Below are 54,439 nucleotides of genomic sequence, written 5' to 3' on the forward strand. Positions count from 1 at the left end.
CGCTGCCGGGGGCGGGGGAGTAGAGCCATGACGCAGGACGTCACCGACCGGCGCGATCGACCGCTGCGGGATCTGCGGATTTCGCTGACCGATCGCTGCAATTTCCGCTGCAGCTACTGCATGCCCAAGGCCCTGTTCGGCGCCGATCACGCCTTTCTGCCGCGCCACCAGCTGCTCTCGTTCGAGGAGATCGCCCGGCTCGCCGGGGTGTTCGCGTCGCTGGGCGTGCGCAAGCTGCGCCTGACCGGGGGTGAGCCGCTGCTGCGCCGCGATCTGGAAACGCTGATCGGGCTTCTGCGCGACATTGATGGCATTGACGACATCAGTCTGACCACTAATGCCTCGCTGCTGACCCGCGACAAGGCCCGGGCGCTGCGGGCGGCGGGGCTGGACCGTCTGACCGTCAGCCTGGACGGCATCGATGATGCGACCTTCCGGGCCATGAATGACGTCGGATTCCCGGTGGCGAAGGTGCTGGCCGGGATCGATCACGCCGAGGCGGCCGGGCTGGGGCCGATCAAGATCAACATGGTGGTGCAGAAAGGCGTCAATGATGGCGATATTCTGCCCATGGCCGGACATTTCCGCGGCACCGCCCACATCGTGCGCTTCATTGAGTACATGGATGTCGGCAACAGCAACGGCTGGCGGCTTGATCAGGTCATCCCGTCCCGCGACGTCGTGGACCGGATCAACGCCCGCTGGCCCATCGAACCGCTGGCACCCAATTACCGTGGCGAGGTGGCCGAGCGTTATCGCTATCGGGATGGCGCCGGCGAGGTCGGTCTGATCAGTTCAGTGACCCAGCCCTTCTGCGGCACCTGCCAGCGCGCCCGGCTGTCCGCCGAGGGTCAGCTGTTCACCTGCCTGTTCGCCAGTCACGGCCATGATCTGCGCGAGCGGCTGCGCCGCGGTGACAGTGACGCCGCGCTCCACGAGGCACTGACGACGGTCTGGTCGCAACGCGATGACCGCTACTCTGAGCTTCGCACCGCCGTCGAGCAGCCCATCGACAGCCGCCGCATCGAGATGTCCTACATCGGCGGTTAGGCGCCCGCCCGCAGCACCCGGCCGGTGTCGGCATCGCGGATTTCCGACGGGCCGCGCTGGCCGCCCAGCGGGCCGGGCACAAACCAGTCGAGCTGCCGGCCGAAGCAGCGCTGCACCTGCCAGCCACGCCGGCAGGCGGGCCGGCCACTGCGGTTGGCACTGGTGGACACCAGCGCTGAGCCGGCCGCGCGGCAGAGGTTGATGACCGGGGGGTGGCGCGTGACCCGCACGGCAATGCTCGGGCGCCCGCCGGTCAGCAGATCGGGCAGGCCGTCGGCGGCCTGCATGACCCAGGTGACGGGGCCCGGCCAGGTGGCCAGCATCGCCTCACGCACCGAGGCACGGGCGGGCCATTGCACCAGCCCCTCGAGCTGGTCGATGCCCGCCGCGATCACGATCAGGCCCTTGTCCGCGCCCCGGCCCTTGAGCCGGATCAGCCGGGCGAGGGCATCGCTGTCGAGGGGATCGCAGCCCAGGCCCCAGACCCCTTCGGTGGGATAGGCGCCGACGCCGCCTGAATGGATCTGATCGCGGACCCGGCGCAGGGCCGGCGAGGGGGTGCGCATATCAGCTGCCCGAGGACTGCTTCTTGCGGCTGGTGCGACCCTTGCCGGTGCCACTGGCGGACTTCTTGCGGCCCCCGCCACGACCCTTGGGCTCGGGCGCCTCGTCGATCAATGCCTGGCACTCGTCCCGGGTCAGCGATTCGGCCTCGCGGTCCTTGGGGACCCGCGCCCGCTTGCGACCGTCGGTGATGTAGGGCCCGAAGCGGCCTTTCATGACGGTCAGTGCGCCGTCGTCAAAACTCTGGATGGTGCGCCGGGCGATGCTTTCCTTTTTCTCCTCGACCAGCTCCAGGGCGCGCTCACGGTCGATGGTGTAGGGATCATCGTCCTTTTTCAGCGACGCGAACTGATCACCAAAGCGGACATAGGGGCCGAAGCGGCCGATATTGGCGCTCAGCGGCAGGCCATCCGGCGTCTCGCCGAGGTCGCGGGGCAGCGTGAACAGGGCCAGCGCCTCGTCGAGGCCGATGGTGTCGATGCTCTGCCCGGGGCGCAGGCTGGCGAAACGCGGCTTTTCCTCGTCCTCGCGGGTGCCGATCTGGACGAAGGGTCCGTAGCGGCCGAGCCGCGCCGAGACCGGACGGCCACTCTGCGGGTCGGTGCCCAGCTCGCGGGCCTTCATCACTTCGCTGCGTGAGACCTGCTGTTTTTCCTCGATGCGCTCGTGGAAGGGATCCCAGAACTGGCGCAGCACCGGCACCCAGTCGGTCTCCCCCCGCGAGATCGCATCCAGCCGGTCCTCGAGACGGGCGGTGAATTCGTAATCGACGTAGCGATCGAAATGCTCGGTCAGGAACTTGGTGACCACCCGACCGGTGTCGGTGGGCTTGAAACGCCGGTTCTCCAGGGTCACGTAGTTACGCGCCTGCAGCGTGGCAATGATCGCGGCATACGTCGACGGCCGGCCGATGCCGTATTCCTCGAGGGTGCGCACCAGCGTGGCCTCGGAGTAGCGCGGCGGCGGCTCGGTGAAGTGCTGTTCCGGCCGCAGGCCAGTCAGCGGGATCCGCTCGCCTTCGGCAAGCGGCGGCAGGATGCGGTCGTTGGCATCGGCCCCCGGGTCGTCCGCGCCCTCCTGGTACACCGCCATGAAGCCGGGGTCGCGCACCGTCGAGCCCGTCGCCCGGAAACTCGCCACGTCGCCGGCGGCCAGATCCACCGACACCGTGTCGATGGTGGCGTGGATCATCTGGCAGGCCACGGTGCGCTTCCAGATCAGGTCATAAAGCCGGTACTGGTCGTCGCTGAGGTATCCCTTGAGCGATTCCGGCACCCGGCTGGCATCCGTCGGCCGGATGCCTTCATGCGCTTCCTGGGCGTTCTTGGCGCGGGTGCGGTACTGGTTGGGCTTGGCCGGCAGCTTGGCGGTGCCGAAGCGCTTTTCGATCACCTCGCGCAGGCTGTGGATGGCCTCCTGCGAGAGGTTGACCGAGTCGGTGCGCATGTAGGTGATCAGGCCCACCGTGCCGCTGCCGGTATCCACACCCTCGTAGAGCTGCTGGGCGATGCGCATGGTCTGCTGCGCGGAAAAGCGCAGCTTGCGCGATGCCTCCTGCTGCAGGGTGGAGGTGATGAACGGCGCGGCGGGGTTGCGCCGGCGCTGCTTTTTCTCGACCCGGGTGACGCTCAGTTCGCCTTCGCCGTGCTCGGCGCCGGCGGCCGCGAGGATGCGCCGCGAGGCGTCTTCGGCGGTTTCGGCATTGTTGATGGTGAACTGCTCGACCTTGCCGCCATCGAGCTGCTGCAGACGCCCGACAAATGGCGTCTCAGCCTGCACCAGATCGGCCTCGACGCTCCAGTACTCCTGGGGGACGAACGCCTCAATCTCTTTTTCGCGCTCGACGATCATGCGCAGCGCCGGCGACTGCACACGCCCGGCGGACAGGCCGCTGGTGATCTTGCGCCAGAGCAGCGGCGAGAGGTTGAACCCGACCAGGTAGTCCAGCGCCCGGCGTGCCTGCTGGGCATCCACCAGGTGATCGGACAGCCCGCGGGGATGCTTGATGGCCTCGCGGATCGCATCGCGGGTGATTTCGTAGAAGACCACCCGGTGGACCGGTTTGTCATCGACCACGCCGCGCTCGCGCAGCAGTTCGAGCAGGTGCCAGGAAATGGCCTCGCCCTCGCGGTCGGGGTCAGTGGCCAGATAGACCGCATCGGCCTTGCGGGTGGCCTTGGCGATGGCATCGACCTGCTTGGCGTTGCGCTCCACCACGCTGTAGTGCATCGCAAAGTCCTGCGCCGGATCGACGGCACCCTCCTTGGCGATCAGGTCACGGACGTGACCGTACGACGCCATCACCTCGAAGTCCTTGCCCAGGTACTTCTTGATGGTGCCCGCCTTGGCCGGCGATTCGACGATTACCAGTGAATGCGACATGAATGCTTAGTGTTTCGTGGGGTAGGGAGGTTCAAAAAGCAGGCTCTCCATGGAGGCGCAGGCCTCTTCCTGACCCGGTTGGCTGAACAGGACCATGAGGACCACCCACTTGAGCTCATCAAGTCCGATGGGGTCGTCGTCGAGATCCATGAGGCGATCGATGACCAGCTCGCGGCTGCCCGCCGTGAGAATCCCGGCCTGTTCGAGGAACATCAGAAAACCGCGGCACTCGACATCGAGCCGGGCCGCCTCGGCCGGCGTGTAGATCCGCATCGCCGCCGGTCCGTGCGCTGAAACCGGCAGATCACGGGTTTCGGCCAGCGCGTCGATCCATGCCAGTGCCTTGAAAATCTGCGGATCCGAAAAGCCTGCTTCCCGCAGGTCCGACTCGATCTGGGTCCGATTGGGGTCGAGGTCGACGGCGTCCTGAAAATAATGCTCAAACAGGTACATCAGGATCTCGAAGACGTTTTCTTTCATCCGCCCGCTCGATTGCTGGTTCGCATGTAATAACCGCTACTGCAGGGCGCAACGTCGCCCGAGAGTTCGAGCTTCAGGAGAATGGATGAAAGGATATCGGGCGTCAATGAAGCCCGCTGGAGCAGGGTGTCGAAGGCGATGGGGTCATGATCCATGGCTTCGAGCACCGCGATTTCGCGGGCGTCCAGGGCCGTCCAGTCGGTCGGGTCAGCCGTCGGATCGGCCGGCGGCGCGCTGGGTGCCGGCCCGTCGATGGCGTGGCCGACCTCCTCGATGACCTGTCGTGCCGATTCCACCAGCCGCGCCCCGTTGCGGATCAGCGCGTGGCAGCCCTTGACCCGCGGATTGTGGATGGAGCCGGGGATGGCCATGGCCTCGCGGCCGGCCTCGATCGCCCGGTAGGCGGTTTCCAACGAGCCGCTGTGACGGCCCGCCTCGACCACCAGCGTGCCCACCGACAGCCCGGCGATCAGGCGGTTGCGGCGCGGGAACAGGCCGCGGCTGACTGGCGTGCCGGTGGGCATTTCGGTGACCAGCGCGCCGTTGTCGGCGATCTGGTCGGCCAGTGCCTCGTTATCACGCGGATAGAGCCGGTCCGGGCCGGTGGCCATGACCGCCACGGTGCGCCCCTGCACCGCCAGCGCCCCCTCGTGGGCCGCGCTGTCGATCCCCAGCGCCAGGCCGCTGGTGACGGTCAGGCCGGTGGCGGCCAGATAGGCGGCGAACTCCTCGGCGATGTGAATGGCGTTTTCCGAGGCATTGCGTGCGCCGACCATGGCGATCTGCGGCTCGTTCAGGGCGTCGGGATCGCCGCGCAGGTAGAGCATCGGTGGCGGATCGCCGATGCGGGTCAGCAGCGTCGGGTAGCGCGCATCATCGCGGGCGATCAGGTGCCGGTCCCCGGCCTCGGCCCAGCGCAGGTCGGCATCGATGCCCGGCTGCAGGCTGACCGCGTCATGGGGCGCGCGCATGGCGGCGCGCGGCAGTCCATGCGCGGCGCGATCCGCCTCGGAGGCGGCCCGAAAGGCCTCGGGATGGCCATAAGCGTCGATGATCAGGGTGCTGGTCCGCGGGCCGACGCCCGGCAGACGCGCCAGCCACAGCCAGGCCTCGAGCGCGCGGTCAGCCATCGGCATCGCTCCGCTCGGGATTGATGGCAAGCAGATAGTCGCCGGGGCGGATTTCGCGGCGGGCCTGCAGGATGCGCAGCAGCGCCGGCTGCCCCCGGCTGATCAGCGTCGCTTTGCCCAGGGCGATGCTGCTGCGGCCGAGGCGCTCGCCGCTGTGGCCGGTGATGGCCGGCCCCGGCCGGAGCAGATAATAATTTCGGGCGGCCCGACCGCTCAGCCCTTCGGCATAGACCCGGTCACCGGCGGCGTTCAGGCGTCGTCCCTCCTCGCCCAGCACCACCCGCGGCAGCGCTTCGCTGGACGGGAACAGGGCCGGCGGCGAGGCCGGCACCGGCAGCGCGGTGAGCAAGGCAGTGGTGGCAAGCAGGACGTGCGGGCTCCACGCAGGCATGATGTCTCCTTGTCGCCCCGTGTCTGACTGGTCGCAGGCGGCGGCGGTTCGCTACACTGGGCGGTAGTGCTTCAAACGGATAGTCTCATGGCCATACGCGAAATCCTCCAGTACCCCGATGAAAGGCTGCGCCGCCGGGCCGCGCCGGTCGAGCGGATCGACGCCGAGGTGCATGCCCTGGTGCGCGATATGATCGAGACCATGTATGACGCCGCCGGGATTGGTCTGGCGGCTACGCAGATCAACGTCCACCAGCGCGTTGTCGTGGTCGATGTCAGCGAAAACGGCGACGCACCGCAGGTGTTCATCAACCCCGAGATCACCGCGCGCGGCGAGACCCGCGACAGCGTCGAAGAGGGCTGTCTGTCCATCGCCGGCTATACCGACAACGTCGAACGGGTCGAGGCGGTGACCGTGCGCGCCCTGGGGCTGGACGGCGAGGCTATCGAGTGTCAGGCCGAAGGCATGATGGCGCGCTGCCTGCAGCACGAGATCGACCACATCGACGGCCGGCTTTTCATCGATCACCTCTCCGAGCTCAAGCGCAAGCGCCTGCGCCGGCGGTTTGAAAAGGCCGCCCGGCAGCGCGGTGATGCGTCGGCCCGGGCGGGATCGGTCTGATCGGCGCCGGCGAAAGGACACCGCCCCGCATTGTCTATGCGGGGACGCCCGACTTTGCCGTGCCCGCCCTCGAGGCACTGGTGGCGGCGGGCTATCCCATCGCCGCGGTCTACACCCAGCCCGACCGCCCGGCCGGCCGCGGGCGCCGGCCGCGACCCTCAGCCGTCAAGACGGCCGCCCTCGAGCACGGTCTGAGCGTTGAGCAGCCGGAACGCCTGGACAATGCCGACGCCCGGGCCCGGCTCGCCCACCACCAGCCCGATGTCATGATCGTTGCGGCCTATGGCCTGATCCTGCCGACTTCCGTGCTGAACATCCCGACCAATGGCTGTGTGAACATCCATGCCTCGCTGCTGCCGCGCTGGCGGGGGGCGGCGCCCATCCAGCGGGCCATCGAGGCCGGCGACCCGGAAACCGGCGTCTGTCTGATGGAGATGGCGGCGGGCCTGGATACCGGGCCGGTGATCGCGGCGCGGTCGACGCCCATCACCGCGGACGACAACGCCGCGCAGTTGCATGACCGGCTGGCCGATCTGGGGGCGCAGCTGCTTCTGGAATGTCTGGATGACTGGCTGGATGGCCGTCGACCCGCCCATCCGCAGCCGGACCATGGCGTGACATACGCCGCCCGGATCAGCGCTGACGAGGCCTGGATCGACTGGCAGCGCCCGGCGCTCGAGACGGCCCGCCGGGTGCGGGCGTTCAATGCCTGGCCGGTGGCCCGCTGCGCCTGGGGCGATGCCCGGCTGCGGGTCTGGCAGGCGGTGGCGCTGCCGGCGGATGCGGCGGCGGCCGCGCCCGCGCCCGGCACCATTGTCGCCGTTGGCGCCGACGGGATCGATGTGCAGACCGGCGAGGGCCTGCTGCGGCTGCAGCGGGTGCAGGCGGCCGGCGGCCGGGCTCAGCCAGTGGCGGAATTCCTTCGGGGGCACCCAGTGCATGTCGGCGAAACCCTCCACTGATCCGCGCGGGGCCGCGGTCGAGGTCCTGCTGGCGGTGCTCGGCCGGGGGCGGTCGCTGGATCGGGCCCTGAGCGAGCACGGTCCGGGCGGCGATGATCCCCGGGATGTCGCGTTGTGCCGGGCGATCGCCTACGGGGTGCTGCGGCATCACCGCCGACTGGGCGCCATTCGGGATCACTTTCTGCGTAGCCGGCTCAAGTCGCGGGACCAGGACATGGCGCTGCTCCTTGAGATCGGCTTTTTCCAGCTCACCGATATGGACATGCCGGCCCATGCGGCGGTCTCGGAAACCGTCGCGGTGGCCCGCCGGCGCGGCAAGTCCTGGGCCGCGAAGCTGATCAACGCCGTCCTGCGACGTTTCCAGCGCGACAGCGCGGCCTGCCTGCAGGCGGTGGACGCCGATCCGGGCCGCAGCGCTTCAGTGCCGGACTGGCTGCTGGCCCGCCTGCGCCGGGACTGGCCCGACGACTGGCCGGCGCTGCTGGCGGCGCAGAATAGCCGGGCGCCCATGACGCTGCGGGTCAATCAGCGCCGCATCAGCCGCGAGGCCTATCGCGGACGGCTTGCCGCCGAGGGCATCGGTGCCCGTCCCCTGGACGGCTTCGAGGATGCTCTGGTGCTCGACCACGCGGTGGCGGTCAGCGCGCTGCCGGGCTTTGCCGAGGGCGACTGCTCGGTGCAGGACGCCGTGGCCCAGTGGGCCGCGCCGTTGCTGGGGGCCGCGGATGGCGATCGGGTGCTCGATGCCTGCACCGCACCCGGCGGCAAGGCGGCCCACGTGCTCGAGCGCGCGGCGGCATCACTGCTGGCGGTGGACAGTGATGGCGAGCGCCTGCAGCGGGTCACCGAAACCCTTGACCGCCTTGGCCTGAGTGCCGAGGTGCGGGTGGCGGATGCCTCGGACCCCGGCCAGTGGCCGGCGGCTGAGCGCTTCGATCGCATCCTCATTGATGCGCCCTGTTCGGGCACCGGCGTCATCCGCCGGCATCCCGACATCAAATGGCTGCGGCGCGAGGCCGACATCGCGCATCTGGCCGTGCGTCAGCGCGCGCTGCTGGACACCCTCTGGCCGCGCGTGGCGCCGGGTGGCCGCCTGGTCTACTGCACCTGCTCGGTGCTGCGCGCCGAGAATGAAGCGGTGGTCGAGGCCTTCGTCGCGGATCAGGACGATGTCACTGTGGTCCCACCGGTACTGCCGGTGGGTCGACCGGTGGGCCACGGACATCAGATCCTGACCGGCGAGGCCGGCGTCGATGGCTTCTACTATGCCTGTCTGGACAAGCGCTAACCCCCGCATCGCCGCGCTGGCGGCGCTGCTGTGTCTGGCCGTGGCCGGCAACAGCCCCCCGGCGGCGGGCTTCAGTGTCGCCGCCCTCGAGCAGCGCTTCGACAACGGGCTGCTGGTGGTGGACGGGCGCATTGACTATTCCCTGACGGCGACGGCGACCGAGGCGCTGGAGAATGGCGTCGATCTGGTGATCAGCCAGCGGCTCAGCCTGGAGCGGCCGCGCTGGTGGTGGCGCGACGTGGAGGTGGTCAGCCAGCAGCGCCGCTACCGGCTTGCCTACCACGCCATGAGCCGTCGCTATGTGCTCAACCGCCTTGCCAGCGGTGAGAGCCGCAGCTATCGCAGCCTCGACGCGCTGCTGACGCGGCTCGGCACCATCGAGGCCTGGCCGGTGATCGGTCGCGACCGCCTCGATGACCAGCAGACCTATCGACTGCGCTTCGAGACCGAGCTTGATGTGGAGGCGCTGCCGCGGCTGCTGCGCACGGTGGCCTGGGCCAGCGATGACTGGCAGCTGCGCAGTGAGCCGGCGACGCTTGAGGTGCGGCCATGAGCGGGCTACCGCGGCAGGCCATTGTCCGCATCCTGCTCAGCGTGCTGCTGATCCTGTCGCTGTACCTGCTCAGCGCCGCGACCGAGAACTCCTCGCGCTTCGGGCGCCTGTACCTGTGGCTGCTGCTGATCAACGGCGTGGTGCTGGTGGTGCTCTCGGGGCTGATCATCAACAACCTGCAGCGGCTGGTGCGCTCATTCCGGGCGCGGGAAACCGGCAGTCGTCTGACCCTGCGGCTGATGGCGCTGTTCGTGGTCCTGGCGGTGCTGCCCGGGCTGGTGGTCTACGGGTTTTCGATGCAGTTCCTGCAGCGCGGCGTGGACAGCTGGTTTGACGTGCGCGTCGAGAACGCCCTCGAGGACGCACTGGCGCTTTCCCAGGCGTCGCTGGATCAGCGCATGCGTGACATGCAGCAGCGCCTTGAAGAGGCCGCCCGGGATCTGGCCGATGTCAGCTCGGACATGGCGCCCATCACCCTGGGCGACCTGCGCGCCCGCACCGGCGCCTCGGAGCTGACACTGATCGGCGAGAACGGGCGCATCATCGCCGCCAGCAGCATGGATACCGACAGCATCCTGCCCCACCGCCCCGAGGAGAGCATTCTCCTGCAGCTGCGCCAGGGCCGGCCCTATGTGGGGCTTGATCCCATCGAGAACGCCGGGCTGCACATCCGCGCACTGGTGCGTGCGCCGGGCCCGGACGGACCGGGCAATACGCGCATCCTGCAGGGGCTTTTCCAGGTCTCGCCGCGGATCAACGACCTGGCCGACGAGGTGGAAACCGCTTTCAGCGAGTATCGCGAGCTCGCCTATCTGCGCGGACCGCTCAAGGACAGTTTCATTCTGACGTTGTCGCTGGTGCTGCTGGTTTCGCTGCTGTTCGCCGTCTGGTCGGCCTTCTATCTGGCCCGGCGACTGGTCGCGCCGGTCAGTCGTCTGGCCGAAGGCACCCGGGCGATGGCCGCCGGCGAGTACGGGACCCAGCTGCCTCCAGCGGGCAACGACGAGCTGGGCTTTCTGGTGCGCTCGTTCAATGACATGAGCCGGCGGGTGGCCGATGTCCGCGATGCCGCGCGGCAGAGCCAGGCGCTGGTCGAGTCCCAGCGCGCCTACCTCGAGACCGTGCTGGGGCGTCTGTCCTCGGGGGTGCTGGCGCTGGGCCGGGACGGCACCCTGCGCACCTATAACCAGGCGGCGGAGGACATCCTATCGGTGCCGCTGCACGAGGCCACCGGGCAGCCGCTCTCGGCGCTTGTCGAGCGCTTCCCCGACTTCAGTCCGTTCGTCGAGCAGATCGAGGCCCATCCGCACGGGGCCGAGGGCGAATGGCGGGCCGAGCTCAGCCTGGACACCCGCGAGGGGCGTCGATCGCTGATCTGCAGCGGGGCGATGCTGCCGGGCGGGGCCGAAGGCGGCGGCGAGGTGATCGTTTTTGATGACGTGACCACGCTCATCCAGGCCCAGCGCGACGCGGCCTGGGGTGAAGTCGCCCGCCGGCTGGCCCACGAGATCCGCAATCCGCTGACGCCCATCCAGCTGTCCGCCGAGCGCCTCCAGCACAAGGTGGGCAACCGCGTGAGCGGTGAGGAAGCGGCCCTGCTGCAGCGCTCCACCGACACCATCATCCATCAGGTTGAGGCCATGAAAGACATGGTCCAGGCGTTTTCCGAGTATGCGCGACCGCCGGTGCTCGAGCTCCAGCGGGTCGACCTCAACGCCCTGGTGCAGGAGGTGGCCGAACTCTATCGCGGACAGGCGGCGCAGGCCTCGATCCGCACGGATCTGGATGAGCACCTGCCCGGGCTGGAAGCCGATGCCGGCCGGCTGCGTCAGCTGCTCAACAACCTCATCCGCAATGCCCTCGAGGCCGATGATGGCGGCGCCTGCGAGATCGTGGTCTCGACCCGTCGCGGCACTGGCCGTCACGCCGGCTGTGTCGAACTGGACATCGAGGACAACGGGCCCGGGTTTGCCGATGCCATGCTCGATCAGCTCTTCGAGCCCTATGTCAGCACCAAGCCGCGGGGCTCGGGACTGGGCCTGGCGATCGTGAAAAAGATCGTCGAGGAGCACAATGGCAGCATCAGTGCCCGCAATGTCGAGGGCGGCGCACGCCTGTCAGTGCGCCTGCCGACCGGGGAGAAAGGAGAATGAGCAAGGCTTATGTGCTGGTCGTCGACGACGAGCCGGACATCCGTGAGCTGGTCCGCGAGATCCTCGAGGACGAGGGCTACGCGGTGGCGACGGCGGAAAGCGCCGACCAGGCGCGCTCGCTCCTGCGGGAGCGGACGCCGCAGCTGGTGCTGCTGGACATCTGGATGCCCGGCGACGATGGGATTTCGCTGCTCAGGGAGTGGGCGCAGGGCGGTGTCTGCCCGTTCCCCGTGGTGATGATCTCGGGGCATGGCACGGTGGAAACCGCCGTTGAGGCCACCCGCCACGGGGCCATGGACTTTGTCGAAAAGCCGCTGTCCATGGGCAAGCTGCTGGCGACGGTGGAGCAGGCGCTGAACGCCCCCGATGCCGTCGCCGCCCCCGCCGGGGCGCCCGCCGCGGTGGTTGAGCCGGTGGGACGCAGCAGTGCCATGCGCGATCTGCGCGAGCAGGCCGAGCGGCTTGCCGGCACCGACAGCTGGGTGCTGATCAGTGGCGAGCCCGGCAGCGGCCGGAAATGCCTGGGGCGCTATATCCACAGCCTCAGCGAGCGGCGTGCGGGGCCGCTGGTGGAGGTGGCCGCCGGCACCATCGCCGGGCAATCGGCGGCCCACGAGCTGTTCGGCCAGGTGCGCGGCGATCAGGTCATCCCCGGTCGCCTCGAAGCGGCCGCGGGGGGCACGTTGATCCTTGACGGGGCGGCCGACCTGGACGCCGAGGCGCAGACCCGGCTGGCCTCGGCCATTGATGCCGGCAGTTTCCAGCGGGTGGGCGGCTCGGAGCGTCTTTCGCTGGATGTGCGCATGATCGCCATCAGCCGTCGCGACCTGACCGCCGAGGCCCACGCCGGGCGCTTCCGGCCGGATCTGGCCTATGCGCTGAGTGTGATTCCGCTGACCGTCCCGCCGCTGCGCGAGCATGCCGAGGACATCCCCGAGCTGGTGGTCTTTCAGGTCGACCGGCTGGTCGAGCGGGAACAGCTCGGTTACCGTCGCTTCACGGTGGCGGCCCAGAACCGGCTGCGAAATCATCACTGGCCCGGCAATGTCCAGGAGTTGCATAACCTGGTACAGCGGCTGCTGGTGCTGGGTGACGGCATCGACATTGAGGTCGGCGAGGTCGAGGCCGCCCTCAGTGAGCGCCCGGCCGCGGCCGGTGGCGACAGCGACTGGCCGCAGGCGCTGGCGCTGCCGCTGCGCGAGGCCCGTGAGCGCTTCGAGCGCGATTATCTGCAGCGACAGCTGCAGCGCGCCGACGGCAGTGTCGCGCAGCTCGCGCGTCTGGCGGGCATGGAGCGCACGCATCTGTATCGCAAGCTGCGCGCGCTGGGCATCGACCCGCGCGAGGGCGGCGAATCCGGCGGAGGCCGTGCATGAAGATCATCATTCTGGGAGCCGGCCAGGTCGGCGGTACCGTGGCCGCCAACCTGACCAGCGAAGACAACGACATCACCGTAGTCGACCGCGACGGCCAGATCCTGCAGGCACTCCAGGATCGACTGGACCTGCGCACGGTCGCGGGCAACGCCACCTACCCGGCGGTGCTCGAGCGCGCCGGTGTCGATGACGCCGACATGGTGATCGCGGTCACCAACTCGGACGAGGCCAACATGGTGGCCTGCCAGATCTGCGCCACGCTGTTCCGCACGCCCAGCAAGATCGCCCGGGTGCGCGCCGTGGAGTATCTCTCGCACCCGCAGATCTTTGCCCCCGACGCCCTGCCCATCGATGTGCTCATCAGCCCCGAGCAGCTGGTCACCCAGTACGTGCGCCGGCTGATCGAGCATCCCGGCGCGCTGCAGGTGATGGATTTTGCCGATGGCAGGGTCCGTCTGGTGGGTGTGCGCGCCTACTACGGGGGTCCGCTGGTGGGTCAGGAACTGCGCACCCTGCGCGAACACGTCCCCGGCGTGCAGACCCGGGTGGCGGCCATCTATCGCCGCGGCAGCGCCATCATCCCCGAGGGGGAGACGGTGATCGAGGCCGGTGACGAGGTGTTCTTCGTGGCGGCCCGCAAGAACATCCGCGCGGTGATGAGCGAGCTGCGCCGGCTCGACAAGCCGGTCAAGCGCATCACCCTGGCCGGTGGCGGCAATATCGGCATGCGCCTTGCTCAGTCCCTCGAGCCTCATTACCAGGTCAAGATCATCGAGCATAATCCGCAGCGCTGCCGGGCGATCGCCGATACCCTCAAAAAGACCATCGTGCTGCGTGGGGACGCCGCCGACGAGGACCTGCTGCTCGAGGAGAACATCGAGAACACCGACGTGTTCTGCGCCCTGACCAACGATGACGAGGCCAATATCCTGGCGGCCATGCTGGCCAAGCGGCGCGGCGCGCGCACGGTCATGGCGCTGATCAACCGCGCCGCCTACGTTGATCTGATCCAGTCCAGCGACGACATCGATGTGGCGATCTCGCCGCAGCAGGCGACCATTGGCAGTCTGCTAGCGCATATCCGCCGCGGTGACGTGGCCACGGTGCACAGCCTGCGCCGCGGGGCCGCCGAGGCGATCGAGGCGATCGCCCACGGCGATGCCGGCAGCTCCGAAGTGGTGGGCCGCCGCATCGATCAGATCCGCCTGCCGCGGGGCACCACCATTGGCGCCATCGTGCGCGGCGAAGAGGTGGTCATGGCGCATCACGATACGGTGATCGAACCCGAAGACCACGTCATCCTGTTCCTCGTCGACAAGAGCCGGCTGCGAGACGTCGAAAAGCTCTTCTCGGTGGGCGTGACCTTTCTTTAGGGACCCGAGAGCTCATGCATCCCGATGCCGTCCAACGCGTGCTGGGTGTCCTGCTGATGGTGTTCAGCGTGACGATGCTGCCGCCCGCCCTGGTGAGCGTGATCGCGGCCGACGGGGTGGCCGAGGCGTTTTTCCTGACCTCCGGCCTGCTGCTGGCCGTGGGCGGGCTGCTCTGGCTGCCGGTCCGCCAGTCGCGCCGCGAGCTGCGCATCCGCGACGGGTTCTTTGTGGTGGCGATGTTCTGGGTGGTGCTGGGCGCCGCCGGTTCGCTGCCACTGGCGCTCCAGACCGTGGTCCCGCTGGCCTTCGTCGACGCCCTGTTCGAGAGCGTCTCGGGGCTCACCACCACTGGCGCCACGGCGCTGACCGGGCTCGACGCCCTGCCGGTGTCCATCCTCTACTATCGCCAGCAGCTGCAGTGGCTGGGCGGCATGGGGATCATCGTGCTGGCCGTGGCCATCCTGCCCATGCTGGGCATCGGTGGCATGCAGCTCTACCGCGCCGAGCTGCCGGGTCCGGTCAAGGATGCCAAGCTGACCCCGCGCATCGCCGAGACCGCCAAGGCGCTGTGGTACATCTACCTGGGGCTGACGGTGGCCTGCGCCCTGGCCTACTGGGCGGCCGGCATGGGGCCGTTTGATGCGGTGATGCATGCCTTCACCACCATCGCCACCGGCGGCTTCTCGACCCACGACGCCAGCATGGGTTATTTCGACAGTGCCCTGATCGAGATGATCGCGGTGGTGTTCATGATCATCTCGGCGCTCAACTACTCCCTGCACTTCATGGCCTGGCGGCGCCGCAGCACCGAGCCCTGGCGCAGCGACCCCGAGCTGGTGACCTTTCTGACCGTGCTGGCCCTGGTGACGGTGCTGGTGCTGGGCGGGCTGCTGATCTATCAGGCCGCGCACAGCCTGCTGCTGGACGAGACCTGGCATCACGCCATCTTTCAGGTGGTCTCGTTCGCCACCACCACCGGGTATACCACGGCCTCGTATTATGTCTGGCCGGCCTTCCTGCCGGTGCTGCTGCTGTTCGTGGCGGTGGTCGGCGGCTGTGCCAACTCCACCTCGGGCGGTCTCAAGGTAATGCGCATCCTGCTGCTCTGGCGCCAGGGCGGGCGCGAGATCCTGCGCCTGATCCACCCCCAGGCGCAGATCCCGGTCAAGATCGGCGACCGGCCGGTCAGCGAGCGGGTCATCGACGCGGTCTGGGGGTTCTTTGCCGCCTATGTCCTGCTGTTCGTCCTGCTGATGCTGCTCATGCTGGCCATGGGGCTTGATCAGATCACGGCCTTCTCGGCGGTGGCCTCGGGGCTTGCCAACCTGGGCCCGGCGCTGGGAGACGTCGCCGCCAATTTCGCTGGCGTGGGGGCGGGGCCCAAGCTGGTCATGTGTGTGGCGATGATCATGGGCCGGCTCGAGATCTTCACCCTGCTGGTGCTTTTTACGCCGGCATTCTGGCGGCGTTGACGCCCGGCTTGGTAGCCTGCCCGGTATGGATATCGAGGCACTGAAAAAGATGATCGACGGCGGGCGCGACGGGGCCATGCCGCGCCTGACCCTGGGCGAGGCGCTGGCCCGCGAGGGTGACACGCAGGCGGCCCAGGCCCATCTGCGGCGCGCCATCGAATTCGATCCCGATTACTCGGCCGCCTGGCGGGCGCTGGGGCGGCTGCAGTTGAAGGCCGGCGAGCGTGAGGCCGCCGCCGAGACCTTCCGCAGCGGTCTGGAGGCGGCGCGCCGACGGGGCGACATGCAGATCGTCAAGGAGCTTGAGGTCCGCCTCAAACGCCTGGACGGGCAGTGATCGGCCTGCTCCAGCGCGTCGCCCGGGCCGAGGTCCGGGTCGACGACGCGACGGTGGCGGCCATCGACGCGGGGCTGCTGGTGCTGGTGGGCGTGGAGCAGGGCGATACGCCGGCGGGTGGTGCGCGCCTCATCGAGCGGCTGCTGGCCTATCGGGTGTTCGCGGATGCCAGCGAGCGCATGAACCGCAGCCTGACCGACACCGGTGGCGGTCTGCTGCTGGTCCCGCAGTTCACCCTGGTGGCGGATACCCGTAAGGGCACGCGGCCGGGGTTTTCCGCAGCGGCACCGCCGGCGACCGCCGCGCAGCGCTTTGATCAGCTGGTGGACGAGGCCCGTCGACGGCATCCCCGGGTGGAGGCCGGCGTTTTCGGTGCCGACATGCAGGTCAGCCTGTGCAATGACGGGCCGGTGACCTTCTGGCTGAGCGTGCCGCCCGACTCAAAGTGACCGCGGCGGCGTGCTATCCTTCGCCGCATTCATTGCAAGGCGCCACACCCATGAGCGAACGCAGGGCAACCATCGAGCGCGACACGCTCGAGACGCGCATCCGGGTCAGTCTTGATCTGGACGGCTCCGGAGCGGGCACACGCCGGACCGGCGTGGGCTTTTTCGACCACATGCTCGACCAGCTGGCCCGTCACGGGCTGTTCGATCTTGAGGTGAGTGCGGCCGGCGATCTGCACATCGATGCCCATCACACCGTCGAGGATGTCGGCATCGCCCTGGGCCAGGCATTTGCCGCCGCCGTCGGCGAAAAGCGCGGCATCGTCCGTTATGGCCATGCCTTCTGCCCCCTCGACGAGGCACTCTCCCGCGTGGTCGTGGACCTGTCCGGCCGGCCGGGGCTGTATTACCGGGTGACGTTCCCCACCGCCCGGGTCGGTGATTTTGACACCGAGCTGGTGCGCGAATTCTGGCAGGGCTTCGCCAGTCAGGCGGCGGTGACGCTGCACATGGACAGCCTGCAGGGGGACAACGCCCACCACGTCGCCGAGACCCTGTTCAAGGCCGGCGGCCGGGCCCTGCGCATGGCCTGCAGCAGTGATCCGCGCAGCGGCAACGAGCTGCCATCGACGAAGGGCGCGCTGTGATCGCGATCATCGACTATGGCATGGGCAACCTGCGCTCGGTGGAGCGCGCGCTGACCCACGTCGGCGCCGCCGAGGTGCGGGTCAGTGACGACCCCGCCGTCATCGAGGCGGCGGATCGGGTGGTGTTTCCCGGTCAGGGCGCGGTGCGTGACTGCATGAGCGCGCTGCATCGCTACGAGCTGGTGGACGTGCTGGAACGGGTCATGCGCGATCGCCCGTTTCTGGGGATCTGCATGGGCATGCAGGCACTGATGAGCCGCAGCGAGGAAAACGACGGCGTCGAGGCGCTGGGCCATTTCGCGGGCACGGTGCGGCATTTCCGGCACCTGACCGGCGCTGATCCGCAGCTCAAGATTCCGCACATGGGCTGGAACCGGCTGGAGCAGACCCGGCCGCATCCGCTGTTCGCCGGCATCGACTCGGGGACGCGCTTTTATTTTGTGCACAGCTACTACGTAGAGCCCGCGGACGCATCCATCGTCCAGGGACGCAGCGACTATGGTGGGCCGTTCGCCGCGGCGATCGGCGCCGACAATGTCTTCGCGACCCAGTTTCACCCGGAGAAAAGCCAGGCCCCCGGCCTGCGGCTGCTCGAGAACTTTCTTGCCTGGGATGGAGAACCATGCAGCTGATACCCGCCATTGATCTCAAGGATGGCAAGTGTGTGCGCCTGCGCCAGGGGCGCATGGTGGATGAGACGGTCTTCTCGGACGACCCGCTGGCGGTGGCCGACCGCTGGGTCGAGGCCGGCGCCCGGCGCCTGCATCTGGTGGATCTGGACGGAGCGCTCGCCGGTTTCCCCGTCAATGCCGACCTGATCGGCCGCATCGCCGAGGCCCATCCCGGTATCGAGGTGCAGGTCGGCGGCGGTCTGCGCAGCTTCGAGGTCATTCAGACCTATCTGGATGTCGGTGTGGACTACGTGATCATCGGCACCCAGGCGGTGCGCACGCCAAGTTTTGTCGACGATGCCTGCCTGGAGTTTCCCGGCCGCATCATGGTGGGCCTTGACGCCCGCGAGGGCCGCGTCGCCACCGACGGCTGGGAGAGCGTCTCGACCCTCACCGCCAGCGATCTGGCGCGGCGTTTTGAAGACGCCGGTGTCGATTCCATCGTATTCACCGACATCGGCCGCGACGGCATGATGCGCGGCAGCAATGTCGAGGCCACCGCCGAGCTGGCCCGCGCCATCGACATCCCGGTGATCGCCTCGGGCGGTGTCACCGGGCTGGATGATGTGCGCGAGCTCTGCCGGGTGGCCGACTCGGGGATCAGTGGCGCCATCGTGGGGCGGGCGCTCTATGAAGGCAGCATCGATCTGGCCGAGGCCCAGCGCCTGGCTGACGAGACGGTGGGCGGGCGCTGAGCATGGGCGTCGCGCGCCGCATCATTCCCTGCCTTGATATCAACGCCGGCCGCGTGGTCAAGGGCGTGCAGTTCGTGGACATCCGCGACGCCGGCGATCCGGTGGAAATCGCCCGGCGCTATGACCGCGCAGGTGCGGATGAGCTGACCTTTCTGGACATCACCGCCAGCCACGAGCAGCGCGACACCCTGGTCCACACCGTCGAGGCGGTCGCCTCGGAGGTGTTCATCCCGCTGACCGTGGGGGGCGGGATCCGCTCGGTGGCGGATGTGCGCCGCATGCTCAATGCCGGGGCGGACAAGGTCTCGATCAACACCGCGGCGATCCGTGACCCCGATCTGGTGGGCGAGGCCGCGGCACGGTTCGGCTCGCAGTGCATCGTCGTGGCCGTCGATGCGAAGCGCCGGGGCGGCACCGACGGGGATCCGCGCTGGGGCGTGTTCACCCACGGCGGGCGCCAGCCGACCGAGCTCGATGCCGTCGACTGGGCCCGGCGCATGGCCGCGGCCGGCGCCGGCGAGCTGCTGGTGACCAGCATGGACCGGGATGGCACCCGGATCGGCTTTGACAATGCGCTCAACCGCGCCATCTCCGAGCAGGCCGGCGTGCCGCTGATCGCCTCCGGCGGGGTCGGCAACCTCCAGCACCTGGTGGACGGGGTCATCGAGGGGCACGCCGATGCGGTGCTGGCCGCCAGCATTTTCCATTTCGGGGAATACACCATTGCCGAGGCGAAGGCCTGCATGGCCGAGGCCGGGATCGAGGTGCGCTGATGGACTGGCTGGATGCGATCGCCTGGAACGCCGACGGCCTGGTGCCGGTGATTGCCCAGGACGCCGATGACGGCCGTGTGCTGATGATGGCCTGGATGAGCCCGCAGACCCTCGAGACCACCCGTCGCACCGGCGAGGCGGTGTACTGGTCACGCTCGCGGCAGCGGCCGTGGCACAAGGGCGAGTCCTCGGGCAACGTCCAGCGGGTGCGGGCGATTGAGCTCGACTGCGATGGCGACACCCTGCTGCTGCAGGTCGAGCAGCGCGGTGGCGTCGCCTGCCACACCGGACGGCGGAGCTGCTTTTACCGCCGGCTCGCGGCGGACGGCTGGCGGATCACCGATACGGTGCGGCGTGATCCCGCTGACATGTATGGAGAGGGCAGCGATGAGTGACGAGATTCTGCGCCGCCTGGACGCGGTGCTGGCGGCGCGGCGCGAGGCCGATCCCGAGAGTTCCTACGTGGCGGGGCTGCATGCGGGGGGCATTGATCGCATCCTTCGCAAGCTCGGCGAGGAATGCACCGAGACGGTGGTTGCGTCAAAGAACGGCGAGCGTGACGATATCGTTTATGAAACCGCCGATCTGTGGTTCCATAGCCTTATCATGCTCTCGCATCATGGGCTTGATTCCGGGTCGGTGCTTGCTGAGCTTGAGCGCCGTTTCGGGCTCTCCGGCGTCGCCGAGAAGGCGGCCCGGAACAAACAGGGGCAGTAATGCCCGTTGGCACGCGCTGGAGGTAATCCGTTATGGGTCCTGGTGGAATCAGTCCCTGGTCTCTTTTATTGATACTGGTCATCGTGCTGTTGCTGTTCGGCACCAAGAAGCTGCGCAACGTCGGTACCGATCTGGGTGGTGCGCTCAAGGGGTTCAAGAGCGCCATGAGTGATGGCGAAAAAGCGGCAAAGGACGGCCAGGACAGTCAGGAAGACCCGGAAAGCCTCGAGGAGAACGACGCCGAGAGCGACGCCACGTCCTCGACGGCCCGACGCGAGCAGGTCAAGGAAAAGGACTCGTCCGGCGGCAACGCCTGACCGCCGGAGGAACGCATTCATGCTGGATGTCAGCTTCTGGGAGTTGCTGATCATCGGGGCGATCGCCCTGGTGGTTGTCGGTCCCGAGCGCCTGCCCCGTCTTATGCGCACACTGGGATTGTGGGCGGGCCGCGCGCGCGCGTCCTTCCAGTCGATCCGCGATGAGGTCGAGCGCGAGGTGAACATCGACGGTGTCCAGCAGACACGTCGCGCCGTGGATCGCGAAGCCAGCGAGGCCAAGCGCAAGGTCACCGAGACGGTGGGTCAGGTCGACCCCTCCCGCGGGTCAGACGAGTCCGCGGCCGAGAAAGACAAGGGAGATGAATCCCGGTGAGCGATCCGGCCAGTGACTCCAACGCCGGTGATCCCGACCGCCCGCTGCTGACCCACCTGCTCGAGCTGCGCACCCGGCTGCTGTACGCCGGTGGCTGCGTGCTGGTGCTGTTTCTGGCGGTCTACCCGTTCCGCGAGCCGCTCTACAGCGCGCTCGCCGAGCCGCTGATGGCGGTGCTGCCGCCGGGCACCTCAATGATCGCCACCCAGGTGGCCACCCCGTTCCTGATCCCGCTCAAGGTCGCGCTTGCCGGCGCGTTCTTCCTGAGTGTTCCGTTCCTGCTCTACCAGCTCTGGGCGTTTGTGGCGCCGGGGCTCTACCGCCACGAAAAGCGCCTGATCTGGCCGCTGGTGATCTCCAGCGTGCTGCTGTTCTATCTGGGCATGGCCTTCGCCTACTTCGTGGTCTTCCCGCTGGTGTTCCAGTTCTTTGCCTCGGCGACGCCGGATGGCGTGTCGATGATGACCGATATCGGCGAATATCTGTCGTTCATCATGACCCTGTTCTTCGCCTTCGGGGCGTCCTTCGAGGTGCCCGTCGCCACCATCCTGCTGGTCCGCAGCGGCGCCACGACGCGCCAGGCGCTGGCGGCCAAGCGCCCGTTCGTGATCGTGGCGGCGTTCACCGTGGGTATGCTGCTGACGCCGCCGGATATCATCTCGCAGGTGCTGCTGGCGGTCCCGGTCTGGCTGCTGTTCGAGCTGGGGATCTTTTTCTCGCGCTGGTTCGAGGCACCGGCAACGGATCGCCCGGCCGGGGAAGACGACGGGGCATGATGCCCGGTGTCCCGCCGCGCAAATACCTGACCTCGGGGTCAGTTTTTCCCGCGCCCGCAGAGAGTGATGGTTTTCCGGCTCCCTTCAGGTGCCCGTAAATGCCCATTGGCGTTGCGTTTAAGGGGGCTGCGGGTTAACTTGCACATACGCCGGAAACAGGCTTTCCCACCGCAGATGCCAGGTAAACTGCCATGAGTGGTCCTTTCGAACAGTCGCTCAGTCACTCCTATCTCAACGGTGCCAACGCCAACTTCATCGAAGCACTGTACGAGAAGTACCTCGAGGATCCCGACGCGGTCGAACCGCGCTGGCGGGACTACTTCCGCGACCTCGAGGCGCTGGATCCCGACGGCCGCCGCGACGTGCCCCATACCCCGATCCGCGAAGCCTTCGAAGAGATCGGCCGCAGCAGCCGCCGGGGCCGCGCGCGCATCGCCAGCGAGGGCATGGATGCCGTGGCCGCGCAGAAGCAGGCCGCGGTGCTGCGCCTGATCAATGCCTACCGGGTGCGTGGCCATCAGCACGCCGACACCGATCCCCTGCACCTGCGCGAGCGCCCGCAGGTGCCGGACCTCGATCCGGGGTTTCACGGCCTGACCGATGACGATCTCGATACCGCCTTCAACACCGGCTCGCTGGCCGCACCCGATCGCCTGACCCTGCGCGAGATCGTCGATCTGGTGAAGCGGGTCTACTCGGGCAAGATCGGCTCGGAGTACATGCACATCACGGATACCGCGCAGAAGCGCTGGATCCAGGAGCGGCTCGAGAAGCCGCAGGCGCGGCCCCACCTCAGTGCCGACGAGAAAAAGGCCCTGCTCAATCGCCTGACCGCCGCCGAGGGCATCGAGAAGTATCTCAACAGCAAGTACGTGGGCCAGAAGCGCTTCTCGCTGGAGGGCGGCGAAGCGACGCTGCCGATCCTCGATGAAATCGTCCAGCGTGGCGGCCGTGACGGGGTCGAGGAAATGGTCCTGGGCATGGCCCATCGCGGCCGCCTGAACGTGCTCATCAACCTGATGGGCAAATCGCCGGCCGAGCTGTTCGCCGAGTTCGAGGGCGAGCACGCCCCGGAGCATGCCAGCGCCGGCGACGTGAAATACCACATGGGCTATTCCTCGGACATCGACACGCCCGGCGGACCGCTGCATCTGGCACTTGCCTTCAACCCCTCGCATCTCGAGATCGTCAACCCGGTGGTCGAGGGGTCGGCCCGCGCCCGCATGCATCGCCACGATGACGAGGACGGCCGCTCGGTGCTGCCGGTGCTCATCCACGGTGATGCGGCCATGGCCGGTCAGGGTGTGGTGATGGAAACCCTGCAGCTGTCGCAGGCCCGGGGCTTTTACACCGGGGGCACCGTGCATCTGGTGATCAACAACCAGATCGGCTTCACCACATCGAACCCGCTTGATACGCGCTCGACGTTCTACTGCACCGAAGTGGCCAAGATGGTTCAGGCGCCGATCTTTCACGTCAACGGCGACGATCCCGAGGCGGTGCTGTTCGTGACCCAGCTGGCGATGGACTACCGGCGGGAATTCCATTCGGATGTGGTCATCGACCTGATCTGCTACCGCCGCCACGGCCATAACGAGGCCGACGAGCCATCGGCGACCCAGCCGATGATGTACCAGAAGATCAAGGCGCGGCCGTCGGTGCGCAGTCTCTACGCCGATCAGCTCACCGACGAGGGCGTCATCGACCGCGATGGGGCCAAGGCCATGGAGCGGGAATACCGCGATGCGCTGGATGCCGCGCAGGTGGTGGCGCCCGGCGCACTCGAGGAGCAGGACAACGAGTTCACCGTCGACTGGTCGCCCTACTTTGACGCCCGCTGGGATGAGCCGGTGGACACCACCCTGTCGGTGGACCGGATCCGCGCACTCCAGGAGAAGCTGCAGTGGCTGCCCGAGGGCTTCGAGCTCAACCCGCGGGTGGCGACGGTCATGGAAAGCCGGCGCAAGATGGCCGCCGGCGCGCTGGCCATGGACTGGGGATTCGCCGAGACCATGGCCTACGCCGGGCTGCTCGAGGAAGGGCACTGCGTGCGCCTGACCGGCCAGGATTCGGGGCGCGGGACGTTTTTCCATCGCAACTCGGTGCTGCATAACGCCGCCGATGGCTCCACCCACACGCCGCTCAAGACCATCCCGGCCGACCGCAAAGACTTCGTGGTGATCGATTCGCTGCTCTCCGAGGAAGCGGTGCTCGGCTTCGAGTACGGTTACGCCACGGCCGATCCGCGCACGATGGTGATCTGGGAGGCGCAGTTCGGCGACTTCAGCAACGGGGCGCAGGTGCTGATCGATCAGTTCATCGCCTCGGGCGAGACCAAGTGGGGGCGGCTCTGCGGGCTCACGCTCTACCTGCCGCATGGCTACGAGGGTCAGGGCCCGGAGCATTCCTCGGCCCGCATCGAGCGTTTTCTCCAGCTCTGCGCCGAGCAGAACATCCAGGTCTGCGTGCCTTCCACGCCGGCCCAGTTCTTCCACATGATCCGCCGGCAGATGCTGCGCCACTGGCGCAAGCCGCTGGTGGTGATGACGCCCAAGAGCCTGCTCCGGCACAAGCTCTCGACGTCGGTGCTGGACGACCTCTCAGGGGGGCACTTCCAGGTGGTCATCGACGACACCGAAGGGGTGCGGCCGAGCAACGTCCAGCGGGTGGTGCTGTGCAGCGGCAAGGTCTACTACGACCTGCTCGAGGAGCGTCGCCAGCAGGGCCGCAGCGATGTCGCGCTGATCCGCGTCGAACAGCTCTACCCGTTCCCCGAGGCGCAGCTCTCGGCGCTGCTGAAGCGGCGCTACAAGACGGTGAAGTCGGTGGTCTGGTGTCAGGAAGAGCCCAAGAACCAGGGCGCCTGGTACCAGGTCTATCACCATCTGACCCAGTGCATCGCCCGCGATCAGAAGCTGACCTACGCGGGCCGCGATCCGCTGGCCTCGCCGGCGGTCGGCTACGCCAAGGTGCATTTCGAACAGCAGCGCCGTCTGGTGGCGGATGCGCTCGGCAAGGTTCACGGATAAAACAAGAGCGAGGAGTAGATGAGCACCGAAGTCAAAGTACCGGCGCTGCCGGAATCGGTGAGCGAAGCCACCGTTGTCACCTGGCACAAGCAACCCGGCGAGGCGGTGGAGCGCGACGAGAACCTTGTCGACCTTGAGACCGATAAGGTGGTCCTCGAGGTGCCGGCCCCCGAGGACGGCGTGCTGGGCGAAATCCTCAAGCCCGAGGGCGAGACCGTCACCGCCGGTGAAGTGGTGGCGGTGCTGGGCGAGGGCACCGGGGGCGCCGCTGCCGGAGCGCCGGCGGAGGAAAAGCCCGCCGCAGCGCCGGAGCCTGCCGACGAGGCCCCCGCCGCCTCGGCCCCTGCCGCCGCGGCGGGCGAGGCCCCAGCGCTGAGCCCGGCGGTGCGCAGCCTGGTCGAGGAAAACGACCTGGATCCGCGGACGATCACGCCCACCGGGCGCAACGGCCGGATCCTCAAAGAGGATGTCCTGCGGGCCCTTCGGGAAGGCGATTCCGGCGCGGCCGCCCCGGCGCCGGCAGCGGCGCCCGCCCCCTCCAGCGAACCGGCGCCCGCCGCGCCAGCCGCCGCACCGGCTGCATCGACGCCGGCGCCCGCCGCCAGCCTGCCCACCGGTGACCGCGAAGAGCGCCGGGTGCCCATGACCCGGCTGCGGCAGCGGATTGCCGAGCGCCTGGTGCAGGCCCAGCAGACCGCGGCCATGCTGACCACCTTCAACGAGGTCAACATGCAGCCGGTCATGGATCTGCGCGCCCGCCACAAGGATGCCTTCGTCAAGACCCATGACACCAAGCTCGGTTTCATGTCGTTCTTTGTGAAGGCGGCGGTCGAGGCGCTCAAGCGCTTCCCGAGTGTCAACGCCTCCATCGACGGCACCGACATCCTCTACCACGGCTACTATGACATCGGCATCGCCGTGTCCACCGAGCGCGGTCTGATGGTGCCGGTGCTGCGTGACGCCGATCAGCTCTCGTTCGCCGAAATCGAGGCCACCATCGCCGACTTCGGTCAGCGCGCGCAGGCGGGCAAGATCGAGATCGAGGAGCTGACCGGCGGGACGTTCACGATCACCAACGGCGGGATCTTCGGGTCACTGGTCTCGACGCCCATTCTCAATCCGCCGCAGAGCGGCATCATGGGCATGCACAAGATCCAGGAACGGCCCATGGCCGAGAATGGTCAGGTGGTGGTCCGGCCGATGATGTACCTGGCCCACTCCTACGACCATCGCATCATCGATGGCAAGGAGGCGGTCCAGTTCCTCGTCACCATCAAGGACATGCTTGAGGACCCGGCACGGCTGCTGCTCGAGGTCTGATACCAGCGAATTCGGGAGTCATCATGACGAATTCATACGACGTCATCGTCATCGGGGCCGGCCCGGCCGGCTATGTGGGCGCCATCCGCTGCGCCCAGCTCGGCATGCGCGTTGCCGTGATCGACGAGTACCGGCGCAAGGACGGCGAGCCGTCGCTCGGGGGAACCTGCCTGAATGTCGGCTGCATCCCCTCCAAGGCGCTGCTCGACTCGTCCGAGCACTATCATCGCGTCCAGTCGCAGCTGGGACAGCACGGCATCAAGGTCGACGGGGTCAGCCTTGACGTGCCGCAGATGATCAAGCGCAAGGACAAGGTGGTGGCCGACCTGACCGGCGGCATCAAGCAGCTGTTCAAGGCCAACGACATCGAGTGGCTGCAGGGCCATGGCAAGCTGCTGGCCGACCGCCAGGTGGCGTTCAAGCCCCACAAGGGCAAGGAAAAGACCCTGTCCGCCGACAACATCATCCTTGCCACCGGGTCGCGGCCCATTGAGATCGGGGCGGCGCCGCTCACCGGCGATCGCATCGTCAGCTCCACCGGTGCCCAAGAGTTCCAGGAGGTGCCCAAGCGCCTCGGCGTGATCGGCGCCGGCGTGATCGGCCTGGAGATGGGCAGCGTTTGGAACCGGCTCGGCTCCAAGGTGGTGCTGCTCGAGGCACAGGACTCGTTCCTCACCCCGGTGGATCAGCAGGTGGCCCGTGAGGCGAAGAAGCTGTTCGCCAAGCAGGGGCTCGAGATCCGGCAGGGCTGCCGCGTGACCGAGACGCGCGATGGCAAGAACATCAGCGTCCACTACGAGGACAAGGACGGCAAACAGCACATGCAGGTCGATCGCCTGGTGGTCTCGGTGGGCCGCCGGCCGAATACCGACGGCCTCGCCTCGGAGGATGCCGACCTGCTGACCGACGAGCGGGGCTTCGTGCACGTCAACGACTACTGCGAGACCAACATCCCCGGCGTCTACGCCGTGGGCGATGTGGTGCGCGGGCCCATGCTGGCGCACAAGGGCTCGGAAGAGGGTGTGATGGTGGCCGAGCGAATGGCCGGCCATGCCGGACATGTCAACTACGACACCATTCCGTGGGTGATCTACACCGACCCCGAGATCGCCTGGGTGGGCCGCACCGAGGCCCAGCTCAAGGCCGCGGGCATTCCCCATCGCAGCGGCACCTTCGGCTTTGGTGCCACGGGCCGCGCCCGGGCCATGGATCAGTCCGACGGCATGGTCAAGATCATCGCCCATGCCGAAACCGACCGGATCCTGGGCGTGCACATGGTGGGCCCGCAGACCAGCGAGCTGATCGCCGAGGCCACCCTGGCCATGGAGTACGAGGCCAGCGCCGAGGACCTCGCCCGCACCATTCATGCGCATCCGACGCTGTCCGAGGCGGTCCACGAGGCGGCCCTCGCGGTGGATAAGCGCGCGATCCACAAGGCGAACTAGGGCGGCGGTCATCAGTACACCCAATATCTGGATCGGGAAGATCCTCGGCGCCATCTTCGGGGGATTGGCCGGTGGCTGGGTCGGCGCTCTGATCGGTCTGGTCATCGGCAATTTCTTTGACCGGGGACTGGCCCGCAAGGCCGCTGGCGGCGCCGGCCATCGGCAGATGGTGCATGCGGCGTTTTTCCGCAGCGTCTTCGTGGTCATGGGCCATGTCTGCAAGGCCGATGGCCGGGTCAGTCAGGCCGAGATCCGCATCGCCGAGCAGGTGATGACGCGGATGGACCTCAACCCCACCCAGCGCGAAGAGGCCATCAGCTACTTCAGTGCCGGCCGCGACGGCGAAGCCGATCTGGATCAGACGCTCGAGGAGTTCCGCCGCTACTGCCGGGGCCACGTCCAGCTGGTCCGGGTATTCCTTGAAATCCAGATCCAGGCGGCCCTGGCGGATGGCAGTTTCGATGACGCCGAGCGCGACATGCTGCGGCGCATTGCCCTCGGCCTGGGCCTGTCGGAGGAAGACTTCGCCCGCCTCGAGACCATGATGGGCGGGCACGCCAGCAACCAGACCGGCAGCGAGTCCGAGCTGGAGGCGGCCTATGACACTCTGGGGGTTTCCGCCGACGCCAGCGATGCCGAGGTCAAGAAGGCCTGGCGCAAGCTCATGAGCGAGCACCATCCCGACAAGCTGGTCGCCAAGGGGCTGCCCGAGGAGATGATGCGCATCGCCAAGGAACGGGCCCAGGATATCCAGAAGGCCTATGACACCATCAAGACCGCCCGGGGCATGCGCTGAACCCGAGCGCGGCGGCCGTGGTCTGTAAGGCATGATCGCGATACGCAACACGACCCGGTTCTGGGGCGCGGGCGCGCAGCTGCTGCACTGGCTGATGGCCGCCGGCATCGCCACCTCGATGGTGCTTGGCTGGGTGATGGTCAACATGCCCGCCGGCTCGGCGCAGTTCCGGTTATACGCCCTCCATAAAAGCCTCGGCATCACCCTGCTGGCGCTGGTCGCGCTGCGGCTGGTGTGGCGCTGGATCAACGTGACCCCGCCGCTGCCGGACAGCCTGCCGCGGCATGAGCGCTGGCTGGCCAAGGCCGGGCACCGCGCGCTCTACGCGCTGATGCTGCTGATGCCGCTATCGGGCTATGTCATCAACTCCGCCGCGAATTTCCCGCTGAATGTGTTCGGACTCGTCCAGATCCCCAACCTGACCCCGGCCAGCGAGTCGCTGGGTGATCTGGCCAGTAACCTGCATCTGGCCTTTTTCTGGGGATTCGTCGCGGTGCTCACCGCGCACATTGGCGGTGCCCTGCGCCACCACTTCGTGCTGCGCGACAACATTCTCCGACGCATGCTGCCGGTGCGGCATGCCTCAGACGACAGGAGCCGATCATGATGAATGCCCGCGCGGATCGCCTGCGCCGTGGACTGCTGTTGGCCCTGGGTGCCGCCGGCCTTGCCAGTGGCCCGGCGACGGCCGCCACCGAGTGGTCGATCATCCACGACGACAGCCGGCTCGGATTCGAGGCCACCCAGCAGGGGGGCGAGTTCGAGGGACGCTTCGAGTCGTTCAGCGCCGACATGCGCTTTTCAGCGGATGATCTCGCGGCAAGCGGCTTCGATGTGCGCATTGATACCGCCAGCGTCGAGACCGGCAGTTCGCAGCGCGACTCGGCCCTTCCGAACGACGACTGGTTCAATGTCGATGCCTTTGGCGAAGCGACCTACGTGGCCGACACCATCCGCGCCACGGAGGACGGCTACGCCGCCGAGGGCACGCTGACCATCCGCGGCAACAGCCACCCGGTCACCCTGCCGTTCACCTGGCAGGTGGACGGGGACCGCGCCATGATGGACGGCGCGGTGGTCATTGATCGCACGCGCTACGGCGTGGGACAGGGCGACTGGAGCGATCCTTCAGTGGCCGGCCACGATGTCCGCGTGGTGGTCGACCTGACCCTGTCAAAGGCCGATTAGCCAGGCCACCAGTGGCGCGAGCAGCGCCGTCAGCGTGGCATTGAGGCCCATCCCCAGCCCGGCGTAGGCGCCGGCCTGATCGCTGTGCTGAAACGCGCGGGCGGTGGCGATGCCATGCCCGGCAACGCCCATGGCAAAGCCCTTGACCGCGGCATCACGCTCGCCCAGCAGGCGCATCAGCGGGATGCCGATGACCGCCCCCGCGATGCCCGCCATGATCACGAACACCGCGGTCAGAGAGGCCTCGCCGCCCAGCTTTTCGGCAACGCCGATGGCGATCGGCGTGGTGGCCGACTTGGGCATCAGCGAGAGCAGCGTTGAGGGGGTCAGCCCCAGGGCATGGCCGATGCCGACCGCACTGGCAATGGCGGTGATCGATCCCACCAGCAGCGCGATGCCCAGCGGCAGCCACTGGCGCTGCAGGCGCTGCAGCTGCTGGTAGAGCGGTAGGGCGAGCAGCACCGTGGCCGGTCCCAGCAGAAAGTGGACGAACTGGGCGCCCTCAAAGTAGGTGTCATAGCCCGTACCGGTGGCCAGCAGCAGCAGGACGGTCAGGGTCACCGCCACCAGTACGGGATTGAGCAGGGGAAAACGCCGCGCCCGCATGAACAGCCACTGGGCCAGCGCGTAGGTGCCGACCGTGATGGTCAGCCACAGCAGCGGCTGTTCGGCCAGATAGACCCAGATCTCGAACAGCCCCGCCATCAGGAAGGATCCTCGGGGCCGCGGTTGAGCAGAAAACGCAGGGTCAGTGCCGTCGCCAGCAGGCTGATCAGCGTGCTGGCAATGACGGTCACGGTCACCGCCAGCCACCGATCGGCCAGCAGCCCCAAGTAGCTGATCACCCCCACGCCCGCGGGAATGAACAGCAGTGACAGATGACCCAGCAGGGTCTCGGCCAGGCGTGACAGCGCCGGCGGCGGGCCGCCGCGCACCACCAGCAGGGCCACCAGCAGCAGCATCCCCACCACCGGACCGGGAACCGGCGCGCCGGTCAGACGGACCAGCGCCTCGCCGATGAGCTGCAGCGCCAGAATCAGCGCGATCATGCCCGCCATCAGCGTTGCACCTCCAGCAGCACGTCGCGCGCTTCATTGAGACGCGAGGCCAGATAGTCGGTACCGCCGCGATCCGGATGCAAGCGCTGGATCAGCCGCCGGTGGGCGGCCATGACGCTGTCGCGGTCGGCATCCGTTTCGACCCCCAGCATGTCCGCGGCCTCCTGCCGGCTCATGCGGCCATCGCGCCGCGGCGGCGGCGCATTGCCCGCCGCCGGGTCATCGCCGCGGGGGCTGGCACCGGCATCGCGACCGCGACCGGTGAGCCGGGCGATCACCGGCAGAAACCTGAGCAGCGGCGCGAACCGCCAGATGGCCGGCAGGGCGGCGCTGATCGCCGCGAAGATCCAGTTCAGCCGCCCGGTGATGGCCAGCCCGATGGCGGTCAGTGCAACCGCCCCCAGGATGAACATCGGCGCCCGTGCCCGAGCCCTGCGCCGCAGGCGTGGCGAGAGCAGGAACGCCAGCGCGGCAATGATCAGCGCCAAGCTTACCAGACGCATCATCGCTCGGCGTCCTCCCGCGGCCCGAAGCCGGCCTCGCGGTTGGCGGCTTCAATGGCCGCGCAGCGATCGCGCCAGCGCTCGACGCGCTGATCATAGAGGTCGAACACGCAGGGGTCGCAGCCGCTACCGCAGCACTCGTCCAGATCCGGTTCGCGGGGCGGCGGTGGCAGAGGTTGGCGCTCGGACATCGTCGGTCTATCCCGTCACAAAGGCATGCGCATGGCGGAGCAGCACGGCGACCACGGCGGCGATGGGCAGGGCGAGGAGCACGCCGGCAAACCCGAACAGCTGGCCGCCGGCCAGCACCGCGAAAATCACGATGACCGGATGCAGACCGATCCGGTCACCCACGAACAGTGGCGTGAACACCGCCGATTCGAGGACCTGGCCGGCGCCATAGACCACCCACACCAGTAGCAGCGGTATCAGCCAGTCGTTGAACTGGAACAGCGTGGCCAGTGTCGCCGCCGCGATCCCCACGATGAATCCCAGATAGGGGACCACCGCCGCCAGACCTGAGAGCAGCCCGATCAGCAGGCCCAGCTGCACGCCCACTAGCCACAGGCCGGCGGCGTAGAAGATGCCCAGGCAGATCATGACCAGCAGCTGGCCGCGCAGAAAGGCCCCCACCACCTCGTCGCACTCGCGCCCCAGGCCCGCCACCGTGTCGCGCCAGCGGGCGGGGATCAGCGCCAGGCTGGCGGCAAGGACACGGTCCCAGTCGCGGAGCAGATAGAAAGCCACCACCGGTACCAGGGCCAGACTCGCCAGCGCGCCGGCCAGGGCGAATCCGGACTGGGTGATGCGCTGGACGATACCGGCGGCGATGCTGCTGGTGGACTGCCAGTGGCTGGACAGGGCATCGCGGACGACGTTCAGGTCGATGACCGAGGCGTCGACCCCCAGGGCCTGCTCGATCGCGGGCAGCGCCTGGGTCTGGGCCCATTCGATCATGGCCGGCATCTGGCTGCGCAGCATCCCCAGCTGGCTGCCCACCAGCGGGATCAGCATCAGCACCACTGCCACGGCGACCGCCGCCAGCGCCAGAAACACCAGGCTGACCGACAGCGTGCGGTTGAGACCCAGCCGCTGCAGGCGCGAGGCCAGCGGGTTGCCCAGGTAGGCCAGCAGCGCCCCGGCCAGAAACGGCGTCAGGATCGGCTGCAGCCAGTACACCATCAACCCGGTGAGCACCAGCAGCGCCAGGCCGAGGCCGCTCCGGTAAATGCGCATCGCATCGTTCATGGGCCGAGGATAGCGAACCGCGGCGGTCAACGCAGCCACGGGGGTCCATCGGGGACGAAATCACGGTAAGGTGTGCCCCACAGGCGAAGACCCAACCAGGGGGGAATGGTGTGCGCAATCCCAATCGCGTCCTGATCTGGATCGTTATTTTTCTGGCGGCCGTCGCGGCCGTCTGCGGTCTGCTGCTCGAGCCACTGACCGATGCCTTCATGGCCAACCCGGTCTTCAACGGCATGATCCTCAGCGTGCTGTTCGTCGGGCTGGTGATCGACTGCCGCCAGGTACTGGTGCTCAAGCCCGAGGTCGACTGGGTCGGGCGCTTTCGCCAGTCCGAGGAGGGCGATGCACCGGCGCTGCCCAACAGCCGTCTGCTGGGCTCCATGGCGCGCATGCTCACCGGCCGACGTGGCGACCGGTTCAGCCTGTCCGCCACCTCCATGCGCACCGTGCTCGACGGCATCCGTACACGGCTCGATGAATCCCGCGATATATCGCGCTATCTGATCGGCCTGCTGGTCTTCCTCGGCCTGCTCGGCACGTTCTGGGGGCTGCTCGACACGCTGCGCGCCGTGGGGGGCGTGATCACCAACCTGCGCATCGACGGCGCCAACGCCGGGCAGATCTTCACCGAGCTGCGTGACGGTCTGCAGGCACCGCTCACGGGCATGGGCACGGCGTTCAGCTCGTCGCTGTTCGGTCTGGCCAGCTCGCTGGTGCTGGGGTTCGTCGACCTGCAGGCGTCCCACGCCCAGAACCGCTTCTATAACGACCTCGAGGAGTGGCTGTCGGGTCAGACCCGGTTGTCCAGCGGGGCGATGGGGGGTGACGGCGAGGGCTCGGTGCCCGCCTACATTCAGGCCCTGCTCGAGAACACCGCCGACAGCCTCGATAAGCTCCAGCGGATCATGGCGCGGGGCGACGAGGAGCGTCGCAATGTCGATGCGCGCATCATCGAGCTGACCGAAGAGGTCTCGCGGCTGGCGGAGCAGTCACACAGCGAGCAGCGTGGATTGATCGGCCTCACGCGCACCCAGTCCGAGCTGCAGGGCGTGCTCGGTCGACTGGCCGATGTCAGCGAGTCCCGGGGCACCCAGGACAGCGAACAGACCGAGCAGCTGCGCGCCATGGCCCAGGGGCTGCAGGACATGCGCCAGGAAATGGTCACCGATCGCGAGCGTCTGATGACCGAACTGCGCGACGAGATCCGGCTGCTGACGCGCACCGTCTCGCACCTCAACGGCAACGATCGGGGCTGATCGCCGGATGCGCGGGGGCAATCGCGGCAATCGCTCGTCGGTCAATATCTGGCCGGGGTTCGTCGATGCGCTGGCGGCGGTGCTGTTGGCCTTCGTATTCGTTCTGCTGCTTTTTGTGGTCTCACAGCTGTATCTGAGCACTCAGCTCTCGGACCGCAACCAGGCCCTCGAATCGCTGCGTGCCGAGCTCTCGGAGATGGCCGAGACGCTGTCCATGGAGCGCCGTGAGCGCGACCGGCTTGAAGAGCAGGTCTCGGGTCTGTACGAGGAGCTGCATGCCACGCTCGCCCAGCGTGACGAGGCCCGCGACGCCCTCGAGTTGACCCGCGAGGAGCTGGAAGCGGCCCGTGAGCAGGTCCGTGTCGGGAAGGCCGATCTTGAAGCCAGCCTGATGGAGATCGCCTCGCTGCAGCAGGACATCTCGGCGCTCAGGTCGGTGCGCGACGACCTCGAATCGCGGGTGAGCGAACTGGCCGCCAGCCTCGAGCAGACCGAGTCGAGCCTCGAGGACACCCGCAGCGAGGTGGGCGCCCTGCGCGACCGCAATCGCGAACTCCAGGCCCGGCTGGCGGACGAGCAGGAGCGCACCCGCCTTGCCCAGGAGAAAATCGAGACACGCGACCTGCGTATCCGCGACCTGGTCGCCGAGATCGAGGACCGGCAGAATGCCCTTGATGACCAGCAGGAGCTGACCGCCGATGCCGAGGCCCGGGTCGAGTCGCTGCGACGCCAGGTCCGGGCCCTGCGTGAGCAGATCAGCAGTCTGGCCGAGTCGCTGGAGATCGAGCAGGACACGGTGGCCGAGCAGCAGGCCCGCATCGACACCCTGGTGGAGCGGCTCAATGTCGAGCTGGCCCGCGAGGTCGAGGAGCTTTCCGACTACCGCTCCGAGTTCTTCGGTCGGCTGCGCGAGGTGCTGGGCGATGTCGAGGAAATCGAGATCGTCGGTGACCGATTCCGCTTCCAGTCGGAGCTGTTCTTCGACACCGCCTCGGCCGAGATCGGCCCACGGGGCGAGGCGCGCCTCGAGCAGGTGGCCCGGACGCTGAATCGCATCGCCGAGCGCATCCCGCCCGAAATCGACTGGGTGCTGCAGGTGGAGGGCCACACCGACCGGCGGCCCATCAGCACGCCGGAGTTCCCCTCCAACTGGGAGCTGTCCACCGCCCGGGCCCAGTCCATCCTCGACTTTCTGATCGATCAGGGAATCCCGCCCGAGCGGCTGGCCGCGGTGGGGTATGGCGAGTATCAGCCCCTGGTCGAGGGGGACGGCCCCGAGGATCTGGCGCGCAACCGGCGCATCGAGCTGCGGCTGAGCAACCGCTAGCCGCGCAGTCCCGTGGGCAGATCCTCGGCGTCGAAAAAGTCCGGGCGCATCATCTCCAGAAAACGCCGCGCCTGAGGCGACAGAAACCGCCCGCGCCGCGACATCGCCCCGTAGGTGCGCTTGGGGAAGACCGCCGGTAGCGGGCGCACCGCCACATCCGAATTGGCCTCGGTCAGGCAGACGTTGCTCACGATGGCAATGCCAAAGCCGAGGCCCACGTAGCGTTTCACCGCCTCCCAGCTGCCCACCTCAAGTCGCACCCGATAGCGCACCGCATGCTGCTGGAAGACCAGATCGATCAGCCGCCAGGTGGTCATCTCCCGCGGCGGGGTGATGTAGTCCTGACCGGCCAGGTCGCGCATGGTGATCACGTCACGCCGCGCCAGCGGATGATCCGGCGGGGTGATCAGCGACAGCCCGTAGGCATAGATGGCCCGGTAGCGGAGCTCGTCGGGCATATCCAAGATGGCGCCCACGGCGAAGTCGACACGATCCTGGCGCAGCGCCTCCATGAGCTCACCCACCGACAGGTGATGCAGACGCACCTCGACGTGGGGGTACTCGGCCATGAAAGGCTCGAGGATGGGGGGCAGTAGATAGAGCGTGGACGACTCGCCGGCGCCGATATCCAGTCGACCGCTGTCGAGGGGGCGATTGCCCTCGCTGAACCGGCCGGCGAGCCCGTCGATGGCCTCGACCAGCTGATGGGCCTCGGCATGGAGGGCTTCGCCGTCGGGGGTCAGGCGGATGCGCGGCCCACGACGCTCGAGCAGGGTGATGCCCAGCTCGCGCTCGAGGGCCTGGATCTGCACGGAGACCGAGGGCTGGGTGACCGCGAGCCGCTCCGCCGCTCGCGAGATGCTACCCGCCTCGGCGGTCAGGCAGAACGCGCGCAGCTGGCGGAGGCGGTCCTGACGGAAATGCGCGGGCACGTCGGTCGAGCGCGGCATGGAGCCCCTCATCATTAGTTATTCCGATGGTTTGTATTATCTACATTACCTTGTGCAATGGTGCAACGCCGCATACCCTTGGGGAACCGTTTCGGTCAGGAGGAAGCGAGAGCGATGAAAACATTGAAAACAGCGGCAGAGATCGAGAAAGACTGGCAGGAAAACCCCCGCTGGGCGGACGTCAAGCGGCCCTACCCGGCCTCCGAAGTGGTGCGCCTGCGTGGCACCGTTCCGGTGGACTACAGCCTGGCGACCATGGGCGCGGAGAAGCTCTGGCGCTACCTGCATGACGGCGAGATGGACTATGTGAACGCACTGGGTGCGCTCACCGGCAACCAGGCCATGCAGCAGGTCAAGGCCGGCCTCAAGGCGATCTATCTGTCCGGCTGGCAGGTGGCGGCCGACGCCAACCTGGGCAGCACCATGTATCCCGACCAGTCGCTGTACCCGGCGGACTCGGTGCCGTCGGTGGTCGACCGCATCAACAACACCCTGCTGCGGGCCGACGAAATCCATCATGCCGAGGGTGATGACAGCATCGACTGGATGCAGCCCATCGTGGCCGATGCCGAGGCCGGCTTCGGCGGCGTGCTGAATGCCTTCGAGCTGATGAAGGGCATGATCCGGGCGGGCGCCTCGGGCGTGCACTTCGAGGATCAGCTGGCATCGGTGAAAAAGTGCGGCCACATGGGCGGCAAGGTGCTCGTGCCCACCCAGGAAGCGGTCCAGAAGCTGGTGGCCGCGCGTCTGGCGGCGGACACCATGGATGCGCCGACCCTGCTGGTGGCCCGGACCGACGCCCTCGCCGCTGATCTGATCACCTCGGACGTCGACCCCTACGATGCCCCGCATATCACCGGCGAGCGGACCGTCGAGGGCTTTTTCCGCACCCACGCGGGCGAGGATCAGGCCATCAGCCGCGGGCTTGCCTATGCGCCATACGCCGACCTGATCTGGTGCGAGACCGGCACCCCGGATCTGGCCTTTGCCAGGCGGTTTGCCGAGGCGATCAAGAAAGAGCACCCCAACACCATGCTGGCGTACAACTGCTCGCCGTCATTCAACTGGCGCGGCAAGCTCGACGAGAAGACCATCGCGAGTTTCCAGAACGAGCTGGCGGCCATGGGGTACAAGTTCCAGTTCATCACGCTGGCCGGCTTCCATAGCCTGAACTACTCGATGTTCGAGCTGGCGCGCGGCTACAAGAGCCGTCAGATGGCGGCCTACTCCGAGCTGCAGGAGGCCGAGTTCGCGGCCGAGCCCAATGGCTACACCGCCACCCGCCATCAGCGCGAGGTGGGGGCCGGTTACTTCGATCAGGTCACCCAGACCATCCAGGGCGGTGTCTCCTCGGTGACGGCGATGACCGGTTCCACCGAAGAGGATCAGTTCAGCGGTCAGTAAGTGGGGATGATCGCCACCCACTGACTTTGCGGGGGCTTCGGCCCCCGTTTTTTTACAGCGACCGCTGGTTGACCCGGGCCGAGACGGCCTCGGCGCTCTCGACCCGCTCGGAGTACCGGTCGACAAGATAGTCCCGACGGTCCCGGGTCAGCCGCGTGAACTTCACCAGCTCTTCCATCACATCGACGATGCGGTTGTAATAGGGCGAGGGCTTCATGCGGTCGTCGTCATCGAACTCCATGAACGCCTTGGGCACCGACGACTGGTTGGGGATGGTGATCAGGCGCATCCAGCGCCCCAGCAGGCGCAGCTGATTGACGGCGTTGAAGCTCTGCGATCCGCCGCAGACCTGCATCACCGCCAGGGTCTTGCCCTGTGTGGGGCGGACGCCGCCCATGTTCAGCGGGATCCAGTCGATCTGGGCTTTCATGATGCCGGTCATCGCGCCATGGCGCTCGGGCGAGCTCCAGACAAAGCCGTCGCACTCGGTCGCCAGCTCGCGCAGTTCCTGGACCTTGGGGTGATCGTCGTCGGCATCGTCCGGCAACGGCAGGCCCGAGGGATTGAATATGCGGGTTTCAGCGCCGAGTCGGCGCAGCACCCGGGCGCCTTCCTCGGCACACAGGCGGCTGAACGAGCGCTCGCGCAGCGAGCCGTAGAGCAGCAGTATCCGGGGTGGCCGCTCATCGGCCGTCGCAAACAGCTGTTGCCCGTCGATGGGCGCAAATGCCCCTTCGTCCAGGTTGGGGAGGGTGTCCTCACTCATCCGCAGCGTCTCTTCGTCTATTGCTCGCAGTGATCGCGGTGTCGGGCCATGGCACGGCGCAGCCGGGTCAGATCGTCGGCAAACGGCGGCTCGCCTGCCAGGGCGGTGAATGTGCTCCGCAGCCACGCCGGCAGGTCCGGTCGCAGGGCATAATGCACCCACTGGCCGCTGCGGCGGGTGGCCACCAGGCCCACGTCGCGCAGATGCCCGAGGTGCCGGGACATCTTGGGCTGACTGACGTCGATGGCATCGGTCAGTTCGCAGACGCACAGCTCACCGTGCTGGTGCATCAGCAGGGCGGCCCGCAGCCGGGTCCCGTCGCCCAGCAGGCGAAACACCCGGACCGGGTCGATGCCGGTATCAGTCGAGGGCGCGATCGCTTCCATCATGGTCGGTCTCCTGGCTGTGGCCGATGTCCTCGAGGGCATGGGCCAGTTTAAGCCGATCCAGCGACTCCATGGGAAGATTCATGAGCAGGCCGAGCCGCCGTCGCAGGGCCGCCGCCGTGTCGCGGAACGCCCGCAGCCGCTCTTCCTCGGTGCCCTCGACCGCGGCCGGATCCGGCAGCCCCCAGTGCGCGGTCATGGGTTGACCGGGCCAGACCGGGCAGGGTTCAGCCGCGGCCTGGTCACAGACGGTGAAAATGAAGTCCATGGCCGGGGCATCGTCGCCGGCAAAGACATCCCAGTTCTTGCTGTAAAGGCCTTCGGTGGGCAGGTCCATGCGCTCGAGCACCTGCAGGGCCAGTGGGTTGACGGTGCCGGTGGCCATGCTGCCCGCGCTGTAGGCGGTAAAGCGGCCATTGCCCATTCTGTTCAACAGTGCCTCGGCGATGATGCTGCGGGCCGAGTTGCCGGTGCACAGGAACAGTACATTGTAATGCGCCATGGTGGAGCTCCCTCATCAATGAGGGATCAGTATATACGGATATACGCATGTGCGCTATCAAATGGTGGGCCCACCAGGATTCGAACCTGGAACCAAAGGATTATGAGTCCTCTGCTCTGACCATTGAGCTATGGGCCCGCAACCGGCGGGAGGCTATTGCTCGTCGAGGAAACCGCGCAGGTTGTCCGAACGGGTCGGATGGCGCAGCTTGCGCAGGGCCTTGGCCTCGATCTGGCGGATACGCTCGCGGGTGACGTCGAACTGCTTGCCGACTTCCTCAAGGGTGTGGTCGGTGTTCATGTCGATGCCGAACCGCATGCGCAGCACCTTGGCCTCGCGCGGCGTCAGTCCGCCAAGTATCTCGCGCACCGACTCGCGCAGCCCCTCGCGGGTTGCCGAGTCCACCGGGGACATGACCGAGGTGTCCTCGATGAAGTCGCCCAGGTGCGAGTCCTCGTCGTCGCCGATGGGCGTCTCCATCGAGATCGGCTCCTTGGCGATCTTGAGCACCTTGCGCACCTTGTCCTCGGGCATTTCCATGCGCTCGGCGAGCTCCTCGGGGTAGGGCTCACGGCCCATTTCCTGGAGCATCTGCCGGGACACCCGGTTGAGCTTGTTGATGGTCTCGATCATGTGGACCGGGATGCGGATGGTGCGTGCCTGGTCCGCGATTGAGCGGGTGATGGCCTGACGGATCCACCAGGTGGCATAGGTGGAGAACTTGTAGCCACGGCGGTATTCGAACTTGTCCACCGCCTTCATGAGTCCGATGTTGCCTTCCTGGATCAGGTCCAGGAACTGCAGCCCGCGGTTGGTGTACTTCTTGGCGATGGAGATCACCAGCCGCAGGTTGGCCTCGACCATTTCCTTTTTGGCCCGGCGGGCACGGGCCTCGCCGATGGACATGCGGCGGTTGATTTCCTTGATCTCCGCCGGCGGCAGGCCGGTGAGCTCGCGGATGCGGATCAGCTCCGACTGCTGTTCGATCAGTGCCTCGCGGCACTCGGCCATCTGCTTGCTGTACTTCTTGCCCTCGGCGACGACCTGATCGACCCAGCCGGTGTCGGTCTCGTGCCCCGGAAAGCTGGCGATGAAGTCCTTGCGCGGCATCCCGCCCTGCTTGGTGGCCACGCGCATGACCTCGCGCTCGCCGGCACGCACGCCTTCGACCGCCTTGCGCAGGTTGGCTGCCAGCCCATCGATGACCTTGGGCACGAACTTGATGGCCAGGAACAGGCCGGTCATTTCCTCGCGGATCTCGCCGACCCGGGGGCTGTCCGAGCCGTCGCGCTCGAGGGTTTCCACCAGCTCGGCGTGCAGCACCTCGATGCGGTCGAAGATCTCCGCCGCGCGCTCGGGATCGGGGCCGGTCTCCGGCGCCGCCACCTCTTCGTCATCCTCGGCTTCCGCTTCGCGGGCCTCCGCCTCGCGGGCGGCCTCGTCGGCCTGCGCCTGATGGCGCGCGACGACCTCGGGGACGTTATCGACCAGCTCGCTGACGTTGCGGAACCCAGCCACCACTTCGGCCAGGCGCAGTTCGCCGTTCTGGATTCCCTTGTGCAGGGCCACCATGGTGCGCGATGACTCGGGGTAGCCCGAGAGTGCACGCAGGACCTGATCGAGCCCGTCCTCGATGCGCTTGGCCAGCTCGATCTCGCCCTCGCGGGTGAGCAGCTCCACGGTTCCCATCTCACGCATGTACATGCGGACCGGGTCCGTGGTGCGACCGAACTCCGCATCCACTGCCGCGAGTGCCGCCGCGGCCTCTTCGGCCTCGTCCTCGTCGGTGGACACGGCGCTGTCGCTGAGCATCAGGGTGTCGGCATCGGGCGCGGTCTCGTGGACCGGGATCCCCATGTCGTTGATCATGCTGATGATGTCTTCGATCTGCTCGGGCTCGACGATATCGTCGGGCAGATGATCGTTGACCTCCGCATAGGTGAGGTATCCCTGCTCTTTGCCGCGGGCAATGAGTTCGCGAATCTGGGATTGCTGATCCTGGCTTGCCATAGACTACCGATGCTGGAGTTGTGTCGGAGGGACGCAATTAATGCATAACAGCGTATATTAGCATTGACTCGCTAATCTACAATCCCGTCGGCGATTGCGTCCCTATTGTTTAAGTCGTATCCACTCAGACCATTCATCGGTCGTGAGGGTGCCTGCCTGGAGGCGTTCGTTGAGCTGCGTCAGGCGTCGCTCCACCGCAATGCGGCGGATCTGCGCCATGGCGTCGCCGAATTCCGCCTCCAGGCCTTCTGCCGGTACCAGGTGATTCCAGGTGGCGAGCTTCCAGAGGGCGCCCTCGTGCTCGCTGTCCCGAAACCGCTCAAGTATCGCACTGGAGTTGAGATGGGGGTCCTGCCGGGCGAGTTCAAGCATATCCACCAGCAGCGGCAGCCCCGGCAGGTCATTCAGCCGCCTGAGTGCATCCAGGTCGTCGACGCCCTGCGCCAGCGCCGGGGATTCCAGCAGCAGCGCTATGGCGAGGCGCACCGGGGTGCGTCGGACGCCGGCGTTGTCCACGGCCACCGGCTCGCGTCGCCGGGCGCGCTGGTCCCGGGTGAGTGTCTCGCGGCCATCCACCACCCCCTCGAGGTAATCGGTTTCGAGGCGTGCCAGCCCGGCCACCCGCTCACAGAGCATATGCCGGTAGACATCCGGGGGCAGGCGCTGGAGCAGCGGCAGGGCCTTTTCAACAAACCGCGCCCGGCCATCCATGCTCTGCATGTCGGTATCCGCCTCGAGCCGCTCGATCAGGTAATCCGACAACGGGGTCGCGCGCTGCAGCTGGGCCTCGAAACCCTCGCGGCCATGGCTGCGCACCAGGCTGTCGGGGTCTTCGCCGTCCGGCAGGAACAGAAAACGGATCTGTCGGCCCTGGCGCATGGTGGGCAGGGCGTTTTCCAGCGCCCGCCAGGCGGCCTGCCGCCCGGCACTGTCGCCGTCAAAGCAGAAGATGATGTCGCCCGTGGTCTTCAGCAGCCGTTCCACCTGGCGTGTCGAGGTGGCGGTGCCCAGGGTGGCGACCGCCCGCGGCAGGCCGTGCTGGGCCAGCGCGACCACGTCCATGTAGCCCTCGACCACGACGATGTCGGCGGGCTGGCGGTCGGCCTGCAGCACCTCGTAGAGGCCATAGAGCGACTCGCCCTTGTGGAACACCGGCGTTTCGGGCGAGTTGAGGTATTTCGGCTCGCCGTCGTCGAGCACCCGGCCGCCGAAGCCCACCGTGCGGCCGCGACGGTCGCGGATCGGGAACATGATCCGGTCGCGGAACCGGTCATAGACCCGTCCGCCGTCACGCTCGATCACCAGCCCGGCCTGCTTGAGCTCGTCGGCCGCGCCGAGCCGCCCGAGCAGGTTGTCCCAGCCCGGCGGCGCGAAGCCGATCCCAAAGCGCCGGGCGATCTCGCCGCTCAGCCCGCGTTTCTGCAGATAGTCGATGGCGCGCTGGCGCTGCGGGTGCTGGCGCAGCCACTGCTGGTACGACCGATCGGCACGCTCGAGCACGGCGAACAGCGGGGCATGATTATTCTGGACGCCCGCATCGGCGGTGTTCTCGGGCATTTCCATGCCGGCCATCTGGGCGAGCTGGGCGACCGCCTCTCGAAAATCCAGGCGGTCGTATTCCATGAGAAAGCGGATCGCGCTGCCGTGGGCGCCGCAGCCAAAGCAGTGATAGAACTGCTTGTCGGTGCTGACGGTGAACGACGGGGTCTTCTCGCCATGGAACGGGCACAGGCCCATCTGGTTGCTGCCCGAGCGTTTGAGCTGGACACGCTCACCCACCACATCGGCGATGTCGATGCGGGCGAGCAGCTCGTCGATGAAGGAATCGGGGATTCGGCCGGCCATGGCTGCCAGTCTACGGCAAAGCGCCCGCCGTCGGGGGCGGGGTGCTCAGGCCAGGTGCTGCTTGACGCGAGCGCTGACCGCGCTCATGTCGGCCCGCCCCTGCATCTGCGGTTTGAGCACCGCCATGACCCGGCCCATGTCACGCACGGACTCGGCCGCGGTCTGTTCGATGGCGGCGGCCACCCGGGCATCGATCTCGGCCTCGTCGAGGGCCTTGGGCAGAAACTCGCCGATGACCTCGATTTCGGCCTTTTCGGCGGCGGCCAGCTCGGCGCGCCCGGCCGCCTCGTACTGCTCGATGGATTCGCGCCGCTGCTTGACCATTTTATCGAGGATCGCGAGCACGTCGGCATCGTCGAGGGTGCGACGCTCGTCGACTTCCTTTTGCTTGATCGCGGCGCTGATCATGCGCAGCGTGCCGAGGCGCGGCTTGTCGCCCGCGCGCATCGCCGCCTTGACGGCATCGGACAGCTGCGTGCCGAGTTCACTCACTGTGCGGATGCCCCTCAGTAGAGGCGCTGACCGCGCTGGTTCTCGCGCTGTACGCGCTTGGCATGCCGCTTGACCGCCGCTGCCTGCTTGCGCTTGCGCTCCTGGGTGGGCTTTTCATAATGCTCGCGGCGACGTACTTCCGAGAGTACACCGGCCTTCTCGCAGGAGCGCTTGAAGCGGCGCAGTGCCACCTCGAAGGGCTCATTCTCGCGAACCTTGACGTTCGGCATAGTGCTCTAACCTTACCGTGTTGCTGTAAACGACGTAGAATCAACGGACTTGGATTCAGCCCTACAGTCTAAGCGGAGAGACCAGCGATTGCAAAAACCCAGCGCCCGGGGCGAGCGATGATCACCCTGGGCATCGAGACCTCCTGCGACGAGACCGGCATTGCCCTTTATTCGGACAAAGCCGGGTTGGTGGCCCATCGACTGCACAGCCAGGCAGCCACCCATGCCCGCTATGGCGGCGTGGTGCCCGAGCTTGCCTCGCGCGATCACATCCGTCGCGTGCTGCCGCTGGTCGAGGATTGCCTGGCCGAGGCGGGGCTGCGGCCCGCTGACATCGATGGCGTGGCCTACACCCGCGGGCCGGGGCTGGCCGGGGCGCTGCTGGTGGGCGCGGCGGTGGCGGAGAGTCTCGGCTGGGCGCTCGAGCGTCCGGTGCTGGGGGTCCATCACATGGAGGCGCACCTGCTGGCGCCCATGCTCGAGGCCGATCCCCCGGATTTCCCGTTTGTCGCACTGCTGGTCTCGGGCGGTCATACCCTGCTGGTCGAGGTGACCGGCCTGGGTCGCTACCGGATTCTGGGCGAGTCGCTGGATGATGCGGCGGGCGAGGCCTTTGACAAGACCGCCAAGCTGCTGGGGCTGCCCTATCCGGGCGGGCCACAGCTCGAGGCACTGGCCGGCGGGGGTGAGGCGGGATCGCTGCGCTTTCCGCGGCCCATGACCGACCGACCGGGGTTCGACTTCAGCTTCAGCGGACTGAAGACCGCCGTGCTCAATGCCGTGCGCGACGCCGATCCGCCGATCCCGCGCGAGACCGTCGCCCGGGCCTTTCAGGATGCCGTGGTGGAGACGTTCGCCATCAAGGTGCGGCGGGCGCTTCAGGCGACCGGTGCCGGCCATCTGGTGGTGGCCGGCGGTGTGGGTGCCAACCAGGCGCTGCGCGGGCGGCTGCGTTCGGTGGCCGCCGCCGAGGGCGCGGCGGTGGCCTTCCCGCGGCTGGCGTTCTGCACCGACAACGGCGCGATGATCGCCTATGCCGGGCACTGCCGGCTCGCCGCCGGCGAGCGCAGCGGTGACGGGGCCGATGTGCGCCCGCGGTGGCCGCTTGACGAGCTGCGCCCGCCGGCGGCCGCCGACTAGCGCTGGCCGATGCGCGGTTCGGTGCCGTTGGCGATGCGCCGGATATTGCCCCGATGCCGCCAGGCGGTGAGCAGCGCCATCCCCGCGGCCATTGCGGCCAGCGCGGGTGCCGGGGTGATGAGCAGGAAATAGGCCGGCGCCAGTGCAAAGCTGACCAGCGCCGCCAGTGACGACATCCGGGCAAGCCCCGCCACGACCGCCCAGGTCAGTGCCACCGCCAGGCCCGCCGGCCACGCGGCGGCAATGAAAATGCCCAAGCCTGTGGCAATGCCCTTGCCGCCCTGAAACCCGAAGAACACCGGGTACAGATGCCCCAGGAAGGCCGCGCCGCCGACGCTGGCCACGGTGATGCCGGGCAGTTCCAGCGCCTGTGCGATGAGCACCGGCACCACGCCCTTCAACGCATCGCCAAGCAGCGTGGCCAGCGCCGCGGGGCGGCCGCCCAGACGTAGCACGTTGGTGGCCCCCGGATTGCCGCTGCCGTCATCGCGTGGATCGCCCAGGCCAAGCAGCCGGGCCACCAGCACGCCGGTGGACACGGAGCCGGCCAGATAGCCGAGGATGACAAGGGCAGCGTCGATCATGGCGGTATTCCATCGGCTGCCGGGGGCCGGGTCAAGCGGGCCTTGTGCTGGCCGCGGCGACATGAAATGCTCCGGCCGTTATGGATACTGTGTTCCTCGAGGCACTCTCGCTGCGCGCCGTGATCGGCGTCCATGCCTGGGAGCGGGCCTTCGCCCAGCGCCTTGAGCTGGATCTGGACCTGGCGGTGGACACCACGCAGGCCGCTGCCACCGATGCCATCGATGCGGCGGTGGATTACGCCGCCCTCAGCGACCGGCTGACCCAGTCCGCGGCGGCCTCCGACTGCCAGCTCATCGAGACCCTGGCGGATCGGCTGGCCGGTGTGGTGCTCGAAGACGGCCGGATCGCCCGGGTTGAGCTGACCCTGCGCAAGCCCGGGGCGGTCCCGGCGGCTCGGAACGTGGGTGTCCGTATCACCCGAAGCCAATCAGAGGTCCCATGAATCGTGCCTATCTGAGCATCGGCAGCAACATCGAACCCGAGCGCCATGTCCGCGCCGCGGTCGCCGCACTGAACGAGCGCTTCGGGCCGCTGACGCTCTCGCCGGTCTACCAGACCCGTGCCGTCGGCTTTGACGGCGACGACTTCTACAACCTGGTGGTGGGGCTCGACACCGATACCGCCGTCGATCAGCTGGCCGCGGCCTGCCGCGAGATCGAGACCGAGCAGGGCCGGCAGCGGACCGACCGGCGCTTCAGTGCCCGGACGCTGGACATCGACCTGCTCACGCTGGGCAACATCATCCGCGACGATGTCCCGATCCTGCCGCGTGACGAGATCCTCAAATATGCGTTCGTGCTCAAGCCCCTGGTGGATATCGCACCGGATGAACGCCACCCGCTGGATGGCCGGCGCTACGCCGATATCTGGGCGTCGTTCGAGGATGACGATGGGTTGAAGCCGATCGCGCTCGACCTTTCCACCGAAAACGGCGGCTGATCATGGCCCGGCGTGATGGCCCCGAGGCACCGCCGGCGCCGGATGCGGCCGCGGCGCGGCACAGCGCCGAACTGCGCGAGCGGATCGATGCCGCGATTGCCATGGCCGGCGGGCGGATGGACTTTGCCGAGTATATGGCGCTGGCCCTGTACGCGCCGGGCCTGGGCTATTACAGCGCCGGGCAGACCCGTTTCGGGCCGGGGGGCGACTTCACCACCGCACCGCTCATGTCGCCGCTGTTCGCCTGGACGCTGGCTCGCGAGGTCCAGCGCACCCTCGAGGCGGTCGACGGCGATACCGTGCTCGAGTTCGGCGCCGGAACCGGCCGCATGGCGGCGGATCTGCTCGAGGCGCTGGCGGCGGCCGACGCACGGCCGGCGCGGTATCTGATCATCGAGGTCAGCGCCGACCTGCGCGCCGAACAGGCCCGCACGCTGGAGGCCCTTGATCCGGATCTGCGTGATCGGGTGACCTGGCTCGAGCGACTGCCGGCGACGCCGATCCGGGGCGTGGTGCTGGCCAACGAAGTGATGGATGCCCTGCCGGTGCGGCGCTTCCAGCGCACCGCCACGGGGGTGGACTGCCTGGCGGTGGGGCATGACGGGGACGGCGCGCTGGCGTGGCAGACCCGTCCCGCCGACGACGAGCTGCAGGCCGCCGTCGCCGGCATTGAGGCGGCCATTGGCGAGCGGCTGCCGGCGGGCTACTGCTCGGAATGGTGCCCGTCGCTGGCCCCCTGGGTGGCCGAACTGGGCGAGCTGCTGGCGGCCGGCGCGGCGTTCCTCATCGACTATGGCTACCCCCGGGCCGAGTACTATCACCCCCAGCGCGCCACCGGCACGCTGCTATGTCACTACCGCCATCGCGCCCACGACGATCCGTTTTTCTGGCCGGGGCTGCAGGACATCACCGCCTCGGTGGATTTCACCGCCGTGGCGGACGCCGGCCTCGATGCGGGGCTGGACCTGCTGGGCTTCGCCACCCAGGGCAACTTCCTGACCGGGGCCGGATTGACCGAGGTGCTTCAGGCGCAGGCCGGCGACGACCCCGACCGGGCGGCCGAGCTGGCGCAGAGCGCCAAACCGCTGATCTTTCCCGACGAGCTCGGCGAGCGCTTCAAGGTGCTGGGCCTGGGGCGTGGCATGGCGGCACCACTGCCGGGCTTTTCCTTTGCCGACCATCGGGCGCGCTTGTCACCAAAAGGAAATTAATTTAGTACTAAATAAACGGCGGTCAATCACAATTAGATACCGGAGAACGGAATGGACTCCCCCGGCCCCTATCGATACCGACTTGTAGATCTCCCGGGCCCCCGGGGCAATGCCTGGTTCTCGTCGTATCTCTCGCGCCCGGTCCGCGAACTGCTTGATGCCGGTCCTGCCGCCCAGCGCCGCCTCCAGTCCCCCCACAGTGCCGATGTGTGTATCCTTTTCACCGATATCCGGGGGTTTACCGATCTCTCGCCGACCATCGATCTGGATGCCCTGTTTCGCACCGTTGATGCCTGTATCGGCCGCCAGATCCGATTGATTGAATACTACAACGGCTATGTCGATAACTTTACCGGCGACGGACTGATGGCGGTTTTCGACGGCAGCGGGATGGAGGAAAACGCCTGCCGCTGCGCCCTCGAGGTGGTGGCACGGGCCCTGCCGGTTCTACGCTGCCCCGAGGCGACGGTCATGCCCATCGGTGCCGGTCTGCACCGAGGGCATGTGGCCATGGGTACTCTGGGGGCGGAGACGCGGCGCACCTATACGTCGATTGGCGATACGGTCAACCGCGCGGCGCGGCTGGCGGGATTTGCGTGGGGAAGGGAGCTGATGATCAGCAATCGCATCCGAGAAGGGGTCAGCGCCGACATCGCCCGGCAGTTCGCGCCGGTGCCGGTCAGTCGGCTGCGGCGGGACATGGATCCGGTGGCGCCGGTCTATCGATCGAGGCGCGCCTGAATGGACCTTGTCCAGGCACTCTGGCTCGGCCTGATCCAGGGCCTGACCGAATTTCTGCCCATTTCCAGTTCGGCGCATCTGATTCTGGTGCCGCGACTGCTGGGCTGGCCCGACCAGGGGCTGGCGTTTGATGTGGCGGTCCATGTCGGCACGCTGCTGGCGGTGATGCTGCATTTCCGCCGACAGGTGGGACCGTTGGTGGGGGATACGCTGGTCTCGGTCTGGCGCCGCCAGCCGGTGGGGGAAAGCCGTCTGGGCTGGGCGCTGATCATCGGCACGCTGCCGCTGGTGGCCGGTGCGCTGATCCTGGCGGACGCCGCCGAGGGCGTATTCCGCGACCCGCGGGTGATCGCCGCCGCGACCATCGGCTTCGGCGTCCTGCTGTGGGTCGCCGCGCGTCGTGCCGGTCCGCGCGATGAGCACAGCATCGGTCCGGGGGCCGCACTGTTCATCGGCGCCGCCCAGGTCCTCGCGATCATTCCGGGGACGTCACGCTCCGGCATCACCATGACCGCGGGGCTGTGGCTGGGGCTGGAGGCGACGGCGGCGGCGCGCTTCTCATTCCTGCTGTCGATGCCGGCCATCGCCCTGGCGGGCGCGTGGAAGGCGCTGCAGCTGGGCGCCGCCGATGGGCCGGTGAACTGGGGGGTGTTCGGTTTTGGCGCCCTGGTTTCGGGGGTCTCGGCCTATCTGTGCATTCGGGTGTTTCTGGCGCTGGTCGCGCGGCTTGGCATGACGCCATTCGTCATCTACCGGCTGGTGCTGGGTGGGGTGCTGCTGGTGATGTTCAGCGGCGCTGGGTCTGCAGCCGGGTAATGACCTCGATGCGGGCGCTGCGGATGGCGCGGCCGATGGCCGGTCCGCTGAGTCCCGCCTCCACGAACGTCGAGGCATCCACCTCGCGGCAGCGGGCGAATGCGGTGCGCAGCCACTCGGCCTGCGGATAGGGCCGGTCCTCAAGCCCCTTGCGGCCGCGGTAGTCCGCCTCGCAGGCGAGCAGGAACGGATCCAGCCGCTCGGGCCGTCGGAACAGGTCCAACCCCTCCATCAGCGCCAGCACGTCATCGGCCGCCAGCGCCTGTACGCGGTGGCAGTCCAGATGATGGCGGGTGACGCCCAGGGCGAGATCACGGCACGCCGACGGCACCCGGAGTCGTTCGCAGAGTGTCTTGACAAGGGGGACGCCGCGCGCCTCGTGACCACGGTGCCCGGGCAGCTGTTCGGCCGGGGTCACGCCCTTACCCAGATCGTGGACCAGCGCCGAGAAGCGCGTGGCCAGGTCGGCATCCAGCCGCACCGCCTGGGCCAGCACCCGCAGGATATGGTCGCCGGTGTCGATTTCCGGGTGATGCCGGGCCGGTTGGGGGATGCCGAACAGGCAGTCCACCTCGGGCATCAGCACCGCCAGCGCCCCGCAGTCGCGCAGACAGCGAACGTACTCATCCGGCGCCGGGGCCATCAGCGCTTTGGCGGTTTCCTGCCAGACCCGCTCGGGGACCAGCGCCTCGACTTCGCCATTGGCGACCATCCCGCGGCACAGGCTCAGCGTTTCGTCGGCCACCTCGAAACCCAGTGGCGCCAGGCGGGCGGCAAACCGGGCCAGCCGCAGGATCCGCACCGGGTCCTCGCGAAACGCCGGCGAGACATGCCGCAGCCGCCGGGCCTTGAGGTCATCGTAGCCATGGAAGGGATCGATCAGGCTGCCGTCCGGCGCCCGGGCCATGGCGTTGATGGTCAGGTCGCGGCGCCCCAGATCCGCGGCCAGACTGACGTCGGGATCGGCATGAAAGGTGAACCCGTGATAGCCGGGGCCGGTCTTGCGCTCGGTGCGCGCCAGGGCGTATTCCTCGTGGGTGTGCGGGTGCAGGAACACCGGAAACTCGCGGCCCACCGGCTCGAAGCCGCGTTCGGTCATGGCCTCGGGGCTGGCCCCGACCACCACCCAGTCATGTTCGTGCACCGGCAGGCCGAGCAGGCGGTCGCGAACGGCCCCGCCCACTTCGTAGACTTCGAGGCCGGCCGTGGTCACTCGGAGTGACGCCCCGCATCGCGGCGCCACTCGTCGTAGCGGTCCCGGGATTTCTGACCGCCCAGATAGCCCGGCGCCACCGCCTCGAGGGCGGTCGGATGGATGCCCAGATCGGGCAGGGCGTTGTGACTGCAGACGTTGTCCACCTGGGCGGACAGGTAGTTGTCGTAGGTGTAGGGCTGGCCGGGCACCCGCTGCATGATCCGGCCCTGCAGCCGTGACAGCCCGTCGGGCAGCCCGACGATGGCGCGCCGGACGCCCAGCAGCTCGGCCACATAACGGACCAGCGTTTTCAGCGAGTACACCGTCGGGCCGCCCAGCTCGTAGGTCCTGCCAAAGGTCCGGCGGTCGCTGAGGGCGGTCTCGAAGGCCGCCGCCACATCATCAACGTAGACCGGCTGGAATTTGGCCTCGGGCGTGGGCAGCGGCATCACCGGCGCCATCCTGAGCAGACCGGCGAAGGTGTTGAGAAAGCTGTCGGCGGGGCCGAAGACCACCGAGGGCTTGAACACCGTCACCGCCAGATCATCGCCATTGGCGGCCAGCGCCAGGCGCTCGCCCTCGCCCTTGGTCTGCTGATAGCGGCTGGGCCCGTCGATGTCGGCGCCCAGCGCGCTCATGTGCAGCAGGCGCTTGACGCCGGCCGTTTGGCAGGCCTCGAGCAGCTTTTCGACCAGCCGGACGTGCACGGTCTCGAAGTCGCGACCGGGCTTTTTCGACTCGTTGAGGATCGCCACCAGGTTGATGACAGCATCCACCCCCTCGAGCTGTGCGGCGAGCTGCTGCGCGTCGTGGATATCGGTCTCCACCAGCTCGAGATTGGGGATGGGCAGCAGGTGGCGATTGCGCTCGCGGCGGCGCGTCAGCACCTTGATGTGAATGGGGGTGTTGGCGAGGCGGTTGGCGATCTGGCGACCGACGAATCCGGTGCCGCCGAGGATGCAGACAGTCTGGATGCGCATGATTGCCGCGCTCTCCCTGATTGGCTTGTCGATGCACCCATTGTAGAGCAAATGACATACTGTCGGTTTGCACGCGCTGGAATGAGGTCATGGTGCTGTCGCTGCTCATCTACGTCGCCGCTGGTGCGGTGGTCGGGTTTGTCTCGGGCCTGTTCGGCATCGGCGGCGGCGTGATTGTGGTGCCCATGCTCCTGCCGATCTTCCAGGCCCAGGGGCTGAGCATGGATGTGGCCATGCACATGGCGGTGGGCAGTTCGCTGGCGACCATCGTCATCACCGGCCTGTCCTCGGCCCGCGCCCACTGGCGGCTGGGCAACCTGGTGGTCTCGGCGCTGCCGTGGCTGGTGGCGGGCCTGGTCACCGGGGCATTGATCGGCGCCCAGCTGGCGGCGGCCCTGTCCGGCGATATCCTGCGGATCATCTTTGCGCTGTTCGTGCTCGCCCTGGCGGCGCGCATGGCGTTTGCGCTGGAACCCCCGCCGGGCCGGATCATGCCACGGCCGGCCGCGGTGGCGGCGGTGGGGGGCGTGATCGGCACCCTGTCGAGCCTGGTGGGGATCGGCGGTGGGACGCTGGTGGTGCCGTTTCTGGTCTGGTCGGGGGTGGCCATGCGTCAGGCGGTGGGCACATCGGCGGCGGCGGGGGTGAGCATCGCGCTGGCCGGCAGCATCGGCTTCATTGTCGCCGGCACCGGCGAGGATCGCCTGCCGGCGCTGAGCACCGGTTACATCTACTGGCCGGCGGTGGGCGGGATCACCGTGGCCAGCGTGTTCCTCGCCCCCGTGGGCGCGCGTGTCGCGAGCCGCATCCCGGCGGTCTGGCTGCGGCGGATCTTTGCCGGCTTTCTGGTGGTCGTCGGGCTGCGGCTGCTGCTGTCGGGCTGAGCCCTTACGACAGTCCGAGCTTATGCTCGAGGTAGTGGATGTTGGTGCCTCCTTCCTCGAAGCCGCGATCGGTGAGCAGGTCCTCGTGCAGTGCGGTGTTGTCGGTGATGCCCTCGATCACCAGCTCGCTCAGCGCCGTGCGCATGCGGGCGATGGCGCTCGGTCGATCGGCCCCCCAGGTGATGACCTTGCCGATCATGGAGTCGTAGTGGGGGGGCACGTGATAGCCACTGTAGACATGCGAGTCCACCCGCACGCCGGGGCCGCCGGGGGCGTGGTAGACGGTGATCTGACCCGGTGAGGGGACGAACCGCACCGGGTCCTCGGCATTGATCCGGCACTCGATGGCGTGGCCGCGGAACTCGATGTCGGACTGGGCGAAGGACAGCGGCGCGCCTCCGGCGATCAGGATCTGCTCGGCCACCAGGTCGCGGCCGGTCACCATTTCCGTCACGGGGTGCTCGACCTGGATGCGGGTGTTCATCTCGATGAAGTAGAACTCGCCGTCCTGGTAGAGGAACTCGAACGTCCCCGCGCCGCGATAGCCCAGACGCTCGCAGGCGCGGGCGCAGCGCTCGCCAATGGCGGCCCGCTCCTCGTCACTGATGCCCGGCGCGGGGCTTTCCTCGATGACCTTCTGATGGCGGCGCTGCATCGAGCAGTCGCGCTCGCCCAGGTGCACCGCATGACCGGACTCATCCGCCATGACCTGGATTTCGACATGGCGGGGATTGTCCAGGTACTTCTCCATGTACACCGTGCTGCTGCCAAAGGCGTTGCTGGCCTCGGTGCGGGTCATGGCGATGGCATGCAGCAGCCCGCCTTCACTGTGGACCACGCGCATGCCCCGACCGCCACCGCCGGCCGCGGCCTTGATGATCACCGGAAAGCCGATGTCGTGGGCCAGGCGCAGGTTCTCGGCGTCGTCGTCGCCCAGTTCGCCATCCGAGCCGGGCACGCAGGGCACGCCGGCGGCCTTCATGGATTCAATGGCCGAAACCTTGTCGCCCATCAGGCGGATGGTCTCGGGGCGCGGGCCGATGAACCGGAATCCGGACTGCTCGACACGCTCGGCAAAGTCGGCGTTCTCCGACAGAAAGCCGTAGCCGGGGTGGATGGCCACTGCGTCGGTGAGCTCCGCGGCGCTGATGATGGCGGGGATGTTCAGGTAGCTCTCCGCCGAGCTGGCCGCGCCGATGCACACCGACTCGTCGGCCAGCCGCACATGCTTGAGATCGCGATCGGCGGTGGAGTGGACCGCGACGGTGCCAATGCCCAGCGCCCGGCAGGCGCGCAGGATGCGCAGGGCGATTTCCCCGCGGTTGGCGATGAGAACCTTGTCGATCATGCCGCGCTCCTATTCGATGATGAACAGCGGCTGGTCAAACTCCACCGGCTGCCCATTCTCGACCAGAATGCTCCGGACAACGCCGGCGCGGTCGGATTCGATCTGATTGAGCATCTTCATGGCCTCGATGATGCAGAGCGTGTCGCCGGCGCCCACCGCCTGGCCTTCCTCGACAAACGCGCTGGCGTCGGGGGAGGAGGCCCGGTAGAAGGTGCCCACCATCGGCGAGCGCACGGTATGCCCGCTGGGTTCGGGGGCGGCGGGCTCGGCCGCGGCCGGTTCCGGCGCGGTGGGTGCCGCCGGTGCGGGCGGTGGGGCCGCGGCCGCCGGCGCCGCCACCTGGGTGACACCACGGTTGATGCGCACGCTTTCCTCGCCCTCGTGGATCTCGATCTCGTTGACGCCGGACTCGTCCAGCAGCTCGATCAGGCGTTTAATCTTGCGAATGTCCATGGTGGGTCAGTTCCGTTCGATGGTTTCAAGCAGGGCGGTGAGGGCGAGCTCATAACCCATGGGGCCCAGCCCGGCGATCACGCCGGTGGCGATGTCCGACAGATACGAGTGCTGGCGGAACGCCTCACGGGCGTGGATGTTGGACAGGTGCACCTCGATGAAAGGCAGTCCCACCGCCAGCAGCGCATCGCGCAGCGCCACGCTGGTATGCGTGAAGGCGGCCGGGTTGATGATGATGCCGTCGACGCCGTGGGCTGGGGCCTGTTGGATCGCGTCGACAAGGTCATGCTCGGCATTGCTCTGGCGGCACTCGAGGGTGACCCCCGCGGCGTGGGCGACGGCCTCCAGCCGGGTGTTGATGGCCTCGAGGCTGGATGAGCCATAAAGCCCCGGTTCACGCACCCCCAGCATGTTCAGGTTGGGGCCGTGGAGCACCAGTAACCGCGTCATGACCGAGACTCACCATTGATCATAGACCGCAATTTTCGCCCAGCCGCCGTTTTTTGTCCATCGTCGGCGCCGATGGCGTCGGGATCGGCGCAGATCACCCCTGTGTGTCCGTGAGATCGTTCAGGACCGGGCGCAGATCCGGCTCGTGAATCTGGCCGCTGAAGCGCTCGACGATGGTGCCGTCACGATCGATGACCACGGTGTAGGGCAGCGTGCCGCGCGGGTTGCCGTAGTCGGCCGCCACGTCGATCGCCGACTCCATGCCGTAGAAGCTGGGATAGCCCATTTCGACGTTGGCAAGAAACCCGCGGATGGCTTCGGGGTCGTCGATGGCCACGCCCAGAAACTGCACGCCCCGGGCCGAGAAGGCCTGGTCGAGGCGCGAGAACAGGGGGATTTCCTCGCGGCAGGGCGCGCACCAGGTCGCCCAGAAG

At 67.7% G+C, this 54,439-nt stretch carries 62 protein-coding genes and 1 tRNA gene (2 of these 63 cut by a window edge); 37 read left to right on the forward strand and 26 right to left on the reverse strand.

What is annotated here, in order from left to right; genetic code table 11:
• Positions 1-23 carry the end of a molybdenum cofactor biosynthesis protein MoaE gene (locus tag FPL11_RS01245; protein WP_144346902.1) on the forward strand. 412 nt of this gene lie to the left of the window's left edge, so the window shows 23 of its 435 coding nt (coding positions 413-435); the start codon falls outside the window, past its left edge; it ends in the stop codon at positions 21-23.
• A gap of 4 nt (positions 24-27) precedes the next feature.
• A complete protein-coding gene (gene moaA, locus FPL11_RS01250) occupies positions 28-1,050 on the forward strand; it encodes a GTP 3',8-cyclase MoaA (protein ID WP_144346903.1) in 1,023 nt (340 codons plus the stop codon).
• Here the strand turns inward: moaA and tsaC are convergent.
• The 5 genes from tsaC to FPL11_RS01275 are packed head-to-tail and all read right to left on the reverse strand — an operon-like array spanning position 1,047 to position 5,997.
• Positions 1,047-1,616 (reverse strand): L-threonylcarbamoyladenylate synthase type 1 TsaC, encoded by a 570-nt coding sequence (gene tsaC, locus FPL11_RS01255; RefSeq protein ID WP_144346904.1) that lies wholly within the window; start codon positions 1,614-1,616, stop codon positions 1,047-1,049. The genes moaA and tsaC overlap by 4 nt on opposite strands.
• A 1-nt stretch (position 1,617) precedes the next feature.
• Positions 1,618-3,996 (reverse strand): DNA topoisomerase I, encoded by a 2,379-nt coding sequence (locus tag FPL11_RS01260; RefSeq protein WP_144346905.1) that lies wholly within the window; start codon positions 3,994-3,996, stop codon positions 1,618-1,620.
• A 6-nt stretch (positions 3,997-4,002) separates the two neighbouring features.
• Positions 4,003-4,476, reverse strand: coding sequence for a Smg family protein (locus FPL11_RS01265; protein ID WP_144346906.1), 474 nt, complete (start codon positions 4,474-4,476; stop codon positions 4,003-4,005).
• The gene (gene dprA, locus FPL11_RS01270) at positions 4,473-5,606 is read right to left on the reverse strand and encodes a DNA-processing protein DprA (RefSeq protein ID WP_144346907.1); all 1,134 of its coding nucleotides are present in this window, start codon (positions 5,604-5,606) and stop codon (positions 4,473-4,475) included. Before dprA ends, FPL11_RS01265 begins: the two co-directional genes overlap by 4 nt.
• Positions 5,599-5,997: a hypothetical protein gene (locus tag FPL11_RS01275; protein WP_144346908.1), complete on the reverse strand. Its 399-nt coding sequence runs from the start codon at positions 5,995-5,997 to the stop codon at positions 5,599-5,601. The genes dprA and FPL11_RS01275 overlap by 8 nt, the downstream gene beginning before the upstream one ends.
• An 87-nt stretch (positions 5,998-6,084) precedes the next feature.
• On the opposite strand from FPL11_RS01275, the gene def reads away from it, so the two are divergent.
• The 25 genes from def to FPL11_RS01400 all read left to right on the forward strand — a co-directional run bounded on the left by def (position 6,085) and on the right by FPL11_RS01400 (position 29,286).
• Positions 6,085-6,618 (forward strand): peptide deformylase, encoded by a 534-nt coding sequence (gene def / locus FPL11_RS01280; protein WP_144346909.1) that lies wholly within the window; start codon positions 6,085-6,087, stop codon positions 6,616-6,618.
• Positions 6,618-7,580, forward strand: coding sequence for a methionyl-tRNA formyltransferase (fmt, locus tag FPL11_RS01285; RefSeq protein ID WP_268815728.1), 963 nt, complete (start codon positions 6,618-6,620; stop codon positions 7,578-7,580). Before def ends, fmt begins: the two co-directional genes overlap by 1 nt.
• The gene (gene rsmB, locus FPL11_RS01290) at positions 7,558-8,868 is read left to right on the forward strand and encodes a 16S rRNA (cytosine(967)-C(5))-methyltransferase RsmB (RefSeq protein ID WP_144346911.1); all 1,311 of its coding nucleotides are present in this window, start codon (positions 7,558-7,560) and stop codon (positions 8,866-8,868) included. Before fmt ends, rsmB begins: the two co-directional genes overlap by 23 nt.
• Positions 8,846-9,421 carry a DUF4390 domain-containing protein gene (locus FPL11_RS01295; protein ID WP_159300002.1) on the forward strand — a complete coding sequence of 192 codons (576 nt, stop codon included), beginning with the start codon at positions 8,846-8,848 and terminating at the stop codon, positions 9,419-9,421. The genes rsmB and FPL11_RS01295 overlap by 23 nt, the downstream gene beginning before the upstream one ends.
• The gene (locus tag FPL11_RS01300; RefSeq protein ID WP_144346913.1) at positions 9,418-11,574 is read left to right on the forward strand and encodes a sensor histidine kinase NtrY-like; all 2,157 of its coding nucleotides are present in this window, start codon (positions 9,418-9,420) and stop codon (positions 11,572-11,574) included. Before FPL11_RS01295 ends, FPL11_RS01300 begins: the two co-directional genes overlap by 4 nt.
• Entirely contained in the window at positions 11,571-12,950 is a 1,380-nt protein-coding gene (locus FPL11_RS01305; RefSeq protein WP_144346914.1) for a sigma-54-dependent transcriptional regulator, read from the forward strand. Before FPL11_RS01300 ends, FPL11_RS01305 begins: the two co-directional genes overlap by 4 nt.
• Positions 12,947-14,323: a Trk system potassium transporter TrkA gene (gene trkA, locus FPL11_RS01310; RefSeq protein ID WP_144346915.1), complete on the forward strand. Its 1,377-nt coding sequence runs from the start codon at positions 12,947-12,949 to the stop codon at positions 14,321-14,323. The genes FPL11_RS01305 and trkA overlap by 4 nt, the downstream gene beginning before the upstream one ends.
• Before the next feature lie 14 nt (positions 14,324-14,337).
• Positions 14,338-15,795: a TrkH family potassium uptake protein gene (locus FPL11_RS01315; protein WP_144346916.1), complete on the forward strand. Its 1,458-nt coding sequence runs from the start codon at positions 14,338-14,340 to the stop codon at positions 15,793-15,795.
• Positions 15,796-15,820: 25 nt separating this feature from the next.
• Entirely contained in the window at positions 15,821-16,132 is a 312-nt protein-coding gene (locus FPL11_RS01320) for a tetratricopeptide repeat protein (RefSeq protein WP_110882251.1), read from the forward strand.
• The gene (gene dtd, locus FPL11_RS01325; protein ID WP_144346917.1) at positions 16,129-16,581 is read left to right on the forward strand and encodes a D-aminoacyl-tRNA deacylase; all 453 of its coding nucleotides are present in this window, start codon (positions 16,129-16,131) and stop codon (positions 16,579-16,581) included. Before FPL11_RS01320 ends, dtd begins: the two co-directional genes overlap by 4 nt.
• Before the next feature lie 50 nt (positions 16,582-16,631).
• Positions 16,632-17,225, forward strand: a complete 594-nt coding sequence (gene hisB / locus FPL11_RS01330; RefSeq protein WP_144346918.1) for an imidazoleglycerol-phosphate dehydratase HisB — start codon at positions 16,632-16,634, stop codon at positions 17,223-17,225.
• On the forward strand, positions 17,222-17,857 hold the full coding sequence (gene hisH, locus FPL11_RS01335) for an imidazole glycerol phosphate synthase subunit HisH (RefSeq protein ID WP_407810574.1): 636 nt from the start codon (positions 17,222-17,224) through the stop codon (positions 17,855-17,857). The genes hisB and hisH overlap by 4 nt, the downstream gene beginning before the upstream one ends.
• Positions 17,848-18,591 (forward strand): 1-(5-phosphoribosyl)-5-[(5-phosphoribosylamino)methylideneamino]imidazole-4-carboxamide isomerase, encoded by a 744-nt coding sequence (gene hisA, locus FPL11_RS01340; protein WP_144346919.1) that lies wholly within the window; start codon positions 17,848-17,850, stop codon positions 18,589-18,591. Before hisH ends, hisA begins: the two co-directional genes overlap by 10 nt.
• Positions 18,592-18,593: 2 nt before the next feature.
• The gene (hisF, locus tag FPL11_RS01345; RefSeq protein ID WP_110882255.1) at positions 18,594-19,364 is read left to right on the forward strand and encodes an imidazole glycerol phosphate synthase subunit HisF; all 771 of its coding nucleotides are present in this window, start codon (positions 18,594-18,596) and stop codon (positions 19,362-19,364) included.
• Positions 19,364-19,759, forward strand: coding sequence for a phosphoribosyl-AMP cyclohydrolase (hisI, locus tag FPL11_RS01350; protein ID WP_144346920.1), 396 nt, complete (start codon positions 19,364-19,366; stop codon positions 19,757-19,759). The genes hisF and hisI overlap by 1 nt, the downstream gene beginning before the upstream one ends.
• Complete coding sequence (locus FPL11_RS01355) at positions 19,752-20,081, forward strand: phosphoribosyl-ATP diphosphatase (RefSeq protein WP_144346921.1); 330 nt, start codon at positions 19,752-19,754, stop codon at positions 20,079-20,081. Before hisI ends, FPL11_RS01355 begins: the two co-directional genes overlap by 8 nt.
• A gap of 32 nt (positions 20,082-20,113) precedes the next feature.
• A complete protein-coding gene (gene tatA / locus FPL11_RS01360; RefSeq protein ID WP_110882258.1) occupies positions 20,114-20,398 on the forward strand; it encodes a twin-arginine translocase TatA/TatE family subunit in 285 nt (94 codons plus the stop codon).
• A 19-nt stretch (positions 20,399-20,417) separates the two neighbouring features.
• Positions 20,418-20,732, forward strand: coding sequence for a Sec-independent protein translocase protein TatB (gene tatB / locus FPL11_RS01365; RefSeq protein ID WP_144346922.1), 315 nt, complete (start codon positions 20,418-20,420; stop codon positions 20,730-20,732).
• Positions 20,729-21,508, forward strand: a complete 780-nt coding sequence (gene tatC, locus FPL11_RS01370) for a twin-arginine translocase subunit TatC (RefSeq protein WP_110882260.1) — start codon at positions 20,729-20,731, stop codon at positions 21,506-21,508. Before tatB ends, tatC begins: the two co-directional genes overlap by 4 nt.
• 191 nt (positions 21,509-21,699) lie before the next feature.
• Positions 21,700-24,537, forward strand: a complete 2,838-nt coding sequence (locus FPL11_RS01375) for a 2-oxoglutarate dehydrogenase E1 component (protein WP_110882261.1) — start codon at positions 21,700-21,702, stop codon at positions 24,535-24,537.
• Between the two features lie 18 nt (positions 24,538-24,555).
• Positions 24,556-25,857 (forward strand): 2-oxoglutarate dehydrogenase complex dihydrolipoyllysine-residue succinyltransferase, encoded by a 1,302-nt coding sequence (gene odhB / locus FPL11_RS01380; RefSeq protein WP_110882262.1) that lies wholly within the window; start codon positions 24,556-24,558, stop codon positions 25,855-25,857.
• A 23-nt stretch (positions 25,858-25,880) separates the two neighbouring features.
• A complete protein-coding gene (gene lpdA / locus FPL11_RS01385) occupies positions 25,881-27,302 on the forward strand; it encodes a dihydrolipoyl dehydrogenase (RefSeq protein WP_144346923.1) in 1,422 nt (473 codons plus the stop codon).
• Positions 27,303-27,342: 40 nt separating this feature from the next.
• Positions 27,343-28,098, forward strand: a complete 756-nt coding sequence (djlA, locus tag FPL11_RS01390) for a co-chaperone DjlA (RefSeq protein WP_255425110.1) — start codon at positions 27,343-27,345, stop codon at positions 28,096-28,098.
• Between the two features lie 31 nt (positions 28,099-28,129).
• Positions 28,130-28,705 (forward strand): cytochrome b, encoded by a 576-nt coding sequence (locus tag FPL11_RS01395; RefSeq protein ID WP_110882264.1) that lies wholly within the window; start codon positions 28,130-28,132, stop codon positions 28,703-28,705.
• Complete coding sequence (locus tag FPL11_RS01400) at positions 28,702-29,286, forward strand: YceI family protein (protein WP_110882265.1); 585 nt, start codon at positions 28,702-28,704, stop codon at positions 29,284-29,286. The genes FPL11_RS01395 and FPL11_RS01400 overlap by 4 nt, the downstream gene beginning before the upstream one ends.
• Here the strand turns inward: FPL11_RS01400 and FPL11_RS01405 are convergent.
• Genes FPL11_RS01405 through FPL11_RS01425 form a run of 5 tightly spaced genes read right to left on the reverse strand, consistent with a single transcriptional unit; the run spans position 29,272 to position 32,095 of the window.
• Positions 29,272-29,991: an LrgB family protein gene (locus FPL11_RS01405; RefSeq protein WP_110882266.1), complete on the reverse strand. Its 720-nt coding sequence runs from the start codon at positions 29,989-29,991 to the stop codon at positions 29,272-29,274. The two genes, FPL11_RS01400 and FPL11_RS01405, sit on opposite strands and share 15 nt — an antisense overlap.
• Positions 29,991-30,344, reverse strand: coding sequence for a CidA/LrgA family protein (locus FPL11_RS01410; protein WP_144346925.1), 354 nt, complete (start codon positions 30,342-30,344; stop codon positions 29,991-29,993). The genes FPL11_RS01405 and FPL11_RS01410 overlap by 1 nt, the downstream gene beginning before the upstream one ends.
• The gene (locus FPL11_RS01415) at positions 30,344-30,850 is read right to left on the reverse strand and encodes a J domain-containing protein (RefSeq protein WP_144346926.1); all 507 of its coding nucleotides are present in this window, start codon (positions 30,848-30,850) and stop codon (positions 30,344-30,346) included. Before FPL11_RS01415 ends, FPL11_RS01410 begins: the two co-directional genes overlap by 1 nt.
• Entirely contained in the window at positions 30,847-31,038 is a 192-nt protein-coding gene (locus FPL11_RS01420) for an oxidoreductase-like domain-containing protein (RefSeq protein WP_110882269.1), read from the reverse strand. The genes FPL11_RS01415 and FPL11_RS01420 overlap by 4 nt, the downstream gene beginning before the upstream one ends.
• 7 nt (positions 31,039-31,045) lie before the next feature.
• Positions 31,046-32,095, reverse strand: a complete 1,050-nt coding sequence (locus tag FPL11_RS01425; RefSeq protein WP_144346927.1) for an AI-2E family transporter — start codon at positions 32,093-32,095, stop codon at positions 31,046-31,048.
• 110 nt (positions 32,096-32,205) lie between these two features.
• Here FPL11_RS01425 and FPL11_RS01430 point away from each other — a divergent pair, with 110 nt between their 5' ends.
• Both FPL11_RS01430 and FPL11_RS01435 read left to right on the forward strand, forming a co-directional pair.
• Positions 32,206-33,351, forward strand: a complete 1,146-nt coding sequence (locus FPL11_RS01430) for a flagellar motor protein MotA (RefSeq protein WP_110882271.1) — start codon at positions 32,206-32,208, stop codon at positions 33,349-33,351.
• A gap of 7 nt (positions 33,352-33,358) precedes the next feature.
• Positions 33,359-34,678 carry an OmpA family protein gene (locus FPL11_RS01435; RefSeq protein ID WP_144346928.1) on the forward strand — a complete coding sequence of 440 codons (1,320 nt, stop codon included), beginning with the start codon at positions 33,359-33,361 and terminating at the stop codon, positions 34,676-34,678.
• Here FPL11_RS01435 and FPL11_RS01440 read toward each other — a convergent pair.
• Positions 34,675-35,628, reverse strand: coding sequence for a LysR family transcriptional regulator (locus FPL11_RS01440; RefSeq protein WP_144346929.1), 954 nt, complete (start codon positions 35,626-35,628; stop codon positions 34,675-34,677). The genes FPL11_RS01435 and FPL11_RS01440 overlap by 4 nt on opposite strands.
• Positions 35,629-35,742: 114 nt before the next feature.
• Here FPL11_RS01440 and aceA point away from each other — a divergent pair, with 114 nt between their 5' ends.
• Positions 35,743-37,032 carry an isocitrate lyase gene (gene aceA / locus FPL11_RS01445; protein ID WP_144346930.1) on the forward strand — a complete coding sequence of 430 codons (1,290 nt, stop codon included), beginning with the start codon at positions 35,743-35,745 and terminating at the stop codon, positions 37,030-37,032.
• Between the two features lie 52 nt (positions 37,033-37,084).
• Here the strand turns inward: aceA and arsH are convergent, their stop codons facing one another.
• The 8 genes from arsH to rpsU form a co-directional block, all read right to left on the reverse strand.
• Complete coding sequence (gene arsH, locus FPL11_RS01450; protein WP_144346931.1) at positions 37,085-37,798, reverse strand: arsenical resistance protein ArsH; 714 nt, start codon at positions 37,796-37,798, stop codon at positions 37,085-37,087.
• Between the two features lie 17 nt (positions 37,799-37,815).
• Positions 37,816-38,187 carry a metalloregulator ArsR/SmtB family transcription factor gene (locus FPL11_RS01455; protein ID WP_235013498.1) on the reverse strand — a complete coding sequence of 124 codons (372 nt, stop codon included), beginning with the start codon at positions 38,185-38,187 and terminating at the stop codon, positions 37,816-37,818.
• Positions 38,159-38,686 carry an arsenate reductase ArsC gene (locus FPL11_RS01460; protein ID WP_144346932.1) on the reverse strand — a complete coding sequence of 176 codons (528 nt, stop codon included), beginning with the start codon at positions 38,684-38,686 and terminating at the stop codon, positions 38,159-38,161. The genes FPL11_RS01455 and FPL11_RS01460 overlap by 29 nt, the downstream gene beginning before the upstream one ends.
• A gap of 62 nt (positions 38,687-38,748) precedes the next feature.
• Positions 38,749-38,824 (reverse strand) — tRNA-Ile (locus FPL11_RS01465).
• A 15-nt stretch (positions 38,825-38,839) separates the two neighbouring features.
• Positions 38,840-40,696 (reverse strand): RNA polymerase sigma factor RpoD, encoded by a 1,857-nt coding sequence (gene rpoD, locus FPL11_RS01470; RefSeq protein WP_110882278.1) that lies wholly within the window; start codon positions 40,694-40,696, stop codon positions 38,840-38,842.
• Between the two features lie 102 nt (positions 40,697-40,798).
• Complete coding sequence (gene dnaG / locus FPL11_RS01475; protein ID WP_144346933.1) at positions 40,799-42,541, reverse strand: DNA primase; 1,743 nt, start codon at positions 42,539-42,541, stop codon at positions 40,799-40,801.
• 45 nt (positions 42,542-42,586) lie between these two features.
• Positions 42,587-43,042, reverse strand: a complete 456-nt coding sequence (locus tag FPL11_RS01480) for a GatB/YqeY domain-containing protein (RefSeq protein ID WP_404828067.1) — start codon at positions 43,040-43,042, stop codon at positions 42,587-42,589.
• 5 nt (positions 43,043-43,047) lie between these two features.
• The gene (rpsU, locus tag FPL11_RS01485) at positions 43,048-43,263 is read right to left on the reverse strand and encodes a 30S ribosomal protein S21 (RefSeq protein ID WP_110882281.1); all 216 of its coding nucleotides are present in this window, start codon (positions 43,261-43,263) and stop codon (positions 43,048-43,050) included.
• Positions 43,264-43,380: 117 nt separating this feature from the next.
• On the opposite strand from rpsU, the gene tsaD reads away from it, so the two are divergent.
• The gene (gene tsaD / locus FPL11_RS01490; RefSeq protein ID WP_110882282.1) at positions 43,381-44,403 is read left to right on the forward strand and encodes a tRNA (adenosine(37)-N6)-threonylcarbamoyltransferase complex transferase subunit TsaD; all 1,023 of its coding nucleotides are present in this window, start codon (positions 43,381-43,383) and stop codon (positions 44,401-44,403) included.
• On the opposite strand, the gene plsY is transcribed toward tsaD, so the two are convergent.
• Positions 44,400-44,987 (reverse strand): glycerol-3-phosphate 1-O-acyltransferase PlsY, encoded by a 588-nt coding sequence (gene plsY / locus FPL11_RS01495; protein WP_144346934.1) that lies wholly within the window; start codon positions 44,985-44,987, stop codon positions 44,400-44,402. The genes tsaD and plsY overlap by 4 nt on opposite strands.
• 80 nt (positions 44,988-45,067) lie before the next feature.
• On the opposite strand from plsY, the gene folB reads away from it, so the two are divergent.
• The 5 genes from folB to FPL11_RS01520 are packed head-to-tail and all read left to right on the forward strand — an operon-like array spanning position 45,068 to position 48,695.
• Positions 45,068-45,430 carry a dihydroneopterin aldolase gene (gene folB / locus FPL11_RS01500; RefSeq protein ID WP_110882284.1) on the forward strand — a complete coding sequence of 121 codons (363 nt, stop codon included), beginning with the start codon at positions 45,068-45,070 and terminating at the stop codon, positions 45,428-45,430.
• Positions 45,427-45,927, forward strand: coding sequence for a 2-amino-4-hydroxy-6-hydroxymethyldihydropteridine diphosphokinase (folK, locus tag FPL11_RS01505; RefSeq protein ID WP_110882285.1), 501 nt, complete (start codon positions 45,427-45,429; stop codon positions 45,925-45,927). The genes folB and folK overlap by 4 nt, the downstream gene beginning before the upstream one ends.
• Positions 45,928-45,929: 2 nt before the next feature.
• Positions 45,930-47,138: a class I SAM-dependent methyltransferase gene (locus FPL11_RS01510; RefSeq protein ID WP_144346935.1), complete on the forward strand. Its 1,209-nt coding sequence runs from the start codon at positions 45,930-45,932 to the stop codon at positions 47,136-47,138.
• A 51-nt stretch (positions 47,139-47,189) separates the two neighbouring features.
• The gene (locus tag FPL11_RS01515) at positions 47,190-47,879 is read left to right on the forward strand and encodes an adenylate/guanylate cyclase domain-containing protein (RefSeq protein ID WP_144346936.1); all 690 of its coding nucleotides are present in this window, start codon (positions 47,190-47,192) and stop codon (positions 47,877-47,879) included.
• Positions 47,880-48,695: an undecaprenyl-diphosphate phosphatase gene (locus tag FPL11_RS01520; protein ID WP_144346937.1), complete on the forward strand. Its 816-nt coding sequence runs from the start codon at positions 47,880-47,882 to the stop codon at positions 48,693-48,695.
• Here the strand turns inward: FPL11_RS01520 and FPL11_RS01525 are convergent.
• Both FPL11_RS01525 and FPL11_RS01530 read right to left on the reverse strand, forming a co-directional pair.
• Positions 48,667-49,908 carry a multifunctional CCA addition/repair protein gene (locus FPL11_RS01525; protein ID WP_144346938.1) on the reverse strand — a complete coding sequence of 414 codons (1,242 nt, stop codon included), beginning with the start codon at positions 49,906-49,908 and terminating at the stop codon, positions 48,667-48,669. The two genes, FPL11_RS01520 and FPL11_RS01525, sit on opposite strands and share 29 nt — an antisense overlap.
• Positions 49,905-50,870: a complex I NDUFA9 subunit family protein gene (locus FPL11_RS01530; protein WP_144346939.1), complete on the reverse strand. Its 966-nt coding sequence runs from the start codon at positions 50,868-50,870 to the stop codon at positions 49,905-49,907. Before FPL11_RS01530 ends, FPL11_RS01525 begins: the two co-directional genes overlap by 4 nt.
• Before the next feature lie 89 nt (positions 50,871-50,959).
• Between FPL11_RS01530 and FPL11_RS01535 the strand changes: the two genes are divergently transcribed.
• Complete coding sequence (locus tag FPL11_RS01535) at positions 50,960-51,754, forward strand: sulfite exporter TauE/SafE family protein (RefSeq protein ID WP_235013499.1); 795 nt, start codon at positions 50,960-50,962, stop codon at positions 51,752-51,754.
• A gap of 4 nt (positions 51,755-51,758) precedes the next feature.
• On the opposite strand, the gene accC is transcribed toward FPL11_RS01535, so the two are convergent.
• The 4 genes from accC to FPL11_RS01555 all read right to left on the reverse strand — a co-directional run.
• The gene (accC, locus tag FPL11_RS01540) at positions 51,759-53,102 is read right to left on the reverse strand and encodes an acetyl-CoA carboxylase biotin carboxylase subunit (protein WP_144346940.1); all 1,344 of its coding nucleotides are present in this window, start codon (positions 53,100-53,102) and stop codon (positions 51,759-51,761) included.
• A gap of 9 nt (positions 53,103-53,111) precedes the next feature.
• A complete protein-coding gene (accB, locus tag FPL11_RS01545; RefSeq protein WP_144346941.1) occupies positions 53,112-53,555 on the reverse strand; it encodes an acetyl-CoA carboxylase biotin carboxyl carrier protein in 444 nt (147 codons plus the stop codon).
• 6 nt (positions 53,556-53,561) lie between these two features.
• Positions 53,562-54,005: a type II 3-dehydroquinate dehydratase gene (aroQ, locus tag FPL11_RS01550; protein WP_144346942.1), complete on the reverse strand. Its 444-nt coding sequence runs from the start codon at positions 54,003-54,005 to the stop codon at positions 53,562-53,564.
• A 94-nt stretch (positions 54,006-54,099) separates the two neighbouring features.
• Positions 54,100-54,439: the 3' portion of a TlpA family protein disulfide reductase gene (locus FPL11_RS01555; RefSeq protein ID WP_144346943.1), read on the reverse strand. 194 nt of this gene lie beyond the right edge of the window; the window shows 340 of its 534 coding nt (coding positions 195-534); its start codon lies off the right edge, out of view; the stop codon is at positions 54,100-54,102.

Source organism: Spiribacter aquaticus, assembly GCF_007625215.1.
GTDB classification, from domain to species: domain Bacteria; phylum Pseudomonadota; class Gammaproteobacteria; order Nitrococcales; family Nitrococcaceae; genus Spiribacter; species Spiribacter roseus.

Coding starts and splice junctions, on each gene's coding strand:
- dnaG (WP_144346933.1), bottom strand. CDS start 42,541: ATGGCCGGCCGAATCCCCGATTCCTTCATCGACGAGCTGCTCGCCCGC.
- hisB (WP_144346918.1), top strand. CDS start 16,632: ATGAGCGAACGCAGGGCAACCATCGAGCGCGACACGCTCGAGACGCGC.
- rpoD (WP_110882278.1), bottom strand. CDS start 40,696: ATGGCAAGCCAGGATCAGCAATCCCAGATTCGCGAACTCATTGCCCGC.
- def (WP_144346909.1), top strand. CDS start 6,085: ATGGCCATACGCGAAATCCTCCAGTACCCCGATGAAAGGCTGCGCCGC.
- FPL11_RS01275 (WP_144346908.1), bottom strand. CDS start 5,997: ATGCCTGCGTGGAGCCCGCACGTCCTGCTTGCCACCACTGCCTTGCTC.
- tatB (WP_144346922.1), top strand. CDS start 20,418: ATGCTGGATGTCAGCTTCTGGGAGTTGCTGATCATCGGGGCGATCGCC.
- FPL11_RS01530 (WP_144346939.1), bottom strand. CDS start 50,870: ATGCGCATCCAGACTGTCTGCATCCTCGGCGGCACCGGATTCGTCGGT.
- FPL11_RS01435 (WP_144346928.1), top strand. CDS start 33,359: ATGCGCGGGGGCAATCGCGGCAATCGCTCGTCGGTCAATATCTGGCCG.
- FPL11_RS01355 (WP_144346921.1), top strand. CDS start 19,752: ATGAGTGACGAGATTCTGCGCCGCCTGGACGCGGTGCTGGCGGCGCGG.
- FPL11_RS01510 (WP_144346935.1), top strand. CDS start 45,930: ATGGCCCGGCGTGATGGCCCCGAGGCACCGCCGGCGCCGGATGCGGCC.
- arsH (WP_144346931.1), bottom strand. CDS start 37,798: ATGAGTGAGGACACCCTCCCCAACCTGGACGAAGGGGCATTTGCGCCC.
- rpsU (WP_110882281.1), bottom strand. CDS start 43,263: ATGCCGAACGTCAAGGTTCGCGAGAATGAGCCCTTCGAGGTGGCACTG.
- odhB (WP_110882262.1), top strand. CDS start 24,556: ATGAGCACCGAAGTCAAAGTACCGGCGCTGCCGGAATCGGTGAGCGAA.
- accB (WP_144346941.1), bottom strand. CDS start 53,555: ATGGACATTCGCAAGATTAAACGCCTGATCGAGCTGCTGGACGAGTCC.
- FPL11_RS01395 (WP_110882264.1), top strand. CDS start 28,130: ATGATCGCGATACGCAACACGACCCGGTTCTGGGGCGCGGGCGCGCAG.
- FPL11_RS01535 (WP_235013499.1), top strand. CDS start 50,960: ATGGTGCTGTCGCTGCTCATCTACGTCGCCGCTGGTGCGGTGGTCGGG.
- plsY (WP_144346934.1), bottom strand. CDS start 44,987: ATGATCGACGCTGCCCTTGTCATCCTCGGCTATCTGGCCGGCTCCGTG.
- FPL11_RS01375 (WP_110882261.1), top strand. CDS start 21,700: ATGAGTGGTCCTTTCGAACAGTCGCTCAGTCACTCCTATCTCAACGGT.
- FPL11_RS01425 (WP_144346927.1), bottom strand. CDS start 32,095: ATGAACGATGCGATGCGCATTTACCGGAGCGGCCTCGGCCTGGCGCTG.
- FPL11_RS01520 (WP_144346937.1), top strand. CDS start 47,880: ATGGACCTTGTCCAGGCACTCTGGCTCGGCCTGATCCAGGGCCTGACC.
- FPL11_RS01455 (WP_235013498.1), bottom strand. CDS start 38,187: ATGATGGAAGCGATCGCGCCCTCGACTGATACCGGCATCGACCCGGTC.
- aroQ (WP_144346942.1), bottom strand. CDS start 54,005: ATGACGCGGTTACTGGTGCTCCACGGCCCCAACCTGAACATGCTGGGG.
- rsmB (WP_144346911.1), top strand. CDS start 7,558: ATGTCGGCGAAACCCTCCACTGATCCGCGCGGGGCCGCGGTCGAGGTC.
- FPL11_RS01315 (WP_144346916.1), top strand. CDS start 14,338: ATGCATCCCGATGCCGTCCAACGCGTGCTGGGTGTCCTGCTGATGGTG.
- hisF (WP_110882255.1), top strand. CDS start 18,594: ATGGGCGTCGCGCGCCGCATCATTCCCTGCCTTGATATCAACGCCGGC.
- hisI (WP_144346920.1), top strand. CDS start 19,364: ATGGACTGGCTGGATGCGATCGCCTGGAACGCCGACGGCCTGGTGCCG.
- moaA (WP_144346903.1), top strand. CDS start 28: ATGACGCAGGACGTCACCGACCGGCGCGATCGACCGCTGCGGGATCTG.
- tatA (WP_110882258.1), top strand. CDS start 20,114: ATGGGTCCTGGTGGAATCAGTCCCTGGTCTCTTTTATTGATACTGGTC.
- accC (WP_144346940.1), bottom strand. CDS start 53,102: ATGATCGACAAGGTTCTCATCGCCAACCGCGGGGAAATCGCCCTGCGC.
- FPL11_RS01405 (WP_110882266.1), bottom strand. CDS start 29,991: ATGGCGGGGCTGTTCGAGATCTGGGTCTATCTGGCCGAACAGCCGCTG.
- folB (WP_110882284.1), top strand. CDS start 45,068: ATGGATACTGTGTTCCTCGAGGCACTCTCGCTGCGCGCCGTGATCGGC.
- trkA (WP_144346915.1), top strand. CDS start 12,947: ATGAAGATCATCATTCTGGGAGCCGGCCAGGTCGGCGGTACCGTGGCC.
- FPL11_RS01260 (WP_144346905.1), bottom strand. CDS start 3,996: ATGTCGCATTCACTGGTAATCGTCGAATCGCCGGCCAAGGCGGGCACC.
- FPL11_RS01320 (WP_110882251.1), top strand. CDS start 15,821: ATGGATATCGAGGCACTGAAAAAGATGATCGACGGCGGGCGCGACGGG.
- FPL11_RS01460 (WP_144346932.1), bottom strand. CDS start 38,686: ATGGCGCATTACAATGTACTGTTCCTGTGCACCGGCAACTCGGCCCGC.
- FPL11_RS01305 (WP_144346914.1), top strand. CDS start 11,571: ATGAGCAAGGCTTATGTGCTGGTCGTCGACGACGAGCCGGACATCCGT.
- aceA (WP_144346930.1), top strand. CDS start 35,743: ATGAAAACATTGAAAACAGCGGCAGAGATCGAGAAAGACTGGCAGGAA.
- FPL11_RS01410 (WP_144346925.1), bottom strand. CDS start 30,344: ATGGCGGGCATGATCGCGCTGATTCTGGCGCTGCAGCTCATCGGCGAG.
- FPL11_RS01300 (WP_144346913.1), top strand. CDS start 9,418: ATGAGCGGGCTACCGCGGCAGGCCATTGTCCGCATCCTGCTCAGCGTG.
- FPL11_RS01515 (WP_144346936.1), top strand. CDS start 47,190: ATGGACTCCCCCGGCCCCTATCGATACCGACTTGTAGATCTCCCGGGC.
- FPL11_RS01420 (WP_110882269.1), bottom strand. CDS start 31,038: ATGTCCGAGCGCCAACCTCTGCCACCGCCGCCCCGCGAACCGGATCTG.
- dprA (WP_144346907.1), bottom strand. CDS start 5,606: ATGGCTGACCGCGCGCTCGAGGCCTGGCTGTGGCTGGCGCGTCTGCCG.
- FPL11_RS01295 (WP_159300002.1), top strand. CDS start 8,846: ATGCCTGTCTGGACAAGCGCTAACCCCCGCATCGCCGCGCTGGCGGCG.
- FPL11_RS01265 (WP_144346906.1), bottom strand. CDS start 4,476: ATGAAAGAAAACGTCTTCGAGATCCTGATGTACCTGTTTGAGCATTAT.
- tsaD (WP_110882282.1), top strand. CDS start 43,381: ATGATCACCCTGGGCATCGAGACCTCCTGCGACGAGACCGGCATTGCC.
- tsaC (WP_144346904.1), bottom strand. CDS start 1,616: ATGCGCACCCCCTCGCCGGCCCTGCGCCGGGTCCGCGATCAGATCCAT.
- folK (WP_110882285.1), top strand. CDS start 45,427: ATGAATCGTGCCTATCTGAGCATCGGCAGCAACATCGAACCCGAGCGC.
- FPL11_RS01415 (WP_144346926.1), bottom strand. CDS start 30,850: ATGATGCGTCTGGTAAGCTTGGCGCTGATCATTGCCGCGCTGGCGTTC.
- lpdA (WP_144346923.1), top strand. CDS start 25,881: ATGACGAATTCATACGACGTCATCGTCATCGGGGCCGGCCCGGCCGGC.
- hisA (WP_144346919.1), top strand. CDS start 17,848: ATGCAGCTGATACCCGCCATTGATCTCAAGGATGGCAAGTGTGTGCGC.
- FPL11_RS01400 (WP_110882265.1), top strand. CDS start 28,702: ATGATGAATGCCCGCGCGGATCGCCTGCGCCGTGGACTGCTGTTGGCC.
- FPL11_RS01440 (WP_144346929.1), bottom strand. CDS start 35,628: ATGCCGCGCTCGACCGACGTGCCCGCGCATTTCCGTCAGGACCGCCTC.